General features: G+C 72.4%; 57 protein-coding genes and 2 tRNA genes (1 of these 59 running past the window's edge). 22 read left to right on the forward strand and 37 right to left on the reverse strand.

The annotated features are described in order from the left end of the window. Positions 1–104: 104 nt before the first annotated feature. Together K5S26_RS10605 and K5S26_RS10610 are read right to left on the reverse strand one after the other, a co-directional pair. Positions 105–788 carry a response regulator gene (locus K5S26_RS10605; RefSeq protein ID WP_221857945.1) on the reverse strand — a complete coding sequence of 228 codons (684 nt, stop codon included), beginning with the start codon at positions 786–788 and terminating at the stop codon, positions 105–107. Next, entirely contained in the window at positions 785–1,990 is a 1,206-nt protein-coding gene (locus K5S26_RS10610) for a sensor histidine kinase (protein WP_221857946.1), read from the reverse strand. Before K5S26_RS10610 ends, K5S26_RS10605 begins: the two co-directional genes overlap by 4 nt. Positions 1,991–2,172: 182 nt before the next feature. Between K5S26_RS10610 and phoU the strand changes: the two genes are divergently transcribed. Further along, entirely contained in the window at positions 2,173–2,844 is a 672-nt protein-coding gene (phoU, locus tag K5S26_RS10615; RefSeq protein ID WP_221857947.1) for a phosphate signaling complex protein PhoU, read from the forward strand. Positions 2,845–2,913: 69 nt separating this feature from the next. Here the strand turns inward: phoU and K5S26_RS10620 are convergent, their stop codons facing one another. Then, positions 2,914–3,657 carry a phosphoglyceromutase gene (locus K5S26_RS10620; protein WP_221857948.1) on the reverse strand — a complete coding sequence of 248 codons (744 nt, stop codon included), beginning with the start codon at positions 3,655–3,657 and terminating at the stop codon, positions 2,914–2,916. Between the two features lie 51 nt (positions 3,658–3,708). Here K5S26_RS10620 and K5S26_RS10625 point away from each other — a divergent pair, with 51 nt between their 5' ends. Continuing rightward, on the forward strand, positions 3,709–4,539 hold the full coding sequence (locus tag K5S26_RS10625; protein ID WP_221857949.1) for a class I SAM-dependent methyltransferase: 831 nt from the start codon (positions 3,709–3,711) through the stop codon (positions 4,537–4,539). 84 nt (positions 4,540–4,623) lie between these two features. Here the strand turns inward: K5S26_RS10625 and K5S26_RS10630 are convergent, their stop codons facing one another. From K5S26_RS10630 to K5S26_RS10645, 4 genes are all read right to left on the reverse strand, one after another. Further along, positions 4,624–5,730, reverse strand: a complete 1,107-nt coding sequence (locus tag K5S26_RS10630) for an FUSC family protein (RefSeq protein WP_221857950.1) — start codon at positions 5,728–5,730, stop codon at positions 4,624–4,626. A gap of 14 nt (positions 5,731–5,744) precedes the next feature. Then, the gene (ygfZ, locus tag K5S26_RS10635) at positions 5,745–6,884 is read right to left on the reverse strand and encodes a CAF17-like 4Fe-4S cluster assembly/insertion protein YgfZ (RefSeq protein ID WP_221857951.1); all 1,140 of its coding nucleotides are present in this window, start codon (positions 6,882–6,884) and stop codon (positions 5,745–5,747) included. Next, entirely contained in the window at positions 6,884–7,489 is a 606-nt protein-coding gene (locus tag K5S26_RS10640; RefSeq protein WP_221857952.1) for a nitrobindin family protein, read from the reverse strand. Before K5S26_RS10640 ends, ygfZ begins: the two co-directional genes overlap by 1 nt. A 142-nt stretch (positions 7,490–7,631) precedes the next feature. Beyond that, the gene (locus tag K5S26_RS10645; protein WP_221857953.1) at positions 7,632–7,922 is read right to left on the reverse strand and encodes a hypothetical protein; all 291 of its coding nucleotides are present in this window, start codon (positions 7,920–7,922) and stop codon (positions 7,632–7,634) included. 202 nt (positions 7,923–8,124) lie between these two features. On the opposite strand from K5S26_RS10645, the gene K5S26_RS10650 reads away from it, so the two are divergent. The 7 genes from K5S26_RS10650 (at position 8,125) to pstB (ending at position 16,343) form a co-directional block, all read left to right on the forward strand. Beyond that, positions 8,125–8,814, forward strand: coding sequence for a winged helix-turn-helix transcriptional regulator (locus K5S26_RS10650; RefSeq protein ID WP_221857954.1), 690 nt, complete (start codon positions 8,125–8,127; stop codon positions 8,812–8,814). 76 nt (positions 8,815–8,890) lie between these two features. After that, positions 8,891–11,068: an RNA degradosome polyphosphate kinase gene (locus tag K5S26_RS10655; protein WP_221857955.1), complete on the forward strand. Its 2,178-nt coding sequence runs from the start codon at positions 8,891–8,893 to the stop codon at positions 11,066–11,068. Beyond that, complete coding sequence (locus K5S26_RS10660; protein WP_221857956.1) at positions 11,065–12,006, forward strand: NUDIX hydrolase; 942 nt, start codon at positions 11,065–11,067, stop codon at positions 12,004–12,006. Before K5S26_RS10655 ends, K5S26_RS10660 begins: the two co-directional genes overlap by 4 nt. A 170-nt stretch (positions 12,007–12,176) precedes the next feature. Then, on the forward strand, positions 12,177–13,295 hold the full coding sequence (locus K5S26_RS10665; RefSeq protein WP_221857957.1) for a phosphate ABC transporter substrate-binding protein PstS: 1,119 nt from the start codon (positions 12,177–12,179) through the stop codon (positions 13,293–13,295). A 140-nt stretch (positions 13,296–13,435) separates the two neighbouring features. Continuing rightward, complete coding sequence (gene pstC / locus K5S26_RS10670; RefSeq protein WP_221857958.1) at positions 13,436–14,422, forward strand: phosphate ABC transporter permease subunit PstC; 987 nt, start codon at positions 13,436–13,438, stop codon at positions 14,420–14,422. Continuing rightward, positions 14,422–15,510, forward strand: a complete 1,089-nt coding sequence (pstA, locus tag K5S26_RS10675; RefSeq protein WP_221857959.1) for a phosphate ABC transporter permease PstA — start codon at positions 14,422–14,424, stop codon at positions 15,508–15,510. Before pstC ends, pstA begins: the two co-directional genes overlap by 1 nt. Positions 15,511–15,563: 53 nt before the next feature. Further along, entirely contained in the window at positions 15,564–16,343 is a 780-nt protein-coding gene (gene pstB, locus K5S26_RS10680) for a phosphate ABC transporter ATP-binding protein PstB (protein ID WP_221857960.1), read from the forward strand. Between the two features lie 66 nt (positions 16,344–16,409). Here the strand turns inward: pstB and K5S26_RS10685 are convergent, their stop codons facing one another. The 4 genes from K5S26_RS10685 to K5S26_RS10700 form a co-directional block, all read right to left on the reverse strand. Continuing rightward, a complete protein-coding gene (locus tag K5S26_RS10685) occupies positions 16,410–17,306 on the reverse strand; it encodes an aminodeoxychorismate lyase (protein ID WP_221857961.1) in 897 nt (298 codons plus the stop codon). Positions 17,307–17,574: 268 nt separating this feature from the next. Continuing rightward, on the reverse strand, positions 17,575–18,204 hold the full coding sequence (locus K5S26_RS10690) for a DNA-directed RNA polymerase subunit beta (protein ID WP_221857962.1): 630 nt from the start codon (positions 18,202–18,204) through the stop codon (positions 17,575–17,577). A 63-nt stretch (positions 18,205–18,267) separates the two neighbouring features. Further along, positions 18,268–19,170, reverse strand: a complete 903-nt coding sequence (locus K5S26_RS10695) for an alpha/beta hydrolase fold domain-containing protein (protein ID WP_221857963.1) — start codon at positions 19,168–19,170, stop codon at positions 18,268–18,270. A 7-nt stretch (positions 19,171–19,177) separates the two neighbouring features. Then, complete coding sequence (locus tag K5S26_RS10700; RefSeq protein WP_221857964.1) at positions 19,178–20,194, reverse strand: zinc-dependent alcohol dehydrogenase; 1,017 nt, start codon at positions 20,192–20,194, stop codon at positions 19,178–19,180. A gap of 93 nt (positions 20,195–20,287) precedes the next feature. On the opposite strand from K5S26_RS10700, the gene K5S26_RS10705 reads away from it, so the two are divergent. After that, positions 20,288–21,199 carry a LacI family DNA-binding transcriptional regulator gene (locus K5S26_RS10705; RefSeq protein ID WP_221857965.1) on the forward strand — a complete coding sequence of 304 codons (912 nt, stop codon included), beginning with the start codon at positions 20,288–20,290 and terminating at the stop codon, positions 21,197–21,199. 40 nt (positions 21,200–21,239) lie between these two features. Then, positions 21,240–21,315: transfer RNA gene (locus K5S26_RS10710), tRNA-Lys, on the forward strand. A gap of 10 nt (positions 21,316–21,325) precedes the next feature. Here the strand turns inward: K5S26_RS10710 and K5S26_RS10715 are convergent. Both K5S26_RS10715 and K5S26_RS10720 read right to left on the reverse strand, forming a co-directional pair. Next, a complete protein-coding gene (locus K5S26_RS10715; protein ID WP_221857966.1) occupies positions 21,326–23,068 on the reverse strand; it encodes a siderophore-interacting protein in 1,743 nt (580 codons plus the stop codon). Between the two features lies 1 nt (position 23,069). Then, positions 23,070–24,071, reverse strand: coding sequence for an ABC transporter substrate-binding protein (locus tag K5S26_RS10720; protein WP_221857967.1), 1,002 nt, complete (start codon positions 24,069–24,071; stop codon positions 23,070–23,072). 122 nt (positions 24,072–24,193) lie between these two features. Between K5S26_RS10720 and K5S26_RS10725 the strand changes: the two genes are divergently transcribed. From K5S26_RS10725 to K5S26_RS10740, 4 genes are read left to right on the forward strand one after another with little or no spacing between them, the layout of a single operon-like run. Next, positions 24,194–24,940: a helix-turn-helix domain-containing protein gene (locus K5S26_RS10725; RefSeq protein WP_221857968.1), complete on the forward strand. Its 747-nt coding sequence runs from the start codon at positions 24,194–24,196 to the stop codon at positions 24,938–24,940. A 49-nt stretch (positions 24,941–24,989) separates the two neighbouring features. Continuing rightward, positions 24,990–26,030, forward strand: coding sequence for a FecCD family ABC transporter permease (locus K5S26_RS10730; RefSeq protein WP_221857969.1), 1,041 nt, complete (start codon positions 24,990–24,992; stop codon positions 26,028–26,030). Continuing rightward, on the forward strand, positions 26,027–27,076 hold the full coding sequence (locus tag K5S26_RS10735; protein ID WP_308122904.1) for a FecCD family ABC transporter permease: 1,050 nt from the start codon (positions 26,027–26,029) through the stop codon (positions 27,074–27,076). The genes K5S26_RS10730 and K5S26_RS10735 overlap by 4 nt, the downstream gene beginning before the upstream one ends. Next, positions 27,073–27,846 (forward strand): ABC transporter ATP-binding protein, encoded by a 774-nt coding sequence (locus tag K5S26_RS10740; protein ID WP_221857970.1) that lies wholly within the window; start codon positions 27,073–27,075, stop codon positions 27,844–27,846. Before K5S26_RS10735 ends, K5S26_RS10740 begins: the two co-directional genes overlap by 4 nt. 37 nt (positions 27,847–27,883) lie before the next feature. Here the strand turns inward: K5S26_RS10740 and K5S26_RS10745 are convergent, their stop codons facing one another. The 3 genes from K5S26_RS10745 to K5S26_RS10755 form a co-directional block, all read right to left on the reverse strand. Beyond that, positions 27,884–28,951, reverse strand: a complete 1,068-nt coding sequence (locus K5S26_RS10745; RefSeq protein WP_221857971.1) for a hypothetical protein — start codon at positions 28,949–28,951, stop codon at positions 27,884–27,886. A 119-nt stretch (positions 28,952–29,070) separates the two neighbouring features. After that, entirely contained in the window at positions 29,071–29,880 is an 810-nt protein-coding gene (locus tag K5S26_RS10750) for an alpha/beta fold hydrolase (RefSeq protein ID WP_308122905.1), read from the reverse strand. Beyond that, the gene (locus K5S26_RS10755) at positions 29,877–30,209 is read right to left on the reverse strand and encodes a DUF7882 family protein (RefSeq protein WP_221857972.1); all 333 of its coding nucleotides are present in this window, start codon (positions 30,207–30,209) and stop codon (positions 29,877–29,879) included. Before K5S26_RS10755 ends, K5S26_RS10750 begins: the two co-directional genes overlap by 4 nt. 134 nt (positions 30,210–30,343) lie before the next feature. Between K5S26_RS10755 and K5S26_RS10760 the strand changes: the two genes are divergently transcribed. The 3 genes from K5S26_RS10760 (at position 30,344) to K5S26_RS10770 (ending at position 32,689) form a co-directional block, all read left to right on the forward strand. Then, on the forward strand, positions 30,344–31,234 hold the full coding sequence (locus tag K5S26_RS10760; RefSeq protein WP_246603869.1) for an alpha/beta fold hydrolase: 891 nt from the start codon (positions 30,344–30,346) through the stop codon (positions 31,232–31,234). A 4-nt stretch (positions 31,235–31,238) separates the two neighbouring features. Then, the gene (locus tag K5S26_RS10765; protein ID WP_221857974.1) at positions 31,239–31,847 is read left to right on the forward strand and encodes a TetR/AcrR family transcriptional regulator; all 609 of its coding nucleotides are present in this window, start codon (positions 31,239–31,241) and stop codon (positions 31,845–31,847) included. Between the two features lie 68 nt (positions 31,848–31,915). Next, the gene (locus tag K5S26_RS10770) at positions 31,916–32,689 is read left to right on the forward strand and encodes an isocitrate lyase/PEP mutase family protein (protein WP_221857975.1); all 774 of its coding nucleotides are present in this window, start codon (positions 31,916–31,918) and stop codon (positions 32,687–32,689) included. 33 nt (positions 32,690–32,722) lie between these two features. Here the strand turns inward: K5S26_RS10770 and K5S26_RS10775 are convergent, their stop codons facing one another. Both K5S26_RS10775 and K5S26_RS10780 read right to left on the reverse strand, forming a co-directional pair. Continuing rightward, entirely contained in the window at positions 32,723–33,529 is an 807-nt protein-coding gene (locus K5S26_RS10775; protein WP_308122907.1) for a transglutaminase-like domain-containing protein, read from the reverse strand. After that, positions 33,526–34,101, reverse strand: a complete 576-nt coding sequence (locus K5S26_RS10780; RefSeq protein ID WP_221857976.1) for an isochorismatase family protein — start codon at positions 34,099–34,101, stop codon at positions 33,526–33,528. Before K5S26_RS10780 ends, K5S26_RS10775 begins: the two co-directional genes overlap by 4 nt. Before the next feature lie 93 nt (positions 34,102–34,194). Here K5S26_RS10780 and K5S26_RS10785 point away from each other — a divergent pair, with 93 nt between their 5' ends. Both K5S26_RS10785 and K5S26_RS10790 read left to right on the forward strand, forming a co-directional pair. Then, positions 34,195–34,809, forward strand: a complete 615-nt coding sequence (locus K5S26_RS10785) for a GyrI-like domain-containing protein (protein ID WP_221857977.1) — start codon at positions 34,195–34,197, stop codon at positions 34,807–34,809. Continuing rightward, positions 34,806–35,585 carry a class I SAM-dependent methyltransferase gene (locus K5S26_RS10790; RefSeq protein ID WP_221857978.1) on the forward strand — a complete coding sequence of 260 codons (780 nt, stop codon included), beginning with the start codon at positions 34,806–34,808 and terminating at the stop codon, positions 35,583–35,585. Before K5S26_RS10785 ends, K5S26_RS10790 begins: the two co-directional genes overlap by 4 nt. 63 nt (positions 35,586–35,648) lie before the next feature. Here K5S26_RS10790 and K5S26_RS10795 read toward each other — a convergent pair whose 3' ends face one another. From K5S26_RS10795 to K5S26_RS10875, 17 genes are all read right to left on the reverse strand, one after another. Further along, entirely contained in the window at positions 35,649–36,053 is a 405-nt protein-coding gene (locus K5S26_RS10795; RefSeq protein WP_221857979.1) for a hypothetical protein, read from the reverse strand. 86 nt (positions 36,054–36,139) lie between these two features. Further along, positions 36,140–36,568, reverse strand: coding sequence for a rhodanese-like domain-containing protein (locus K5S26_RS10800; RefSeq protein WP_221857980.1), 429 nt, complete (start codon positions 36,566–36,568; stop codon positions 36,140–36,142). Positions 36,569–36,721: 153 nt separating this feature from the next. After that, positions 36,722–36,793 (reverse strand) — tRNA-Thr (locus K5S26_RS10805). 140 nt (positions 36,794–36,933) lie between these two features. After that, positions 36,934–37,791, reverse strand: a complete 858-nt coding sequence (locus K5S26_RS10810) for a fumarylacetoacetate hydrolase family protein (protein WP_221857981.1) — start codon at positions 37,789–37,791, stop codon at positions 36,934–36,936. Positions 37,792–37,814: 23 nt separating this feature from the next. Next, positions 37,815–38,987, reverse strand: a complete 1,173-nt coding sequence (rhmD, locus tag K5S26_RS10815) for an L-rhamnonate dehydratase (protein WP_221857982.1) — start codon at positions 38,985–38,987, stop codon at positions 37,815–37,817. A 47-nt stretch (positions 38,988–39,034) separates the two neighbouring features. Further along, positions 39,035–40,060 carry a zinc-dependent alcohol dehydrogenase gene (locus K5S26_RS10820; protein ID WP_221857983.1) on the reverse strand — a complete coding sequence of 342 codons (1,026 nt, stop codon included), beginning with the start codon at positions 40,058–40,060 and terminating at the stop codon, positions 39,035–39,037. Positions 40,061–40,103: 43 nt separating this feature from the next. After that, the gene (locus tag K5S26_RS10825; RefSeq protein ID WP_221857984.1) at positions 40,104–41,438 is read right to left on the reverse strand and encodes an MFS transporter; all 1,335 of its coding nucleotides are present in this window, start codon (positions 41,436–41,438) and stop codon (positions 40,104–40,106) included. A 128-nt stretch (positions 41,439–41,566) separates the two neighbouring features. Continuing rightward, on the reverse strand, positions 41,567–42,310 hold the full coding sequence (locus K5S26_RS10830; protein WP_308122908.1) for an IclR family transcriptional regulator: 744 nt from the start codon (positions 42,308–42,310) through the stop codon (positions 41,567–41,569). Positions 42,311–42,351: 41 nt separating this feature from the next. After that, positions 42,352–43,896 carry an alpha/beta hydrolase gene (locus tag K5S26_RS10835; protein ID WP_221857986.1) on the reverse strand — a complete coding sequence of 515 codons (1,545 nt, stop codon included), beginning with the start codon at positions 43,894–43,896 and terminating at the stop codon, positions 42,352–42,354. After that, positions 43,893–45,068: a DNA polymerase III subunit delta' gene (locus tag K5S26_RS10840; protein WP_221857987.1), complete on the reverse strand. Its 1,176-nt coding sequence runs from the start codon at positions 45,066–45,068 to the stop codon at positions 43,893–43,895. Before K5S26_RS10840 ends, K5S26_RS10835 begins: the two co-directional genes overlap by 4 nt. 217 nt (positions 45,069–45,285) lie before the next feature. After that, positions 45,286–45,906, reverse strand: a complete 621-nt coding sequence (gene tmk, locus K5S26_RS10845; RefSeq protein ID WP_221858019.1) for a dTMP kinase — start codon at positions 45,904–45,906, stop codon at positions 45,286–45,288. A gap of 11 nt (positions 45,907–45,917) precedes the next feature. Next, positions 45,918–48,740 carry a type I DNA topoisomerase gene (gene topA, locus K5S26_RS10850; RefSeq protein ID WP_221857988.1) on the reverse strand — a complete coding sequence of 941 codons (2,823 nt, stop codon included), beginning with the start codon at positions 48,738–48,740 and terminating at the stop codon, positions 45,918–45,920. Between the two features lie 81 nt (positions 48,741–48,821). Then, a complete protein-coding gene (locus tag K5S26_RS10855; protein ID WP_221857989.1) occupies positions 48,822–49,139 on the reverse strand; it encodes an Rv3654c family TadE-like protein in 318 nt (105 codons plus the stop codon). Positions 49,140–49,144: 5 nt separating this feature from the next. Continuing rightward, positions 49,145–49,540 (reverse strand): TadE family type IV pilus minor pilin, encoded by a 396-nt coding sequence (locus K5S26_RS10860; RefSeq protein WP_308122909.1) that lies wholly within the window; start codon positions 49,538–49,540, stop codon positions 49,145–49,147. After that, complete coding sequence (locus K5S26_RS10865; RefSeq protein WP_221857990.1) at positions 49,537–49,761, reverse strand: DUF4244 domain-containing protein; 225 nt, start codon at positions 49,759–49,761, stop codon at positions 49,537–49,539. The genes K5S26_RS10860 and K5S26_RS10865 overlap by 4 nt, the downstream gene beginning before the upstream one ends. A gap of 60 nt (positions 49,762–49,821) precedes the next feature. After that, positions 49,822–50,727: a type II secretion system F family protein gene (locus K5S26_RS10870; RefSeq protein ID WP_221857991.1), complete on the reverse strand. Its 906-nt coding sequence runs from the start codon at positions 50,725–50,727 to the stop codon at positions 49,822–49,824. Beyond that, positions 50,724–51,797, reverse strand: a complete 1,074-nt coding sequence (locus K5S26_RS10875) for a TadA family conjugal transfer-associated ATPase (RefSeq protein ID WP_221857992.1) — start codon at positions 51,795–51,797, stop codon at positions 50,724–50,726. Before K5S26_RS10875 ends, K5S26_RS10870 begins: the two co-directional genes overlap by 4 nt. 269 nt (positions 51,798–52,066) lie before the next feature. On the opposite strand from K5S26_RS10875, the gene acs reads away from it, so the two are divergent. Next, a complete protein-coding gene (gene acs / locus K5S26_RS10880; protein ID WP_221857993.1) occupies positions 52,067–54,058 on the forward strand; it encodes an acetate--CoA ligase in 1,992 nt (663 codons plus the stop codon). 113 nt (positions 54,059–54,171) lie between these two features. Here the strand turns inward: acs and K5S26_RS10885 are convergent, their stop codons facing one another. Both K5S26_RS10885 and sp36 read right to left on the reverse strand, forming a co-directional pair. Beyond that, positions 54,172–54,648 carry a RidA family protein gene (locus K5S26_RS10885; RefSeq protein ID WP_221857994.1) on the reverse strand — a complete coding sequence of 159 codons (477 nt, stop codon included), beginning with the start codon at positions 54,646–54,648 and terminating at the stop codon, positions 54,172–54,174. After that, positions 54,645–54,866, reverse strand: coding sequence for a Sp36 family protein (sp36, locus tag K5S26_RS10890; RefSeq protein WP_221857995.1), 222 nt, complete (start codon positions 54,864–54,866; stop codon positions 54,645–54,647). The genes K5S26_RS10885 and sp36 overlap by 4 nt, the downstream gene beginning before the upstream one ends. 129 nt (positions 54,867–54,995) lie before the next feature. Between sp36 and K5S26_RS10895 the strand changes: the two genes are divergently transcribed. Next, positions 54,996–55,022: the 5' end (the start) of a transglycosylase domain-containing protein gene (locus K5S26_RS10895; protein ID WP_221857996.1), read on the forward strand. It continues 2,583 nt past the right edge of the window; only the first 27 of its 2,610 coding nucleotides appear in the window; its start codon is at positions 54,996–54,998; the stop codon falls past the right edge of the window.

Here is a 55,022-nt window from a genome sequence, read left to right on the forward strand (position 1 = left end):
TGCAGGGTTCCCCCCCCCCCCCCCCACCCCCACCCGGGGCTCGCGGGCGCCCCCCCCCCCCCCCCCCGCCCTTCCGCGTTCGTCGGATGCGCGGCGTCGAGGCGTCAGCCCTCGAAGCGGTAGCCCAGCCCCCGCACGGTCACGAGCATGACCGGCTCGCTCGGCACCTGCTCGATCCGCGAGCGGATGCGCTTGATGTGCACGTCGAGCGTCTTGGTGTCGCCGAAGTAGTCGCTCCCCCACACGCGGTCGATCAGCTGACCGCGAGTGAGCACGCGCCCGGCGTTCCGCATCAGGACCTCGAGCAGCTCGAACTCCTTGAGAGGCATGTTGATCTGCTGGCCGTCGACGGCCACCGTGTGACGGTCGACGTCGAGCGTCACACGTCCGCCCTCGAGGACCCGCTCGTCCAGCTCGGCCTCGGCGTCGGCCGTGCGTCGCAGCACGGCGCGTATCCGCGCCAGCAGCTCGCGCGCGGAGTACGGCTTGGTGACGTAGTCGTCGGCGCCGAGCTCGAGCCCCACGACGATGTCGACCTCCGAGTCCTTCGCCGTCAGCATGATGATCGGGACACTCGACGTGGCACGCACCTGTCGGCAGACCTCGGTGCCCGGCATGCCGGGCAGCATCAGGTCGAGCAGGATCAGGTCTGCGCCCTGCTCGCGGTAGGCGGCGAGGGCCGCAGGGCCGTCCTCGGCGATCTCGACCTCGTAGCCCTCACGACGCAACAGGTAGGCGAGGGGCTCGGCGAGGTCGGGCTCGTCCTCGACCAGGAGAACACGCGTCATTGGAGGCCTTTCTTCGCGTCGGCGCCGGCGACGACGGTCGCGGGCCTCCGCTTCTTCTTCTTGACGGGGGTTTCGATCACGGGTGGGTCGCTGAGGGGCAGGCGGACGGTGAACGTCGAGCCGCGGTCGGGCTGCGACCACAGCCGGACCTCGCCGCCGTGTCGTGAGACGGCGTGCTTGACGATCGACAGCCCGAGGCCCGAGCCGCCCGTCCGGCGAGAGCGCGCCTGGTCCGCTCGGTAGAAGCGCTCGAACACGCGCTGCTGGTCCGACTCGGCGATGCCGATTCCCTGGTCCGTCACGGCGAGCTCGACGACGCCCTCGACCGATCGCACGCCCACGCCCACCCGGGATCCGCGAGGCGAGTACGCGATCGCGTTCGCGATGAGGTTGCCGACGGCCTCCTTGAGGATCTGCGTGTCGCCGCGCACGTAGAGGCCGCGGTCTCCCCCGCGCACCAGCTCGACCCCGGCGGAGTCGGCCTGCACCGCGTGCGCCTCGATGGCGGAGGCGACGACCTCGTCGATCGCCACGTCGCCCACCGAGGTCAGCTCGTCGGCCGCCTGCAGCCGCGAGAGGTTCATGATGCGTCCCGTGAGGCGCCCCAGCCTGTCCGCCTCCGCCGACAGCCGGGCGGTGAACGAGCGCACCTGCGCAGCGTCGTCGGCGGCGAGCTCGATCGCCTCGGCGAGCAGGGTGACGGCGCCGACGGGCGTCTTGAGCTCGTGGCTGGTGTTGGCGATGAAGTCGTGGCGCATCTGCTCCAGGCGCTCCTGCTCCGAGAGGTCCCGCACGATGAGCAGCGTGTGCCGCTCGCTGACGCGCGTCGCGCGCGCGGCGACCAGCCGGGAGTCGGCGGACATCCTGCCCCGCACCAGGCGCAGGTTCTCGGTCTCGGTCGTCCCCGCCCGCGCCGCGCGCACCAGGTCGCGCAGGCCGACGTGCTCGAGGTTCGCCCCCGCCTCGATGCCGAGCCACGGCGCGGAGGGGGACGTCGCCAGCACCAGGCCCGAGGCGTCGACCACGGCCGCCGCGTCGTCCATCGCGTCGAGCACCGCCGTCACACCGTCGGGCACCGTGCCGTCCGCCTCGCGCTCGGCGCGCTCCCGAGACCGCAGGGCCGCGAAGACGATGAGGGACGCTCCAGCCCCGATGATCGCCCCCAGCAGCAGGGCGAGCAGCGCGAGCTGCGTCGTGTCCATGACACCAGAGTAAAGTCAAGGAGAACGGAGGGTCGGACCGATCCGCATCCCGAGCGGGACGCGTCGCCGACTGTTCACCGGTGCGGCACCGTTCGTTCACCTGCGCTGACGAGAATCGCGGAGAGCGTGCAGACGGCCTCCGATGTCGCACGCCCCTCCGCGACACAGACGAAAGGTCACCGATGCGCGAAGTCTTCCACCAGTCACTCGAGGATGTGCAGACCCGCCTCGTCGAGATCGCCGAGCTCGTCACGGTCGCCATCGACAAGGCCACCCGGTCGTTCAGCACGAGCGACGTGGCCCTCGCCGAGGAGGTCATCGCCGATGACAAGCTCATCGACGAGCGCGCGGTCGCGCTGGACGAGCTGGCGATCGAGATCCTGGCTATGCAGCAGCCGGTCGCCCGCGACCTGCGCATCGTCGTCACCGCGCTGCGCGTGAGCGCATCGCTCGAGCGGATGGGCGACATGGCCGAGCACATCGCCCAGCTCGCCCGCACCCGCTACCCGGAGCGCGCGATCCCCAAGGGCCTCAAGGGCACGTTCACGAAGATGGGCGAGCTCGACGTGCAGATCGCCCGCACGCTCACCGAGCTGCTGCGCACGCAGGACCTGAAGATCGCCGACCACATCCGCAACAGCGACGACGACGTGGACGAGCTGCACGCCAGCGTGTTCGAGAAGGTGCTCAGCGACAGCTGGCAGGGCGAGGCCGGCGCGACCGTCGACGCGACGCTCGCGAGCCGCTACCACGAGCGCTTCGCCGACCACGCGGTGTCGATCGCCAAGAAGGTCATCTATCTCGGCACGGGCGACTGGGCCGCCGACGACCCGGTGACCGACCTGCCGGTCTGACCGCGTCCCGCGACGCGAGGAGCCCCCGCCCGGAAGATCCGGACGGGGGCTCCTCGCATTCGGCCGGCGTTACTTCTTGCCCTGAGAGGCGACGGCGGCCGCACCGGCCGCGGCGGCCTCCGGGTCGAGGTAGCGGCCCGGTCCGAGCGGCTTGAGGTCGTCGCCCAGCTCATAGACCAGCGGGATGCCGGTCGGGATGTTGAGGGCGGCGATGTCGTCGTCGCTGATGCCGTCGAGGTGCTTGACCAGGCCGCGCAGCGAGTTGCCGTGGGCCGCCACGAGGACGGTCTTGCCGGCCTGCAGGTCGGGGACGATCTCGTCCTCCCAGTAGGGCAGCATGCGGTCGATCACGAGCTTCAGCGACTCGGTACCCGGGACGTCCCCGTCGATGCCCGCGTAGCGCGGGTCGTCGGTCTGCGCGTACTCGTCGGCGGGGTCGATCACGGGCGGCGGCACGTCGAACGACCGACGCCACTCCATGAACTTCTCCTCGCCGAACTCGGCGAGCGTCTGCGCCTTGTCCTTGCCCTGCAGCGCGCCGTAGTGGCGCTCGTTGAGGCGCCACGAGCGCTTGACCGGGATCCACAGGCGGTCTGCGGCGTCGAGCGCGATGTTCGCGGTCTGGATGGCGCGGCTGAGCACCGACGTGTGGAGCACGTCGGGCAGCACGCCCTGCTCCTTCAGCAGCTCTCCGCCGCGCTTCGCCTCGCCGCGGCCGAGCTCGGTGAGCCGGACGTCGACCCATCCCGTGAAGAGGTTGAGCTCGTTCCACTCGCTCTGGCCGTGTCGCAGCAGGATCAGGGTGTGTGCCATGCCGCCAGCCTACCGAGCGGCGGGCCGTCTCGGAGACGCGAGAATGGATGCATGGCGCGCGCTGCACGGGGTCCCGAGGGACGCGCGACCCGCGGGACGACGGGCACGAACCGCCTGAGACGGATCGACCGCTGGATCGCCCACCTCCCCCCGCTGCGGCAGGCGGCCGACCCGCTCGTGGTCGACCTCGGCTACGGCGCGAACGGCGTGACGACGCTCGAGCTGGAGGCGCGGCTGCGGCGCGTGCGCGACGACGTCGAGGTGCTCGGTCTCGAGATCGACGCCGACCGCGTCGCGCGCGCGACCGCTCAGCTGGAGGCCACGAGGCGGGGCGAGACGGCGTTCGCGCCCGATGCCCGCGCGTCGTTCGCGCGCGGCGGGTTCGAGGTGCCGGTCGACGGCGGGCGGCGGCCCGCGGTGATCCGGGCGTTCAACGTGCTGCGCCAGTACGACGAGCAGGACGTCCCGTCGGCGTGGCAGCGGATGACCGGGCGCCTCGCGCCGGGCGGGGTGCTGGTCGAGGGCACGTGCGACGAGATCGGGCGCGTCTGCAGCTGGATCGACGTCTCCGACGCGGGCGACCCGACGCGGCTCACGATCTCGCTGCGGCTGACCGACCTGGAGCGCCCGAGCGTGGTGGCCGAGCGACTGCCGAAGGCGCTCATCCACCGCAACGTGCCGGGCGAGCGCGTGCACGGTCTGCTGAGCGCCCTGGACCGCGAGTGGGACCGGGCCTCGCCGCTGGCGCCGTTCGGCCCGACCCAGCGCTGGATGGCCGCGGTCACCGCCCTGCGCGACCGCGGCGTCCCCGTGATCGGCGGCCGCAGCCGCTGGCGCCTGGGCGAGCTCACCGTCCCCTGGGACGTCGTGCGGCCCGCGTGAGGCAGGAAGCGGTGCGAGAGCGCCCTTCCCACCGCCGATAAGGGCCGTCTCGCACCGGACGGTCGCGCTGCGCGGGCCCGCGGATCAGATGCGCGGGATCGCGCCTCGCGCCTCGGCGGGAGGAACGCCGGACGCGACCAGCAGGTCGACCACGAGCGGGCGCAGCGCCGAGACGAGCGCCTGCTCGCCCAGCGACGCCCCGGGCAGCATCGCGGCGGGGTCGAGCCGTCGCGCGATCGCGAGCAGCGTCTCGCGCGCGACCGGCTCCTGCGAGATGTCGTCGATGGACGCGCCGACCAGGGTCGCCGCGCGCACGATCTCGGCCATCGCGTCGGCGGGCACGTCCCGCGGGCTGCGGTCCTCGCAGACGTACACGATGCGCCGGCCGACCACGCGCAGGTTGCGCATCGCGAGGTCCATGGCCTGCAAGATGCGCGCGTGCCGCTCGAGCTCGGCCCGGCGGCCGCGCAGGAACGGCGAGATGCGCGCGATCGACCGGCCGGAGTCGAGCGACGCGCGCCAGGCCTCGAGCGGCGCCTGCAGTCCGCGCGCCTTCTCGAGGCCGCGCTCCGCCCGCAGCCGGTCGCCGCGCCGCACGGCCACGACGAGCCGCTCGGCGGCGGCGTCGAACTGCGCGAAGAAGGCACGGGCGTCCCGGATCGCGGCGGTGGCGGGGTTGCGAGGCAGCACCGCGGTGACGACCACGGCCAGGACGCCCCCGATCACGCCGTCCAGCAGCCGGGAGAACGGCACCGGCGCGAGGGGCAGGATCATCGCGATCGCCGCCTGGATCGCCGCGGCGATCGCGAACTGCGGCGAGGGCGACAGGAAGCGGGCCAGCAGCATCGTCACGGCGAGAGCCACCGCGAGCTGCCACCACCCGCTGCCCAGGGCGAAGCGCAACGCCTCCGAGACGAGGATGCCCGTGAGCATCCCGACCACCGTCTCCGCCACGCGGCCGGGCCGCGCGTCGCGCGCCAGCCCCAGGCTCGAGATCGCCACGGTCGCGGCGATCATCGGCGTCTCGTGGCCGAGCAGGTGCCGGCCGATCAGGTATCCGCACGTCGCGGCGATGACGATCTGCGCGACGGCGATCCACGACTCCCGCAGGCGGGTGAGACCGGGTCGCGGCGAGAAGCGCGTGCGCCAGGTGACCGGAACGGCCTCCGTCATCGGCTGCGAGTCGGACATCCCCCGCCCGCCCGTCACCGCGCGGGCGGCTCGGCGAGGGGGCGTCGCGACAGGCGGGTGAGGCGGGGCACCTCGGCGGTCGCCCCCGCGTCCGCCGGCACGATGACCTCCTGCGCCGCCGCGATCCGCGTGCCGTCGACCTCGATCTCGAGCGCCGCGTCTCCCGGCACCCTCCGCGCGAGCACCGCCAGGGCGATCGGGCCGAGCTCGTGGTGCAGGGCGCTGCTGCTGATGCGGCCGACCTCCGCGCTCGCGTCGTCGGCGCCGCTCATCCGCACGGCAGAGCCCGGCTCCGGAAGCACGCTGTCGCTGCCGTCGAGGTGCAGCATCGCGAGCCGACGCGGCGGATGACCCAGGTTGTGCACCTTGGCGACGGTCTCCTGGCCGCGGTAGCAGCCCTTGTTCAGATGCACGGCCGTGCGCAGCCAGTCGTACTCGTGCGGGATGGCCCGCTCGTCGACCTCACGGCTCCACCGCGGCCGCCAGGCGGCGATCCGCAGCGCCTCCGCGGCCAGCAGCCCCGCGGGCTCCACGTCGTCGAGCCCACCGAGCGCTGCCCGCTCGACGACAGCCTCGGCCCACGCGTAGTCGGCGCCCGGGTGGTCGGGGGCGGCGGAGTACTGCCAGCCGCCCGCGGTCACCTGCCGCCAGGGGTCGATCCAGACGAGCGGGACGCCGTTCGGGCCGGCGACGGCGGCGATCACGCGCTCCTGCGCCTCGGCGCCCTGGAAGAACGCCAGCACCGCGAGGTCGTCGCGCACGGCGACCTCGACGCGCGAGCGGAACCGCATCATCGTCAGCCACTTCGCGAGGCCCGCCGCGTCTCCGGCGTCGACAAGCAGCCAGGTGGACGCCCCGTCGTCGACCACCCCGGCCGCGTGCTCGACGCGGCCCTGCGGATCGAGCACCAGCAGCTCGGTGCTCTCGCCTGCGGCGAGCGTCGACACGGCCTGGGACGTGATCGAGTCGAGCCACGTCAGCCGGTCGGGGCCCGCGACCTCGATCACCGCGCGGTCGTCGCGCGGGACGACAGCGCCTCCGACGGCGAGGCGCCGCTGCTCGCGCACCGGGTCGCCGAAATGCAGGACGCCCTCGTCGCCCAGGACGGCGCCCGCGCGGTCGGCGAACAGAGGGCTGACGTCACCGGCGGCCATCAGGCCACCTTCGCCAGCCGCGCCGAGGCGTGAGAGCCGAGCTCGCTCCCCAGCGCCGCGATGTCCCACGCCCACAGCAGGTGGCCGTCGACGAGGCCGTAGATACGGGTCGCGGCCGCGTAATGGCGCGCGCTGGCGGTGCGGACGACCGCATCGGTCGCGAGGTCGATGCGGGGGCCCTTCACCTGGCCGAGGTAGAGCTCGCTCACGCCGTCGGAGTGGACGAGCGAGACCTCGAGGTCGAAGCCGTCGTCGGCGTTGCGCAGCAGCTCGACGTCGTCGGCGGTCCGCGGCGCGGGCGAGCCGAGCGCGGGCAGCAGCCCCGGTCCCGGCTCCGCGTCCGTCGCCGGGCGGGCCAGCCGCCAGAAGCCGGTCTCGGAGTTCAGCGGCCGAGCGGTCTCGCCGTCCGCGGCGGCCAGCTGAGCCGACGCGGAGTAGTTGAGGAACGGCCCGCCGTCATGGCTGAAGCTCACGCGGTGCGAGAACTCGCCCTCGTAGTGGACGTCGCCCACGCGATAGTCGATCACGCCGGTCCCCTCCCACACGCCGATGAGCCACGAGAGGGGCACCAGATCGGCGGGGAGGTCGGTGGGCAGCTCGATCATGCTGCCCTCCCTCAGCGCTGGCCGCGGAACAGGTTCCAGACGACCGCGCCGGAGACGAAGGCGATCGCCAGGCTGGCGAGGCCCAGCAGCCCGACGAAGAAGAGTTCGAGCGCGACGAGATCCATGAGCCCAGTCTATCCCGTCAGACCACGGTGATGGCGGCGAGCGCCAACGCGAAGGAGACGGCGCCGAGGATGCCGAGCGCGCCGACGGCCGCGACGCCGACACGGAACACGAATCCGCGGGCCCGCCCGTCCACGAGCTGCGCCACGAACGCGAACACGACGCACGCGCCGCCGGCGACGCCCAGCCACCCGAAACGGGCCGCGAAGGGGACGAAGACGCCGATGGCGATCGCCGCGGCGAGCCCGAACGCCCAGGTCGCGGCGACGCCGCCGTATCGGCGCCGGGGGGCGAGCTCGGGGATCGTCACGTGTCCATTGTCGGCGACTCCCCGCCGATCTGTCGAACGCCGCGTCGGCACGGCACGTCCCCGCTACGCCGCGCGACGCGACGGCGTGCGCGACCGCGCGCCGAGAGGACGGTCCGGCAGACCTTATGATGGGTGCCACGATGCGCGTCCCCACCGCATCGACCCAGGGCGCGGCCACCCCTCCGCCCCGAAAGGACGTCGCTTGGCCCAGCTTCTCGTATTGAGCTCCGCCCCTGGCGGAGGGCCCGTCCTGCCCGCCCTCGAGCTGCTGAGCCACCGGGTGCGGCAGATCCCCGCGGAGCCGGCGCAGCTCGTCAACGCCCCGAGCGCCGAGGTGATCTTCGTCGACGCGCGCATCGACCTGGTCGGCGCCAAGTCGCTCTGCAAGATCCTCAACACCACGGGCCTGGACGCGCCGCTGATCCTCGTCGTGACGGAGGGCGGCCTGACCGCCGTGTCGACCGACTGGGGCGTCGACGACGTGATCCTGGTCACCGCGGGCCCCGCCGAGGTGGACGCCCGCGTGCGCCTCGCGATCGGGCGTCAGACCAGCGAGCAGGTGTCGACGCGGATCCAGACCTCCGGCATCACGATCGACGAGTCGTCCTACTCCGCGAAGGTGCACGGCAAGCCGCTCGACCTCACGTACAAGGAGTTCCAGCTGCTGCACTTCTTCGCGACGCATCCGTCGCGGGTGTTCACGCGCGAGCAGCTGCTCAGCGAGGTGTGGGGCTACGACTACTTCGGCGGCACCCGCACGGTCGACGTCCATGTGCGGCGACTGCGCGCCAAGCTCGGCGACCTGGAGCAGCTGATCGGCACGGTGCGCAACGTGGGCTACCGGTTCAACGTCTACGAGGACGACCAGCTCCCCACGACCTCGGGGTCCTGAACCGCCCGGAGACGGTCGACGGCCGGCGATGACGGCTGTTCACGCGCACGTCACGTGCCGGTGGCAGGATGGGCCCATGATCGACTCCGCCATCGTGGACACCGGCATCGGGGACGCAGAGGACGACGACTTCGACGCCGCCGTCGAGGCGCCCGACGCCCAGCTGCCGGAGAACCGCTACCTCGACCGCGAGCTCAGCTGGCTGTCGTTCAACCAGCGGGTGCTCGAGCTCGCCGAGGACCCGGCCGTCCCCGCTCTCGAGCGGGCGAACTTCCTCGCGATCTTCGCCAGCAACCTCGACGAGTTCTTCATGGTGCGCGTGGCGGGCCTCAAGCGCCGCATCGTCACGGGCCTGGCGGTGCCGACGAACGTGGGACGCCCGCCGGCCGAGGTGCTCGCCGGCATCTCGGAGGAGGCGCACGCGCTGCAGCTGCGGCACGCCACCGCGTGGGACGAGCACGTGCGCCCCGCGCTGTCCGAGGCGGGCATCGAGGTCGTCGGGTGGCCGGCCCTCGACGACGACGAGCGCCGGGCGATGTACGACTACTTCCAGGCGAAGGTCTTCCCGGTGCTGATGCCCCTGGCCGTCGACCCGGCGCACCCGTTCCCCTACATCTCGGGCCTGTCGCTCAACCTCGCCATCCGCATCCGCAACGCGCGCACCGGCCGACAGGAGTTCGCGCGGCTCAAGGTGCCGCCCATGCTGCCCCGCTTCGTCGAGGTGGCGGGCTCCACGGGCGAAAGCGTGCGTTACCTGCCGCTCGAGGAGCTCATCGCCGAGCACCTCGACGACCTCTTCCCCGGCATGGAGGTGCTCGACCACCACGCGTTCCGCCTGACGCGGAACGAGGACGTGGTGATCGAGGAGGACGAGTCGGAGAACCTGATCCAGGCGCTCGAGGCCGAGCTGCTGCGGCGCCGCTTCGGGCCGCCGATCCGGCTCGAGATCACGGACGACATGGACGACGTCACGCTCGACCTGCTGATCAAGGAGCTCGACATCACCGAGCAGGAGGTCTACCGCCTGCCCGGCCCGCTCGACCTGCGGGCGCTGTTCGGCCTCGCCCGCATCGACCGCCCCGAGCTGCACTACGCCCCGCACGTGCCCACCACGGCGCTGGCTTTCCAGTCGGCCGAGCAGTCGAGCACGGCGCGCGCCGACCTGTTCGCCGCGATCCGCAAGGGCGACGTGCTCGTGCACCACCCCTACGAGTCGTTCGCGACCAGCGTGCAGGCCTTCCTCGAGCAGGCGGCGAAGGACCCCCATGTGCTCGCGATCAAGCAGACGCTGTACCGCACGTCGGGCGACAGCCCGATCGTGCAGGCCCTGATCGACGCGGCCGAGGCCGGCAAGCAGGTGCTCGCGCTGGTCGAGGTGAAGGCCCGGTTCGACGAGGCCAACAACATCGTGTGGGCGCGCAAGCTCGAGAAGGCCGGAGTGCACGTGGTGTACGGCCTCGTGGGCCTCAAGACGCACTGCAAGCTGGCGCTGGTGATCCGCGAGGAGAAGGGCGAGCTGCGCCACTACAGCCACGTCGGCACCGGCAACTACAACCCCAAGACGAGCCGCCTGTACGAGGACTTCGGGCTGTTCACGACCGATCCGCAGGTCGGCCGCGACCTGACGAGGCTGTTCAACGAGCTCAGCGGCTACGCGATCGAGAAGAAGTTCAAGCGGCTGCTCGTCGCCCCGCTGCACCTGCGCAAGGGCCTCGTCCGGCTGATCGACCGCGAGCGCCGCCACGCCCTCGACGGGAAGCCCGCGAGCGTGCGCATCAAGGTCAACTCGATGGTCGACGAGCAGATCATCGACGCCCTCTACCGCGCGAGCATCGCGGGCGTGAAGGTGGACGTGTGGGTGCGCGGCATCTGCTCGCTGCGCACCGACCTGCCGGGGGTGAGCGACAACATCACCGTGCGGTCGATCCTGGGCCGCTACCTCGAGCACTCGCGCATCTTCGCGTTCGAGAACGACGGCGACCCCGAGGTGTACATCGGCAGCGCCGACATGATGCACCGCAACCTCGACCGCCGTGTCGAGGCGCTGGTGCGCGTCGTGGCCCCCAAGCACGTCCGCGAGCTGCTGACGCTGTTCGACGTCGCGATGGACGCGGGGACGAGCTCGTGGCACCTCGGCGAGAACGGCACATGGACGCGGCACAGCGTCGACGAGGACGGCAAGCCGCTCACCGACCTGCAGGACCGCCGGATGAGCGCGGTGCGCCGCCGCCGTCAGGCGCGCGTCAGCCGATGACGGCGAAGGTCGCCGTCTATGCCGCGGGAGGGGTCGTCTGGCGCGTCGTCGACGGCAAGCTGCGGGTGCTGCTCGTCCACCGGACCAAGTACCGCGACCTGACCCTGCCGAAGGGCAAGGTCGATCCCGGCGAGATGCTCGCCGAGACGGCGGTGCGCGAGATCTTCGAGGAGACCGGCATCCGGACGGCGCTGGGCGCGCCCCTCGGCGTCTCGCACTACAGTCTGCCGAGCGGCCGGCAGAAGATCGTGCACTACTGGGCGGCGGAGGCCACCGAGGCGGCGATCCGAGAGAGCGCGTTCGTGCCAGGCCCCGAGATCGCCGCGATCGAGTGGGTGAGCCTCAAGAAGGCGCACGCGCGGCTCAGCTACCCGGTCGACGTGGAGATCCTCGAGCACTTCGAGAGGCTCGTCGACGACGGCGTGCTGCACACCTTCCCGGTGATCGCGCTGCGCCATGGCAAGGCCGTCGCGCGCGACGAGTGGAGCGGCCCCGACGCCGCGCGCCCGCTCCAGCCGCGGGGCAAGGAGCAGGCGAAGGCGATCGTCGGCGCGCTGCGCGCGTTCGGCGTCCGGCGCATCGTCTCGAGCACCGCCGTGCGCTGCGTCAAGACGGTGGCGCCGCTGTCGAAGGCCCTCGGCCGCCGCATCGACGAGACCGACCTGATCAGCCAAGACGCGTGGGAGGACGGCGCCGCCGACGTGCGGGACGTCGTCGGCCGGCGCGTGCGCGCCGGCAAGCCGGCGGTGCTGTGCAGCCACGGTCCCGTGCTGCCCGACATCCTCTCCGAGCTCGCCCTCGCGACCGGGACCCTGCGCGGCTCGTATCTGTCCGACGCCGCGGCGCTGGAGACGGGCGCGTTCAGCGTCGCCCACCTGTCGGCGACCAATCCCGGATCCGGGATCGTCGCGATCGAGACCCACGCACCCAAGGTGTGAGCCCGCTGTGCGACGCCTGCGCGTTCCCAGCGCTCAGGCGGATCGATGCACGCAGTTCACCTGCTGTTCACCGGCGCACCGCAGTCTCGTCACTGCCCTCTCCTACGGTCACGATGTGCCCTGCGACCCGGCGGGGACGTCCCTGAATCCCTGATCGAAACGGATACACAGTGAAGATCGCTCGTTTCACCCGCATCGCCGCACTCGGTGCCGTCGCCGCCTTCGCCCTCGCCGGTTGCGCGGCCAACGAGGCTCCGGCCGGCAACGGCGACAGCAGCGCGCCCGCCGACGGCGGCTCGTCGCTCAGCGGCACCATCAGCGCCACGGGCGCGTCCTCGCAGGGCAGCGCGCAGGAGGCCTGGGTCGCCGCGTTCCAGACCGCCAACGGCGACGTGACCGTCAACTACAACCCGACCGGCTCGGGCGTGGGCCGCGAGAACTTCATCTCGGGCGCCGCCAACTCGAACTTCATCGGCTCGGACCGCGCGTTCAACGACGAGGAGATCGCCGCCGGCGGCTTCGGCGCCTGCGTCACCGACGACATCGTCGAGGTGCCCGCCTACATCTCGCCCGTCGCCATCGCGTTCAACCTCGACGGCGTCGACACGCTGAACCTGGACGCCGCGACGATCGCCGGCATCTTCTCCGGTGAGATCGACAACTGGAACGACGACGCCATCGCCTCCCAGAACGAGGGCGTGGAGCTGCCCGACCAGGCCATCACCCCCGTCTTCCGTTCCGACCCCTCGGGCACGCAGGAGACCTTCACCTCGTACCTCGAGGCGACCGCGCCCGACGTGTGGACGGACGAGGCCTCGGACGAGTGGCCGCTGGACATCGGCGAGGGCGCCCAGGGCACCTCGGGCGTGAAGCAGGCCATCTCGGCCGGCGCCGGCTACATCGGCTTCCTCGACGCGTCGCAGGCCGACGGCCTGGGCCAGACCGCCGTGAAGGTCGGCGACGAGTACGTGCCGTACTCGGCCGACGCCGCCGCCGCGCTCGTCGAGGCCTCGCCGCTCGTCGAGGGCCGCTCGGACCACGACCTCGCCTTCGAGGTCGACGCGGCCGCCGCGCCCGACGGCTCGTACCCGATCGCCCTGGTCAGCTACCTGATCGCCTGCACCGAGTACGAGGACCCGGAGGTCGCCACCCTCGTCAAGGAGTACATCGGCTTCGTGACCTCGACCGAGGGCCAGGAGATCGCCGCCGAGGCCGCGGGCAGCGCCCCGCTCTCGTCGGGCCTGCAGGAGCAGATCTCGACCGCCCTCGAGGCGATCCAGGTCGGCTGATCCCCTCCGGATCGACCATCTCCGAGCGATAGCGACGGTGCCCTCGCGCTGACCCCCTGTGGGATCCTGAGCGCGAGGGCACCGGCGCGTCGCCGACAAGACGCACAGAGCACGACCCAGCATCCGAGGAGCGGGAGCGCATGACCACGACCACGACGGAGCCCGGCACCCCCGCCGGCGCGCCCGCGGGCACACCGGAGCCGCCGCGAAGGGCCGTGCAGCGGCCCGGCGATCGCATCTTCTCAGGCACCGCGCTCGGCGCGGGCACCACCATCCTGATCACCCTCGCCGCCGTCGCCGTGTTCCTGGTCGTGCAGTCGCTGCCCGCGTTCAGCGGCGACACCTCGGACAACCACATCCTGCGCGGCGAGTCGTTCCTGAGCTACGTGTGGCCCTTCGTCTTCGGCACCATCTGGGCCGCGGCGATCGCCCTCGTCGTGGCCACGCCGATCGCGATCGGCATCGCGCTGTTCATCTCGCACTACGCGCCGCGCCGCCTCGCCGCGGTGCTCGGCTACGTGATCGACCTGCTCGCCGCGGTGCCGTCGGTCGTCTTCGGCCTCTGGGGCGGTCTCACGTTCGCGCCGATGCTCGTGCCGTTCTACACCTGGCTGAACACCTACCTCGGCTGGATCCCGCTGTTCAGCGGCCAGCCGTCCGGCACCGGCAAGACCATCCTGACCGCCTCGCTCGTGCTCGCCGTGATGATCCTGCCGATCATGACCGCCATCTGCCGCGAGGTCTTCCTGCAGACCCCGAAGCTGCACGAGGAGGCCGCGCTGGCGCTCGGCGCCACGCGCTGGGAGATGATCAAGATGGCGGTGCTGCCGTTCGCCCGCAGCGGCATGGTGTCGGCGGCGATGCTCGCGCTCGGCCGCGCGCTCGGCGAGACGATGGCCGTGACCATGGTGCTCTCGCCGCTCGGCCTCGTCACCTTCGAGCTGCTCACCTCCACGAACCCGACGACCATCCCCGCCAACATCGCGCTGCGGTTCCCCGAGGCGCATGACACCGGCATCAGCACGCTGATCGCCACCGGCCTGATCCTGTTCATCGTGACCTTCGCGGTCAACGCCGTGGCGCGCTGGATCGTCTCGCGCCGCGCCGAGTTCTCGGGAGCGAACTGATGTCCGCCGCCACCGCCGTCGCCTCCCCGCAGAAGGTGTCGCTGACCACCGGGCGCCTGCCCCGGTGGGCCCCCTGGGCGCTGCTCGGCTTCGCCCTGTTCGTCACGTTCGTGCTGTTCGCGTTCCTCAACATGGGCGGCGACGTCGCCGACTTCAACATCGTCGGCGCCCTGTTCACGGGGATGCTGCTCTACATGGTCGTCATCACGGTCGTCTCGAGCATCGCCGAGAGCCGACGCCACGCGGTCGACCGCCTCATGACGGCCCTCGTCTCCACGGCGTTCGTGATCGCGCTGCTGCCGCTCGTCTCGGTGCTGTTCACCGTCGTCGTCGCGGGCCTGCAGCGCTTCGACCCGACCTTCTTCAGCTGGACGATGCGCAACGTCGTCGGCGAGGGCGGCGGCGCCGTCCACGCCATCTGGGGCACCGTGCTGATCACGCTCGGCGCCACGGTGATCGCGGTGCCGATCGGCCTGATGACGTCGATCTACCTCGTCGAGTACGGGCGCGGACGCATCGCGCGCGCCATCACGTTCCTCGTGGACGTGATGACCGGCATCCCGTCGATCGTCGCCGGTCTGTTCATCTACGCGGTGTTCTCGCTGGTCGTCGGCCCCGGCGTCTCGCTCGGCATCATGGGCTCGCTCGCGCTGGCGGTGCTGATGATCCCGGTCGTCGTGCGCGGCAGCGAGGAGATGCTGCGCATCGTGCCGAACGAGCTGCGCGAGGCCTCCTTCGCCCTCGGCGTGCCGAAGTGGCTGACGATCGTGAAGGTCGTGCTGCCCACATCGATCGCGGGCATCATGACCAGCGTCATGCTGGCGATCTCCCGCGTCATCGGCGAGACCGCTCCCCTGCTGCTCACCGCGGGCTTCACGCAGAGCCTCAACACCAACCTGTTCGACGGCCCGATGATGACGCTGCCGGTGTTCGCGTACAACTCGTACATGAACCAGGGCACGACGCCGGACGCGTCCGTCGCCCGGGCATGGGCGGCCGCGCTGACCCTGATCCTGATCGTCATGGTGCTCAACCTGCTCGCGCGGCTGATCGCCAAGGTCTTCGCGCCGAAGATGACCGGGCGCTGAGCCCTCGACCCGAACGAACTCTCAGAGACTTCTCCACCCAGAAAGGGACCCAGGTGTCCAAGAGCATCGAAGTCAACGACCTCAACGTGTACTACGGCGACTTCCTCGCCGTCGAGGGCGTCTCCATCGACATCCAGCCGCGCACGGTGACCGCGTTCATCGGGCCGTCGGGCTGCGGCAAGTCGACGTTCCTGCGCACGCTGAACCGGATGCACGAGGTCATCCCGGGCGCCTACGTGCAGGGCGAGGTGCTGCTCGACGGGCAGAACCTGTACGGCTCGGGCGTCGACCCGGTGCTCGTGCGCCGCCAGGTGGGCATGGTGTTCCAGCGCCCGAACCCCTTCCCGACCATGTCGATCCGCGAGAACGTGCTGGCCGGCGTCACGCTCAACAACAAGCGCATCTCGAAGGGCGACGCCGACGACCTCGTCGAGAAGTCGCTGCGCGGCGCGAACCTCTGGAACGAGGTCAAGGACCGCCTGGACCGCCCCGGCTCGGGGCTGTCGGGCGGCCAGCAGCAGCGCCTGTGCATCGCCCGCACCATCGCGGTGTCGCCGCAGGTGATCCTGATGGACGAGCCCTGCTCGGCCCTGGACCCGATCTCGACGTTCGCGATCGAGGAGCTCATCTCGGAGCTGAAGAACGACTACACGGTGGTGATCGTGACGCACAACATGCAGCAGGCGTCGCGCGTGAGCGACAAGACCGCGTTCTTCAACATCGCGGGCACCGGCAAGCCGGGCAAGCTGATCGAGTACGACACCACGTCGACGATCTTCACGACGCCCTCGGTGCAGGCCACCGAGGACTACGTCTCGGGCCGCTTCGGCTGATCCGCCGCCCGCACGCGAGACGGCCCCTCCTTCGGGAGGGGCCGTCTCGCGTCGTGTCGGGAGCGCTCAGTCGCGCGGGCTCAGCAGGTAGGCGTTCATCGCCGCGGTGAGCTCGGCGTCGACGGGCAGGTCCGCTCCGTCGAGGTGCGTGACCGGGGCGGCCAGGCGCACGCTCGAGACCAGCCACATCGCATCGGCGTCGGCGAGGGCGGCAGCCGGGAGGTGCTCGTAGCCCGTCGAGTGGCCGTTGTCCTCGAGCCAGTCGAAGACGCTCAGCTGCGTGGTGCCGTGCAGGATGCCGCCGGTGGGCTCGGGCGTCACGAAGGTGTCCCCGCGGCGGACGATCACGGACGCCGTGGGCGCCTCCAGCACGTAGCCGTCGGTGGTGAGGAAGATCGCGTCGTCCGCGCCGCGGCGGCGCGCCTCGCGCAGCGCCGCCATGTTGACGGCGTAGGAGAGGGTCTTCGCCCCCAGCAGCAGCCACGGTGCGCGGGACGCCGCCCCGCTGTCCAGGCCGCGGTCGAGCGTGACGGCCCTCACACCGGTCGTCCTCGCGCCGCTCATGTCGGCCACCGGTGACGCGGTCGCCCAGGCGGTCGGGCCCTCCAGCCCGGTGGCCGCGCGCTCGACGCCGCGGCTCAGGATCAGCTTGATCGCGCTCTCCCCCGCCGGGCACTCGGCCGCGGCGCGGTCGACCGCCGCGTGCCACTGCGCGGCGTTCGGCGCCGGCAGATCGCACAGGCTCGCCGAGTGCGCCAGGCGCGCGATGTGGGCCTCCACCTCCTGCGGATGCCCGTCGACGACGCCGATGGTCTCGAAGATGCCGTCGCCGCGCTGCGTGCTCAGCTCGCCCACGCTCAGCGCGGGGGCGTCGGGATCGATGACCGAGAGGGTGTCGGCGAAGTCGGATCGGGGGTCGTCGGCCGCGACAGGGGCGACGATCAGGGCGAAGCGCCAGCTCATGGCACGAGCCTATGCCCGGGAATGCCCGGCGGCCCGCCGCCGTTACACTGGATCAGCCGGGCCGCAGCAAACCCCGGGCTCCAATATTCGCCGCTCCGAGCGGCCTCGCGCCGAGAGGCGTTTCTGCGGTCCGGCTTTCTTCTTGCCCGCCGGATGGCGCCCTGTGCCTGGCCGCCGGCCGGCATCACCCGCGGAGATCTGCTCGGACGCGGAGGAACGGGCGAGGATCGCCCCGCGGACACGCGGATCTCCGCCCTTCGCGCAGGCGTCAGGTCAGGCTGTCGCGCCGCCACAGCTTGGCCGCCGCCGCGAGCTCGACGGCGAACGACGACAGCCGCAGCGCCCGGGTCGTGAGCTCGGTCGCCCGGCCGGGCTCGGTCGGCTCGTAGTCGTCGGCGAGATGGGTCGCGCCGGACGCCTGCACCCGGCAGAAGGCCGCCGCGCGGTCGAGCGCGACCGCGAAGTCGCCCTGGAACGCACCGCGCAGGATCGTGTCGATCAGCGTGACGAGCTCTCCCGGTCCGGCGGGCACGGGCGCCCCCGCGACGACGTCGTCGGACGAGCGCAGCTCGACCCGTCCGCGATCGTACAGCAGGGCCGCCGTCGCGGCGTCCTCGTGGATCGACAGCTGCACGAGGTACAGGCGCCACAGCGCACCCGGCAGGGTCTTGGCCGGCGACCGCGACCACAGCTCGGCGATGTCGTCGATGCCGTGGCGGGCGGTGAAGGTGACCAGGCGCTCCACGGCACCCGCGTCCGGCTCCTCCCGCACGCGCGACAGCAGGGCGGCCGCCGTCGAGTGCGCGGCGCGAGACACCTCGGCGGGATCCTGCGCCGGGAACAGCCTGTCGAAGGTCTCCGACGGCCGGCGCACGGGCTTGTGGAAGTCGTCGGTCATCGGAACAGGCTAACGTCGCGCGCCGACGTCCTGTTCCGTCGGGGCCGGCCTCGGGCAGGGCGGTCAGGCGACGGCGCGCCGGACGTGCGCCGCGATGCGCCGGTAGGCCCCCTCCACCACGTCGCGCTGCGCGCCCATGATGTTGTACCCGTGGTCGACGCCCGGCAGCGCGATGTGCTCGACGAGCAGCCCCTCGGCGTCCAGGGCCTCCGCGTAGCGCACGTCCTCGTCGCGCAGCCGGTCGTTCGCGCAGCTGACCACGACCGCGGGCGCCTGCCCCGTGAGCGCGCCGGGGCCGAGGTTCCCCTGCCAGGCGGGCGAGGCGCGGGGATCCCGTTTCGACGCGTCCGCGGGCACGTAGACGGTGTCGGCGACCTGGGTCATCGGCACCGAGATGATGCTGCGTCCTGCCGCCTTCTTCTGCGCGCCCGGGGTGACGAGGTCGAGGGGCGGGTACTGCAGCACCTGGAGGCGTATCGTCGGTGCGCCCGCATCCCGCGCCTGCCGCGCGACCGCCGCGGCGATCGCGCCGCCCGCGCTCTGGCCGCCGACGACGAGACGCGTCCCGTCCCACTCGCGGTCCGCGCCGGCGGCCCAGACCACGGCGTCGTATCCTTGCTCGACGGGGACCGGGAACGGATGGCGCGGCGCCACGTCGTAGTCGACGTTGACGACCGCCACCCCGCACTCGTGCGCGAGGTACCGGCACAGCGGGTCGTCCTGCTCCGGGTGACGCATGATGAACGCGCCACCGTGGAAGTTCACGTAGACGGGCGCCCCGGCGAGGCCGCCCGGCGGTGCGTAGACGGTCGCGCGCACGTCGCCGTGCCTGGTCGGCACCACCGCGTCCGCTGTGAGGACGGGCAGCTGCGCGAAGGCGATCTCGGGCGCGATCCGAGGGCCGGGGCCGCGTCCGAGCAGTCCGGCGATCGCTCCGGCGAGCCACGGTGTGGTCAGGATGGGCATGGCGACCTCACCCGAACGTCACGACGACCTTGTCGGCCGCCCCCGGCGTCTTCGCCAGCTCGAGCGCCTCGAGCGCGCGATCGAACGGCAGGACGTCGCTGACGATCACGGCGTACTTCTCCCAGTTCTCGACGATGTCGTCGGTGACCTCGAAGATCTCGGTCGGGTATCCCATCGACCACACCAGGTTGAGCTCGGTGGTGAGGATGTCGCCGAAGTCGAGCTCGACGGGCTTCTTGTGCACCGCGACGACGCCGAGCGTGGCCCCGTGCTTCGCCATCGACGCGACCGTCGCCGGGACGGACGGCGCGCCGGCGGCGTCGAGGTAGACGTCCGTGGCCGGCCGCACCCCGCGCACCCAGGCGGTCGCGCCGTCGCCGTGCAGCTCGACGAGGCGCGCGGCGACGTCCTCCTCCGACGAGTCGATCACCGCGTCGGCGCCGACCTGCAGCGCCTTCTCGAGGCGCGACGGCACGATGTCCACGACGACGATATGCGCGGCGCCCTTGCGCCGGTACCCGAGCACGGCGCCGAGGCCGATCGGGCCGGCGCCGAACACGACGACCTTGTCGCCCGGCTTCGGCGCGGTGCGGTTCACGGCGTGCAGCGCGACGGCCATGGGCTCGTTGAGGGCGGCGACGTGCCACGGGATGTGCGACGGGATCACCTTGAGCTGGCGGCCCGGCGCGTAGTCCTTCACGAGCACGAGCTCGGACAGGGCGCCTTGCGCGCCGCCCGACCCGAGGAGGCCGTCGGAGAAGGCCATCGTGTCGATCACGACGTGGTCGCCCACCGCGAGGCCCATCACCTCCGAGCCGACCTCGACGACCTCGGCGGCCGGCTCGTGCCCGAGCGGGGTGGCGCCCTGCCGCGGCGGGATCCCACCCATCTGCGTGTAGAGGGCGTCGGACCCGCAGATGCCGCACGCGCGCGGCCTCAGCAGCACGTCGCGGGGGCCTGGCTCGGGGACGTCGACGTCGACCCAGCCGTTGACGCCGGGGGCGGTGACCTGCACGGACTTCATGCTCTTCTCCTCGTGTGGCGCGCGGACGCCGGTGTCGCGCGGTGGGTGACAAGCTAGGCACTAAATCGAGTTAGCACCAGCGACGGGAGCGGCATGGCGGACCGCGTGACCATGAAGGACGTGGCGCGGGCGGCGGGGGTCTCGCCGGCGACCGTCAGCTTCGTGCTCAACCGCACGGCCGGGCAGACGATCTCGCCTCGCACCAGCGAGCGCGTCCGCGACGCCGCGCACCGGCTCGGCTACACGCCGCACCGCATCGCCCGCGCGCTGCGGGAGGGCAGCTCGCGCACGGTCGTGCTGACGACCGGTCCGCTGCCGGGCGGGCACAGTCTGGAGAGCTTCATCGCGGGGCTCGACGACGAGCTGCGCTCGCTCGGGTACGCCCTCCTCGTCGTGCGCGGCGAGCAGGCGGCAGACCTCGTGGAGGCGGTCTCGCCGCGGGCGGTCATCGACCTCGCCTCGGCCTACGAGCAGCGCGGCGCGCCCTGGGAGGGCGGCTGGGCGTCGGGCCTGGCGTCGCACGGCGAGGCGCAGCTGCGCCACCTCGTGGGGCGCGGTCACCGGCACATCGCCTTCGCCATGCCCTCCCAGGTCCTGCCGACGCTCACCGGCGTGCGGTTCGCGCTCGCGAGACAGGCGGCGGGGAGGCTCGCCCTGCCGCCTGTGCGACCCCTCGCCCTGGGGGAGGACCGCCACGCGTCCGCGGCCTCCGTCCGCGAGCTGCGCGCGACGCATCCCGACGTGACCGCCATCGCCGCCTTCGACGACGACACCGCGCTGCTGGTGCTCGCCGGGATGGCCGACACGGGCCTCGCCGCGCCCGACGATCTCGCGGTGATCGGCTTCGACGACAGCCGGCACGCGGCCCTGTGGCGCCCCGCCCTCACCACCGTCCGCATCGACGCGGCCTCCTACGGGCGGCGCGCGGCGCGGCGGGCGCTCGGGCTTCCGGGCGACGACCCCCAGCCCCGGGCGTCGGTCGTCGTCGAACGGGAGACGACCTGAGCGAACCGGCACCCCGTCCCGGGCCACGTAAAGTGGTGGCGGGCCTATAGCTCAGTTGGCAGAGCATCGGACTTTTAATCCGCGGGTCGAGGGTTCGAGCCCCTCTGGGCCCACCAGTGCTCGACGTCAGCGACGTTCGAGCAGCAGCGCCTCGACTCCCCAGCCGAGCTCGATCGAGCGCGACGACCGCCATCCCGCAGTCTCCGCGATGCGGGCGAGGGACTCCGCCCCTCGGTAGGGCGATCCCGTGCGGGCGAGGTGCGCGGCGTGGGCCTCGCCCGCACCGCCGCCGAGCGTGTCGGGACGGGTCGACTCGATGAGGATCGCGCGCGGCGCGTATCGTGCGGCCTCGCTCAGGATGTGTGCCGACTCCGTGCCGGTGCGGTGGTCGAGCGCGAAGGAGAGGATCGCGACGTCCGACTCGCGCGGCATCCAGGCGATGCTCCCGGGCCCTTCGACCGCGCCGTGCAGCACGTCGCGCAGCGCGCCCCGGTCGAGGACCGACAGGGCGATGTCGGAGCGGCCCGCGTCCTCGAGCGCGTGCACGATCGCCGCGCTTCCCGGCCCGATCAGCAGCGCGCTCGACAGATCGGCCAGCTCGGGGATCAGGCCGTCCGACAGGTATGCCAGGCGCCCGCCGTGCTCGACGAGCTCCCTCGCGATCTCGACCTCGGTCTCGGCGGCCTCGGCGACCGTCTGCCCGGTGTGGCGCCGCCAGGCGGGCACTCCCTCGTGGAGAGCGGATGCGAGCTGCACGAGCGAGAGCGCGAGGTCGGCCTCGAAGCCCGTGAACTCCTCGCGCTCGTGATCGTCGAGGAGCCCCTCTCCCACGGGACCGAGCGCGAGGAAGCCGTCGGCGTCGACGACGACCCCGTGCTCGGCGAGCACCGGGAGCAGTCCGGCAAGCGTCGGGGCGGGGATGCCCATCCGCGCGGCGAGCACATCGCCCGGAGCCGGTCCGTCCGCGAGCGCGTCGACGAGGCCGAGCTGCACGGCCGCGCGGGTGACGAGCCACGGCACGGGACTCGCGATCTCGGGCGCAGCGGCGACCGGCTCGCCCGCGCCGTCGGCCTCGGCGGGCGCAGCGTGCCAGTAGCCGGTGATGTTGAGGCGGTCCTTGGGCAGGCCCGCCTCCCGCTGCAGGTAGCGGCGCACGGGCAGCAGCGCGCGGCTCTCGGCGGCCGCCCACGCATACCCGGCGCCGTCGGGGATCCGCACAGCGCGCACGGCCGCCTCGAGCGGCCCGGGGTCGCCGGCGGACGCGACGTGCCAGGAGACCGTGTCGCCGTCGCGCAGCGCGAGGCTCTGGCGTGCGGAGTCGTCCTCGACGAGCAGGACGATGTGCGCGGGCGCATCGAGCGGCCGCTCGTCGAGGAAGCGGCCGACCGCGGGCAGCCCTGTCTCGTCGGCGACGAGGAGGATCCACTCCACGTCCTGCGGAAACCGGAGCGACGACTTCGGGCCGACGAAGGCGAGCTCGTCGCCGACACGCGCCCGGTCGGCCCAGCGCGCGGCCGGCCCGTCTCCGTGGCGCACGAAGTCGAGGTCGATCTCTCCGTGCTCGAGGTCCACGCGGCGCGGGGTGTAGTCGCGGGTCACGCGCGTCTCGGAGGGCGTCCACTCGATGCCGTGCTCGAGCTGCGCCGGCAGCGCCGAGTCGATGTCGGCGCCGGGGGCGAGGATGAGCTTGATGTGATCGTCGAACCCCGGCGACGTGAAGGCGGGCTGCGGGTGTCCGTCGACGACGGCCTCCGCGAGGCCGGGGCCGCCGACGACGACGCGCCGCATGCGAGGGGTGACCTCCTCGATGCGGCGCACCGTCACGCGTCGGACGACGAGCGGATGCGTCGTGAACGCGCGATGAGCCATGTCAGCCGAACATCTCCTCGATGAGGTCGAGCGTGGCCATCGTCTTGTCGAAGTCGGCTCGGGCGACCCAGTGCGGCAGGTCGAAGGCGGTGTCGTCCTGGAACGCGGGGAGCGAGGCGAAGACGGCGTTCTCGGACGCTGCAGCGACGTCGACGGGCGCGCCGTTGAAGCCGGTGATGAAGAGCGTCGGCTGCGTGAGCACCTGGCCGGCCTGCTCGGTCGAGAGCTCGAACATGTCGCCGCCGGGAGTGTAAGGATCGTAGTTCTCGTCCGTCAGCTCCGGGTCGGTCTCGATCCCCACGTCCGCGAACACGCCGGTGAGCGCCTCGTCGGCGTAGTAGACGTAGGGGACCTGCTCGGCGGTGAACGCGACGAACGCGGAGGGCGCCTCGGGCGGCTCGATCGCGGCGGCGACCTCCTCGGCGCGCGCCTCGTACGCCGCCACGGCGTCGTCGTAGGCGTCCGGCTGCTCGAAGACGTCGGACGCGAGGAACTCGAACTGCTCCTGCCACGTCGAGTAGCCGCCGCTCACCAGAACCGTCGGAGCGAGGTCGCTGAGGTCGTCGTAGACCTCGGCGGCCTGGAACAGGGGGAAGCCCCAGCCGCCGCCGATGATCAGGTCGGGTTCGAGCGCGAGGATATCCTCCATGTCGAAGCCGTCGACGCTCCACGACAGGAACTCGGTGCCGGCGGCCTCGGCCTCGTCGGCCCAGAACTCGGAGAACTCCCCCTGCCCGTCCGCATCCTCGGGGATCGTCGCCGTGACCGGCACGTCGAGGTCGTAGAGGTAGCCGGCGAGCGCGTAGTTGAGCACGACGATCGTCTGGGGGTCCTCGGGGATGTCGACGTCGCCGTAGTCGGTCGTGACCGTGTGCGCGGAGACGCTCGCGCCGGTCGCCGCCTCGGTCTCCTCCGGGGCGGCTTCGTCGGACGAGCAGGAGGCGAGCGCCAGGACCGCCACGAGGGGCAGCACGGCGACGGCGCGCGTGAGAGTACGGGACATAGGGGTACCTCGGTCGGATCTGAGGGCAGGTGGGTAAGGTGAGCCTATGCTGGGCAATTCCTCGTGGCGTGACGGATGCGACATCGTCGGTGACGGTCCCGACATGTCTGCGGGGAGGTGACGTGGCGCTGAGAGCACTGGGCGACGTCGTCGCGGAGAACTCCATCCGGTTCCTCGGGCATCAGACGCACACGCACGACGTCCCGCACCTCGTCTACGTCGTCGCGGGCTCCGCGACGCTCGAGGCCGACGGCGAGAGGTTCACCCTGGCACGGCATGAGGCCGTCTGGATGCAGGCGTCCGTCCCGCACTCATGTCAGATCCACGACGGCGGGATGGTGCTCGGCCCGTTCCTCGACGACCACGCGTCGCCCGGGGCACGCGTGCACGCCCTCGGCGTGGTCCCCGCGCTCGTCGAGCTGATGACGACCGCTCTCGTGGCATCCCCCGCGACGAACGAGCAGATCGAGCCTTTTCGCGAGGCGATCAGCGATCTTCTCCGCGCGATCGGGCGCCCGCGGTTCCCCGTGCGTCTCCCCCGGCACCCGGCGGCGGTCAGGCTGGCGCGCGAGGCCGTGCGATCGACGGCACCGCTCGAGACGCTCGCCGAGCGCCATCACATGAGCGCCCGCCAGGTGCAGCGGATCTTCCTCTCGGAGGTCGGCCTGCCGTTCTCGAAGTGGCGCACGCGCGCCCGTCTCAACGGCGCCGTCGCCCATCTCGTCGGAGGAGGCGACGTGCACGCGGCGGCGCGCCTCTCCGGGTTCGCGACGCGCGCGGGGCTGCTCCGTGCGTTGAGTCGCGAGACCGGGGTCCCGCTCGACCGGATCGCGCAGGATCCACGCACCGCGCTCGCTCCCGCGGCGTGACCGGGGGGCCGTGGGGCCTGTTAGCGTTTCGGCGTCCCCGGAGGTTCCCATGTCGCCCGATCGCAGTCCCGGCGGGGCGCCCGCTCTCGGATCCCGTCGGCCGCTGCGCACGATCGGCCTGGCGATCGCGGCGTGCCTCCTGGTCGTCCTGCTCGGCCTGAGCCTGGTCGTCGGCTCCGCGCCGATCCCGCTCGCCGAGGTGATCGCGGCCCTGACCGAGCACGACGGCTCCCCCACGCACATCACGATCACCGAGGCGCGGATCCCCCGCACGCTGCTGGGGCTCGCCGTGGGCGTCGCGCTCGGCGTCTCGGGCGCGCTCATGCAGGCGCTCACGCGCAACCCCCTCGCGGACCCCGGCATCCTCGGCGTGAACGCCGGGGCCGGATTCGCGGTCACGCTGGGGGTGGCGCTGTCCGGCGTCACGCGCATCGACCAGTACTTGCCGCTCGCGCTCGTGGGCGCCGTCGTCGCGACGATCGCGGTGTTCGCGATGGCGGGCGGATCCCGCGGCACGGCGTCGCCCGTGCGTCTCACCCTGGTCGGCGTCGCTCTCGCCGCCGTGCTCATGGGCGTGTCCCAGACGCTCGCGCTCATCGACCCCGACACCTTCGACCGGATGCGCTTCTGGGGAGCGGGGACCATCGCGGATCGACCTCCCGGCACGCTCGAGGCGATCGCGCTGCCGATCCTCGCGGGGCTGGCGATCGCGGCGCTGTGCGCGCGCCCGCTCGACGCGATCGCCCTGGGCGACGACGCGGCGCGCGCTCTGGGGCTGCGTCTCGGCCTCGTCCGGTCCGGCGTCCTGGTCTCGGTGACGCTGCTGGCGGGAGCGGCGACGGCCGCCGCCGGTCCCCTCGTCTTCGTCGGGCTGGTCGTGCCGCACATCGTGCGGGGGATCACGGGGCCTAGATGGACGTGGATCGTGGCGTACTCCGCCCTCCTCTCGCCGGCGCTCCTCGTCGGGGCCGACGTGCTCGGCCGCGTGGTCGTCCTGCCGGCCGAGCTGCAGGTAGGGATCGTGATGCCGCTCGTCGGCGCCCCCGTTCTCGTGGCGCTCGTGCGCGGACGCCGTGCGAGGAACCTGTGAGCCGCCCGCTCGTCGTCCGCGCGGGCGGATTCAGCGTGCGCACGACCGCGCGGATGCTCGTCGTGTGCGCGATCCTCGCCGTCTGCTGCGTCGGGCTCGCCGCATGGGCGATCACGCTGGGATCCTTCGACGTCACGATCGGCGACGTCCTCGCCGTCGCCGCCGGCACCGCCGAGGGGCCGGTCACGAAGGTCGTCTCCGAGTGGCGCGCGCCGCGCGTGCTCGGTGCCCTCCTGTTCGGCGCCGCGCTGGGCGTCGCCGGCGGCGTCTTCCAGGCCATCACGCGCAATCCTCTCGGCAGCCCCGACGTCATCGGGTTCACGACCGGCTCGTACACCGGCGTCGTCGCCGTCTTGACGCTCGGCATGACGGGCTACGCCGAGCGTGCCGGAGGCGCGCTGGTCGGGGGCATCCTCGCGGCCGTCGTCATCTCGGCGTTGTCGTACCGGGGCGGGCTGCAGGGCCTTCGGCTCGTCATCGTGGGCATCGCGGTCGGCGCCTTCCTCGGAGCCCTCAACACGTGGTTCACGGTGAAGGCCGACATCGATCTCGCCATGCGCGCCGCCGTGTGGGGTGCGGGGACGCTGAGCCTCGTCGACGCGACCGCGCTGGGCGCGGCGGCCATCGCGCTGGCAGGCGTCGCCGTCTTCCTGCCTGCGGCGCAGCGGAGGCTCCGACGCCTCGAGCTCGGCGACGATACGGCCGCGATGCTCGGCATCCCCGTCGAGAGGACGAAGGTCATGCTGATCGCACTCGCGGTCGCCGCGATCGCCGCGGTCACCGCTGCCGCCGGACCGATCGCGTTCGTCGCGCTCGCGGCACCGCAGATCGGACGCAGGCTCACGGGCCACGGCGCGTCGACCGATCTCATGGGGTCCGCGTTGGTCGGCGCCCTCCTGCTGCTCCTGTCCGACATCGCCGCCCAGCACGCGATCCCCGGGACCGCGCTCCCGACCGGCGCCGTGACCGTGTGCGTCGGCGGCCTCTATCTGCTGATCCTGTTGGTGCGGGAGTCGCGACGTTTCGCGAGAGGAGAAGGACGATGAGGGGTCTGCGCGCCGAGAATCTCGTCGCCGGTTACGCCGGACGGGGCGTCCTGCACGATCTGTCCGTCGAGATCCCGGAGGGGGAGCTCACGGTGATCGTCGGCCCCAACGCGTGCGGCAAGTCCACTCTGCTGCGGCTGCTCGCGCGATTGCTCACGCCGACGGCGGGGGCCGTTCTGCTCGATGGCGAGGATCTGCGGGGCATCCCGACGAAACAGGTCGCCCGGCGCGTCGGGCTGCTCCCCCAGAGCCCCATCGCGCCCGAGGGGATCACGGTGTCGGACCTCGTGGGTCGAGGCCGCTTCCCGCATCAGAGCATGCTGTCGAGCTGGTCGCATGACGACGAGCGAGCGGTCTCCGCGGCCATGGCGGCGACCGACGTCGCGTCCCTCGCGGATCGCCACGTGGACGAGCTCTCGGGCGGTCAGCGCCAGCGCGTGTGGATCGCGATGGCGCTCGCACAGGAGACCCCGATCCTCCTGCTCGACGAGCCGACGACGTTCCTCGACATCGGGCACCAGCACGAGGTGCTCGAGCTCGTCTCGCGGCTGCGCGACGAGGGGCGCACGATCGTCGCCGTGCTGCACGACATCAACCAGGCGGCGCGCTACGCCTCGCACATCGTGGCGATGAAGGACGGGAGGATCGTCACCCGAGGCGCACCGCGGGACGTCGTCGACGCGGGCCTCGTCAAGGAGCTCTTCGGCCTCGAGGCACGGGTGATCCCCGACCCGTCGACGGGCGCCCCGGTCGTGCTGCCGGGCCGATGAGTCGGCAGGGCGCCGCGCACGAAGGGCCCGTTCGTCGCTAGCGACCGTCGACGACCGACATGAAGCCTGCGAAGGCGAACAGGCCCGGCACGACGTACAGGAAGACGAGCGCGAGGAACCAGCCGACCGCGCCGATCGCCGAGAGCACGGCGTTGCGGCGGCGGACGTGGAGGCGACGGCCGTGGGGGTCGATCCTGGGCTCGAGCCGCACCGGGGAGATCCCCTTCGCCATCGCCGCCGTCATCGCGGCGACGCGCGCCTCGGGGGTCTGCGACGCCACCCGCTCGTCGAGGTACCGCGCGGAGCGCTCGGCGATCAGCGGGACGACGCGCGCGAAGAGCGCCTCGATGGCGCGCCAGACGTCCTCGTCGGAGAAGTCGGCGTCGCCCGGTGCGAAGAACACCACCCGGTCGTCCACGAGCTCGACGTTCCAGCTGCGCGCGTCGTCGATGAGGGCGGCCATGAGGTCGGGGGTGAACACGAACAGCGCGTCGGTCTGGTACTCGCTCGGCACGTGCAGGCGGAACCAGCGGTCGAAGTCGCCCTCGAGCGACAGGCGCTGTCCGCGCTCCACGCCGCGGGGCACGTCGCCGCCGCGCGCCTCCGAGGAGTCCAGGACGAAGTGCGGGAGCGGGGCGGGGAGCGCGACCGCCGCGTAGCGCCAGGTGCGCACCGGGCGCCCGTCTCGCCGCAGGTTGCCGAACTCGACGCCCGGCGCGACGAAGCGCGGGTACACCGCGGCCCGCGCGCCGCGCGCCGTCATCAGCGAACCGAACGGGGCCGAGCTCGTCGGCTCCGGCTCGAAGCCGTTGGCGAGCGCCGTGAGGGTCTGCCTCGCCTGTCGCACGAGCGACCGGCGGGAAGGCGGCCGCGCGGCCCAGCGATACAGCCAGAGGGTGAGCCCCACCCACGCGAGGAACACCGCGCTGGTCACGACGATGTCGCGGACGTCGACGGCGTCGATCCGGTTGTCCTGGAGCGTGTCGATGCGTACGCCCAGCACCATCCAGACGATGCAGACGTACCACAGCAGCAGGCAGTGGTTGACGTGCACCAGCACCTGCCGCGCCGTCGGCACCCAGGACGGCCGGGAGCCGCGACGCATCGCCGCGGCAGCCGCGGCGACCTCGCGCTCGGGCGCGCTCAGCCAATACAGGTCCAGACGTTCCTCCCCCGGTCACGCTATCAATCGCGGGCGCCGCCCCGTGCGACCGGCCGGCCGACTCAGCGCGCCGTGTCGAGCCACCCCTCAAGCCGGCGGGCGAGCCATCCGGGGCGCTGCAGCGGGATGCCGTGCCCGCAGCCCGGAACGATCTCGAGCTCTCTGCCGTCGAGCTCTCTGCCGTCGAGCTCGCTGCCGTCGAGTTCGACGTGCAGCAGCCGCGCCGAGCGGATCATGACCGCGCGCTCACGCTCGCCGGCCAGGATCAGCGCCGGGCCGCTGAACGCCCGCCACCCAGACGGCACCGTGAAGCGGATGTTGTCGCCCACCGCGGAGACGAGCGTCCGCCGGGAGATGCGTGCGGACGCGCGGAGGTAGTCATCGAGCAGCTCGTCGGGAACGAACAGCTGCCTCGCCTGCAGCCGCGCGAACCATCGCTTCCTGGCGAGCGGCGCCGCCGCGGCCAGCAGCGCCGACGTCGCTCCCGCCCCTCTGGTCGGGATCGCCTGTGCGCTGATGACGGCCGCCCGCTCGACGAGGTCCGGCCGGCTCGCGGCGAGCGCCACGGTGAGCTGCGCGCCGAGCGAGAACCCGACCACCGCGACGGGCCCGGCGGCCTTGCGCTCCACGATCGCGGCGAGCGCGGCCGCCGTGCGCTCGTGCGAGACGTAGGGCAGCCCGGCGCTCCGGTCGTGCCCGGGCAGATCCGGCACGATCAGCCGGAGGCCCGGATCGAGATGCCGCCGCAGAGGCTCCCACATCCATCCGCCGACGCCGCCGCCGTGCAGGAGCAGCAGCGTTCGGCCGCCGGGAGCGCCGAACCTGCCGACATGGATGCCCGGGGCATGCGGGACCGGTGCTGCTCCGCTCACGCCCTGGCCGGCGTCGTCAGCTCGCCTCCCCCGACCTCCTCCGGGCTGAGATGGATGCCGCCCAGCTCGTTCGCCGACTGCGCCAGGGCCGAGAGCCATGCCTGGTTCAGCTCGGGCGCCTCCGTCTCGTCGAAGATGAAGCGCAGCGGGATCGACTGGTTGACCCAGATGGTGCTGCGCCCCGCATCCGGCGCATCCCCGTGACGCCACGAGACCGAGAAGCTCTCTCCCCGGCGCAGCTTCGACAGGATGACGACCTTGAGGTGGGACAGCGTGCGGTCGTCGATCGTGATGGGCGGCTCGACGCTGTCGTAGATGAGTGTTCCCATGTCGCGACCGTACGCGTTCGCCCCGCCCGAGAAGAAGAGGGCGCGTCACACTTTCGCCGCACGGGGTTCCGCTGCTCCTGGCGGGCGACTAACGTTGTGACCAGAAAGCTGAACTCGGTCATAACGGAGGCGTGATGCCGACACGACGGATCGACGTCGACCTCGGATGGGGCACGATCTCCGCGCTCGAATGGCCCGCGCCCGAGCGCGCGGACGCGGCCCGCACCGTCCTCCTGCTGCACGGCGGCGGCGCTGACAGCGCCTGGCTCTCCTGGGGCGACCTCGGCGAGCGGCTGTCCGCCGCGGGTCACCGGGTGATCGCGCCCGACCATCCCGGGTTCGGGCACAGCGCGACCGCGCCGTGGCCCGCCACGCAGGAGCGGCTCGTGGCCTACGTCGGCGACCTCGTCGATGCCCTCGCGCTCGACCGGTACGCCGTCGGCGGGCTGTCGCTGGGCGGCGCGCTGACCCTCGGGCATGTGCTGGACCGTCCCGCCCGGGCAGCCGGGGCGATGCTGGTCGGCACCTACGGGATCATGCCGCGGCTGGGCGCGGGGCTCGCGGCGCCCGCGGTGCAGCTGGCGAGCTGGGCGATGGTGCGCAGCGGACTGATGACCCCGCTGATGCGGGCCTATGCCACCTCGGCAGCGCGCATGGAGCGCGGCATGTCGGCGCTCGTGCGCGACCCGGCACGGCGGACCCCCGACCTGATCGACGCCGTGCTCGAGGCCACTCGCCGCGAGGGCGCGCTCGAGACCTTCGCGCAGTGGCAGCGCTCCGAGGTCGGCTGGCGGCGGCTGCGCACCGACTACACGCCACGGCTGTCCGAGCTGCGAACGCCGGTGCTGATGGTCCACGGCGAGCGCGACGACGGCGTGCCGCTCCCCGTCGCCCGGGCGGCCGCCGGCCTCCTGCCCCGGGCGGAGCTCGTCGTCGCCCCCGGCGCCGGGCACTGGGTGCAGCGCGACGCTCCCGATCTCTCCGCCCGCTCGATGATCGCGTTCCTCGATCGCCTGGAGTGGTGACCGCATGCCCCGTCCGCTGATCCCCGAACGCCGCACGCGCATCCTCGACGCCGCAGAGGAGCTCGTGCTCGAGCACGGCTTCGACGCCATGAGCGTGCAGCAGATCGCCGAGCGGGCGGGCATCGCCAAGGGGGCGGTGTACCGCGAGTTCGCGAGCAAGGCACAGATCCTCGACGAGCTGCTCACGCGCGCGATGGAGCGGATGTCCGCCCGCAGCCGGCGGCTGCTGCACGGCGAGGAGCACCCGGCGCTGAGTCACGCGTACCGGGTGGCCGCACGTGTGCTGCTCGACGACCGGTTGATGACGGCGGCGTTCACGGACGATCGGGGCGTGCTGGGCTCGTACCTCGACACGGTCGTCGACGACCGTTATCGCGTGCGCCATCGCGCCGTGGCGTCCTGGATCTCGGCGCTCGCCGACACCGGAGCGTTCCGGCGAGAGGTGGACGTCGAGGCGCTCGCACTGGTTCTCTCCAGCACCACGCTGGGCATGCTGCAGGCAGCGGAACGACTGGGGCCGGTGCCGCCCGCCCGGCTGAGGGCGGCGATCGAGACGATGGGCGAGCTCGTCGCCTCGCTCGAGACGGGCGAGGGCCGATCCGCCCCCGCCTGACGAGCGCGCATCGCGACCTTTCCCGTCACACGGCCCCACGCCGGGCGTGCCGGGCGTAGCGTCGAGGCATGAGCAGCACCGCGGACAAGGCACTCACCCTCAAGTCGCTCCACGAGGCCCCGGAGATCCTCCGGGTCGTCAACGTGTGGGACGCGATCAGCGCGAAGGTCGTGAGCGATCTGCCCGAGACGCGGGCGATCGCGACGGCCGGTCACTCCATCGCCGCCAGCCACGGCTTCGGCGACGGCGAGGTCCCGCGCGACATCGCCCTCGCCGCGATCGCGGAGGTCGTGCAGGCGACCGACCTGCCGGTGACCGCCGACCTCGACGCGGGCTTCGGCGACCCGGGAGACACGGTGCGGCGGGCGATCGGCGTCGGCGTGGTGGGCGCGAACGTGGAGGACCGTCTGGTGCCGCTCGGCGAGGCCGTCGCGAACGTCGAGGCGATCGTCAAGGCGGCCGAGGCGGAGGGGGTCGCCTTCCAGCTGAACGCCCGCACCGACGCGTTCGTGCTGGGCGGCGACCGCCCGGTCGACGACATCGTCGAGGATGCGATCGCGCGCGGACGCGCCTTCCTCGAGGCCGGCGCCTCGCTTGTGTTCGTGCCGGGGCCCCTCGACCGCGATCTCACCGCACGGCTCGTCGACGGCATCGGGCAGCGCCGGGTCAGCGTGATCGGGCTTCCCGGGGCCCTGACCGCGGCCGAGTACGAGTCGCTCGGCGTCGCGCGCATCTCCTACGGTCCGCTCACGCAGCGCGTCGCGCTGCGGGCGCTGCGCGACCTGGCGGCCGACCTGTACGGCGACGGGGTCATCCCGAAGGACACCCCCGAGCTGAACTGACGTCGCGTCGGCGCGCGGCGCGCGCGACGCCGGTCAGGACAGCCGCACCCGCTGCGTGCCGTCGTCGCTCGGCAGATCGCCGCGGACCGTCGCGACCACCGTCGCGGAGTTGAGCACGATCGACCCGCCGTGGCTGTCGAGGAACGCCGTGTCGGCGGCGTCTCGACCGGTGGCGATGCGCACCAGGGCCTGGCGCGGCGCGAGGTGAGTCGCATCGACCACCACCCACTCGTCGTCGACGGCGGCCTCGACCACGGCATGGAAGTCCATCGGGCTGAGCCCCGGTGCGTACACCGCCGCGAGGCGGGCCGGGATGCCCAGTGCACGCAGCATGGCGATCGTGAGGTGCGCGTAGTCGCGGCACACCCCGGCGCCTTCGAGCAACGTGTCGATCGCGCTGTCGCTGGCGTCGCTGATGCCCGACACATACCGCAGGCGCGACGAGACGAACGCGACCACGTCGTCGACCAACGCGCCCGCTGTCTTGCCCTGGTCGAACTGGGCCCCCGCGAGAGCGAAGAAGCGGTCTGACTCGGCGTAGCGGCTGGGACGCCGGTAGAGCGAGCGGTCGTGAGCGCTGACGGGCCGCGGCACGCCGACGCCCTCGACCGTTGCGCGGTAGGAGATCTCGAGGCGGCCGGGCGCCACCCGCACCCGGTGGATACGCGCTCCGAGCCCGTCCACGAGCTCCTCGGCCGCGACACGCTCGCCGTCCAGCGTCACCTCGAGCGACTCGCCGACGCCGACCCCGTCGCCGCGTGCCGCCGCGATCTGCATCTCGATCTCGGTGCTCGCCTGCACCTCGACGTCGAGGACGACGCCGACGTCGCGCGCGCTCACGCAGGCCCCACCAGCTCGGCGCCTGCGTGCGCCAGCTCGGCCAGCGCGGCCTCGCTCGGCTCGGCCGCGACGCCCGCGACCAGCCCGGTGAGCACCCGGACGCGCTGCCCGTGCGCGATCGCGTCGAGCGCCGACGCGCGCACGCAGTGGTCCGTCGCGATGCCCACGACGTCGACGGACACGATGCCGAGCGATGTCAGCACCGCCGCGACCGTCGAGCCATCGTCGGTCACTCCCTCGAACATCGAGTACGCGGGTCGGCCCTGGCCCTTCCTGACGTGGTGGGTGACGGCAGAGGTGTCGAGCCCGGGGTCGTACTCGGCCCCCGGTGTGCCCGCGACGCAGTGCGGCGGCCAGGAGTCGACGAAGTCGGGCTCCCCGGCGAAGTGGCCGCCGTTGTCGCCCTCGGCGTCGTGCCAGTCGCGCGAGGCCACGATCGCGTCGTAGTCGCCGGCGTGCTCCGCGAGGAAGCGGGTGATGCCCGCCGCGACCGCGTCGCCGCCGGTGACGCCGAGCGCGCCGCCCTCGGTGAAGTCGTTCTGCACGTCGACGATCAGAAGCGCCCTGGTCATGCCACCGAGGGTACGCTCCGGACGCCCTCCGGTCACGGCGCGGCCCACGGCCGCGGTCGCGGATGCGCGGCGCCCGGGCCAGGATGGTGGCACATGCCCGACAAGACCGATCTGAAGAAGACGCTCGACGCCTACCGCGCCCGGCGGGACGAGATCCGCGTTCTCGACGTCCCCGCGCAGCGATACCTGATGCTCGACGGCCACGGCGATCCGAACACCTCCCCCGCGTTCTCCGAGGCGATCCGGTCGCTGTATCCCGTCGCCTACCGCCTCAAGTTCGCCAGCCGTCGCGACCTCGGCCGCGACTACGTCGTGCCGCCGCTCGAGGGTCTGTGGTCCGCCGACGACATGGCGTCGTTCACCACGGCCCGCGACAAGTCGCGCTGGAGCTGGACCCTGATGATCCTGATCCCCGAGTGGATCGACTCCGCCGCGGTCGACGCGGCGATCGCCGGGGCGGCGGACACGGGGCCGCGTGCCGCCGAGGTGCGCGGGGAGCGGCTGGACGAGGGGCGCTGCGCGCAGACGCTGCACGTGGGCTCGTTCGACGACGAGGGGCCCGTGCTCGCCCGGATGCACGACGAGGTCATCCCCGCCCACGGCATGCGGATGACCGGCCGGCATCATGAGGTCTACCTCAGCGACTTCCGGCGCGTCCCGCCGGAGCGACGGCGCACGATCCTCCGCCAGCCCGTGACGCCGGCATGACGCGGTCGGACGACGACGCCGAGCTGCGGCACCTCGAGCGCGCCTTCGCCGCGGCCGTCGGCGCGCGACCCGGGGAGCGCGTGCTGGATGTCGGCTGCGGCGACGGCGGACCGACGCGGATGGCTGCGCGGGCGGTGCGCGGCGGCCGCGCACTCGGGGTCGACATCTCGTCCGAGCGGATCACCGCGGCACGGCGCAAGGCGTGGGTCGAGGGCCCGGGCAACGCCTCCTTCGAGGTCGCGGACGCGCAGACGCACGCGTTCGACGAGGCCGGCTTCGACGTGGTGATGAGCAGGTTCGGCACGATGTTCTTCGCCGAGCCCCATGCGGCGTTCGCGAACCTCGCACGGGCGACGGCGGCCGGCGGGCGCCTGGTGATGAGCGTGTGGCGCGACGCCGACCGCAACGCGTGGGCCCGACCGCTGCTGTCCCGGATCCTCGACGCCCCCGCCCCCGCCGACCGCAGCGGGCCGTTCTCGCTCGCGGATCCCGATGCGACCCGCGCCCTGCTCGAGCGCGCGGGCTGGACGCGGGTGGCCTTCGAGGAGGTCCGCTGGCCGCTCTGGTACGGACCGGACGTCGACACGGCGCTGACGACGCTGACGCGGCTGGACGATCCGCGCGAGGCGCTCTCGCGGTTCGACGGCGATGACCGGCGGCGGGCCGAGCGCCGGCTGCGCGACGAGCTCGCCGCGCACCTCACGGCCGACGGCGTGCTGTTCGACGCTCGGGCCTGGATCGTGACGGCACGGCGTCGGCCTCGAGAGGCGGCCTGACCCCTGCACCCCGCACTCGATGTGCCGCAGCGCGACGAGGCGGCACCGCCGGACCGCCGCGACTCAACCGGCGAGCATGAGCCCGACGATCTGCACCACCAGCGAGAGCAGGCCGACCCCGGCGCACGCGAGGGCGACGCCGCCGAGCAGCCGGGGCCACGGCGAACGCGCCTCGAGGCGCACGCGGCTGCGCGAGCCCACGCGGTGGTGCAGCGGCACCTCGTCGCGTTCGGCGGCCTCCTCGAACTCCGCCGTCAGCGGCGCCTCGTGCACGCCGTCGTCGCCGAACCACCGCACGACGCGGGGCTGAGCGGGGTCCGACCCGATGATCACCGCCCGCACCGGCTGCCAGGTGCCGTCGGCGAGCCGGATGATCAGGGCGAGGCCTCCGAACAGGGCCCCCGCGCCAAGGCCCGCCCAGGTGAGGATCTCGGTGATCGCGGCGAGCGCCGCCTCGCCGCCGCTCATGCGACGGAGACGGAGGCAGGGGCGACGGTCACCCGATCAGTCTCGCAGGTGCGGGCGCCCGCCGAGCGGCGCGCCGGCCGAGGTCCTCAGGCGAGCGGCGCCGTGAGCGGATCGACCGGCCGCCGGGTGCGCCCGTCCGCCGTCTGCACGGCCAGCCCCTCCCGGGCCCAGTACTCGAACCCGCCGATCATCTCCCGGACGGGCAGGCCGGCGCGGCTGAGCGCGAGCGCCGCGCGGGTGGCCCCGTTGCACGCCGGCCCCCAGCAGTACACGACGAGGTTCGGCAGACCCGCGAGCTCGCCGTGGCGCTGAGCGATCTCGGCCGAGGGGAGGTGGATGGCGCCCGGCACGTGCCCCTGGTCGAACGACGCCCGGCTGCGCACGTCCACCACCGTGGTCGGCTCGCCCGCGGCACGCGCGGCCGCCACGTCCGACGGGTCGGTCTCGTGGCTCAGCTTTCGGGCGAACCAGGCCACGGCATCGGAGGTGTCGGGGGCAAGGACGTTCTCGGTCATGCCTCCATCCCGCCACAGCGACGAGAGAAATCCACGCCGTCGGAGGGATTCGGCGGGATTCCTCCGATTCCCTGCCGATCCCCTTCGCCGGGGTCGCTCCGGGCCTCGCCGAGGGCGAAGAAAAAGGCCCCGGAGTGGAGTCCGGGGCCTTCGAGCCACCTGTCAGATTTGAACTGACGACCTGCTCATTACGAGTGAGCTGCTCTACCCCTGAGCTAAGGTGGCGTTCCCGCGCCGCTCACGCGGCACGATGAACCATCATACCCGATGGCCGGGCGTGGTCCGAACCGCGGCGGCCTCCGAAGAGGCCATCGCGGCTCGCGACGGGTCGGGTCCCTCCGCCCCCTCGACGAAGGGCCTCGACGTCAGTGCGGAGCGGGGACGAGACGCTGACGCTGCTCGTCGAGCCCGTCGATCCCGATATCCATCACGTCGCCCGCGCGCAGATACGGGAAGCGGCCCGACAGCGCGACCCCCTGCGGCGTGCCGGTGTTGACGAGGTCGCCGGGCTCGAGCACGAGGTACTGCGACAGGTGCCGCACGATCTCCGCCACCGAGAACACCATGTCGGCGGTGTTCGAGTCCTGCCGGGGCTCGCCGTTGACCCGCGACCAGAGCCGCAGCCGCTGCGGGTCCCCGACCTCGTCGGCCGTCACGAGCGTCGGGCCGAGGGGGTTGAACGTCTCCGCGTTCTTGCCCTTCGACCACTGTCCGCCGCTGTGCTCGATCTGCCATTCGCGCTCGGACACGTCGTTGCTGACCACGTAGCCCGCCACCGCGGCGAGCGCCTCCTCGGGCGTGGACAGGTAGCGCGCACGCGTGCCGATCACGACACCGAGCTCGACCTCCCAGTCCACGCGCTCCGCGCCGGGCGGGATCCTCACGTCGTCGAACGGCCCGACGACCGTGTTCGGGTGCTTGAAGAACAGGATCGGCACCGCCGGCGGCGTGTCCCCCGACTCGGCGGCGTGGGCGGCGTAGTTCTGCCCGATGCAGAGCACCGCCTGCGGGCGCGCGATCGGCGCCCCGACCCGCAGCTCCGCCGCACCGTCCAGCACGGGCAGCGCGCCCTCGGACAGCGCTCGCGCCACCCGTCCGGGGCCGCCGTCCGACAGGAACGCCCCGTCGATGTCGGTCGTGACGCCGCGCAGGTCGTAGTACGCGCCGTCGTGGACGAGCACGGGGATCTCGGCGCCGGCGGCGCCCCTTCTCTGGAATCGCATGTCTCTCCTCGCGGGGTGGCGTGTCAGTGGTCGAACGGGCGCACGCGCTCGACCTCGGGGTTCAGCTCGACGCCGAACCCGGGCGTCTCGGGAACGCGCAGACGCCCGTTCACGGGGACGGGCTCGTTCAGCAGCAGCGGCGAGAACATCGGCACGACCTCCTCGGCGGTCTCGTGCATCATCAGGAACTCGGCGAACGGGCTGTTCGTGCGCGTCACCACGAAGTGGTACGAGTACACCGACGAGCCGTGCGGCACGACCATCGTCCCGTGCGCGTCGGCGAGTGCCGAGATCTTCAGGAGCTCGGTGATCCCGCCGCACCAGCCGACGTCGGGCTGGATGATGTCGACGCCCGTCTCGAGCAGCTGGCGGAAGCCCCACCGGGTGGCCTCGTGCTCGCCCGTGGTCATCAGCACTCCGGCGGGAAGCTGCCGCTTCAGCTGCGCGTAGCCCCAGTAGTCGTCGGGGATGAGCGCCTCCTCGATCCACTTCAGGCCGTGCTCGGCCGCCCGATGGGCCAGACGCGTGGCGTACTCGACGTCGAGCGACATCCAGCAGTCGTACATCAGCCAGAAGTCGTCGCCGACCTGCTCGCGCATGTCCGCGAGCAGGGCGATGTTGGCGTTCAGTCCCTCCTCGCCCTCCGCGGGGCCATGGTGCAACGGCAGCTTGCCACCGATGAACCCCAGCTTCTGTGCGATGTCGGGGCGCGCGCCCGTCGCATAGAACTGCAGCTCGTCGCGCACCGGTCCGCCCAGGAGCGCGTAGACGGGCTCCTCGCGCAGGCGTCCGAGCAGGTCGTACAGCGCGAGGTCCACGCCGCTGATCGTGTTGAGCACGACGCCGCGGCGGCCGTAGTAGAGGGTCGAGCGGTACATCTGATCCCAGATCCGCTCGATGTCGGTGACCGGGCGTCCCTCGAGGAAGCGCGCCAGGTGCTTCTCGACGATCCACGCGCCGATCTCGCCGGCGGTCGTCACCGCGAAGCCGACGGTGCCGTCGCTCGCCTCGATCTCGATCACCAGCGTGCCGAGCACGTTGATCCCGAAGCTCTGCCGCGACTGCCGGTACTCGGGGTAGACCGACATCGGGGTGGCGATGTGGTCATCGATCCAGTGGTAGCCGGACTGGTCGTGGTAGTCGGCGCCCTTGCCGCGCACGGTGTAGGCCCTGACCTGTCGGATGGTGTGCTGCATGTCTGTCTGCCTTCTGTGGTCGGGATGCGGTGGAGCCGGCGGGGGCGTCAGGCGTCCAGCCGCACGATGATCTTGCCCGCGACGGCGCCGCCCCGCGCGAGCCTCTCGAACGCGTCGGGCGCGTCGGCGAGCGGGACCTGCTCGGTGATGAGCGCGTCCACGGAGTCGCCCGCCCGGGCGATCCACTCGGCCGCGTCGCGGAAGTCGGCCGCGCTGTAGGTGAAGCTGCCGACGACGGTGCGCTCCTCCGTGCTGACGAGGAACGCGTCGAGCACGAGGCGCGGTGCGCCCATGCCCACGAGGCACACCGTGCCGCCGATCGCCGTGGCACGCAGCGCGGCCGCGATCGTGGGCTCGATGCCGACCGCGTCGATGGCCACGTCGAACTGCCCCCCGGCGAGCCGCTGAGCCTCTTCGACCGCGCCGGCGGCGGACGCGTCGACGGTGTCGGCGCCGAGGCGGGCGACGAGCTCGCGCCGGGCCCGGTCGACCTCGCTCACGACGATCGCGCCCGCGCCCGCCATGCGCAGCGCGAGCACGGCCGACTGGCCGATCGGGCCGCCGCCGACGACGAGCACACGATGCCCGCGCTGCACCCCGGCGCGGCGGACGGCGTGAACCGCCACCGCGAGGGGCTCGATGAGCGCGCCGCGCTCGATCGGCAGGTCACGCGAGAGCGGCACGACGTTGCGGGCCGGCACGACCACGAGCTCGGCGAACGACGACACCCACGACGGATCGACGCCGACGACGCGCTTGCGCGGGCTCATCTGCTCGCGCCCGGCGAACTCCGTCACGTCGTCGTCGGGCACGACCACGGGGTTGAACGTCACCGGGTCCCCCACCGCGACCTCGGCGACACCGGCACCGACGGCGGAGACGACGCCCGAGCTCTCATGCCCCATCACCTGACCGGGGTGACGGCGGCCGTTCTCCCCGGTGTAACCGTGGACGTCGGACCCGCAGATCCCGGTCGCGGCGATCCGGATCTGGACCTCGCCGGGCCCCGGCTCGGTGGCGGTGAGCTCGGCGACCTCGAGGTGGCCGATCCGGTCGAGAACGAGTGCGCGCATGCGCGACTCTCCTTTCTGTGGCGTGGGTCTGAAGGACGCCGGGTCAGGCGGCGTCGGTGCGCTCGGCGATCGCGGCGGCGCCGCGGGCGACGCGCTTGACCAGCAGGATCAGGACCGCCCCGGCCAGCGCGATGCCGCCGAGCACGATCATCCCGGCGCCGGACCCGACACCCTCGTCGACGGCGTTCTTCAGCACCGGCGCCACGAAGCCGCCGAGGCTGCCGAGGGAGTTGATCAGGGCGATGCCGGACGCGGCCGCCGCACCGGTGAGGAACGACGTCGGCAGCGTCCAGAAGATCGGCTGCACCGAGATGAAGCCGGCGGCCCCGATCGACAGCCCGACGAGCGCGAGCACGGGGCTGTCGAACAGCACCGAGGCGCCCATGCCGATGCCCGCGGCCGCCAGAGCGGCAGTCGCGATCTCCCGGCGACGTCCGGTGCGGTCAGCGAGGCGCGTCAGCAAGAACGTCGCCACCAGTGCAGCGACCCACGGGATCGCCGTGATGAGGCCGACGCCGAGGCCGACGTCCTCTCCGACCAGCGCGCTCACCTGGGTCGGCAGGTAGAAGCTCACGCCGTAGACGCTCATCTGGATCGTGAAGTACGCAAGCCCGAAGAACAGCACGACGGGGTTGGCGAGCGCTCGCAGCGCACCCCGCGGCGAGTGGTCCGCCTTGTCCCGATCCTCGTCCTCGAGCGCCGCCAGCAGCGTCTGCCGCTCGGTCTCGGAGAGCCACTTCGCGTCGGCCGGGCCGTTGTCGAGGAAGGCGATGACGACGAAGCCCACGAGCACGGTGAGCACGCCCGTGACGAGGAACATCAGCTGCCAGCCGTGCAGCCCGCCGAGCCCGTCGAGGTCGAGCAGGATGCCCGACAGCGGGCCGCCGAAGATGAAGGCGAGGGGCGCGCCGAAGTAGAAGTAGCCGTTCACGCGCGCCCGATGCTGCACGGGGATCCAGTAGGTCAGATAGAGGATCACGCCCGGGAAGAAGCCGGCCTCGGTGATGCCCAGCAGCACGCGCAGGAGGTAGAAGACGGCCTCGTTGGTGGCGAACATCATCAGCGCCGACACGATGCCCCAGCTGATCATGATCCGGGCGAGCCAGATCTTCGCTCCCACGCGACGCATGATGAGGTTGCTGGGGACCTCGAAGACGGCGTACCCGAGGAAGAAGATGCCGGCACCGAGCGCGTAGGCGGCGTCGGAGATGCCGGTGTCGGCCTGGAAGGCCGCCTTCGCGAAGCCGAGGTTCGAGCGGTCGAGGAACGCGAGCACGTACATCAGCAGCAGCACCGGCAGCAGCCGGCCGGTGACGCGGCGGACGATCCGAGCGAGCGTCGGAGCCTGCAGGGCTGGGGCGGCGGACGGCTGTGTCATGACGATCTCCATTGATGGTCGCAAAAGTTCACAAGTGTGAACCTAGGTTCATATGGCTGAAGTCGGAGCAGTATGGCATGCCCGCGGGCGACCGTCAAACGACCGCCCCGGCGACCGTCTCGGCGGGGCTAGAGCCCCATCGCGGCGCGGATCTCCTCGGCCGCATGTGCCAACGGCGCGTACAGCGAACGCGGCCAGCCGTCGGGGGTTCGCTGCGTAGGCAGCGTGACGCTGAGAGCCGCAGCGATGCCCGTCTCCCCCTCCGCCGTCAGCGGCACGGCGACGCAGCGGCACCCCTCGACGAACTCCTCGTCGTCGACCGCGTACCCCACGTCGGCGGTGCGCGTCACGATCCGCATCAGCTCGTCCGGATCGGTGACGGTCCGCGCGGTGAGCCGCGGCAGCACCACCGCCGACAGGCGCCGCCGAGCCTCACCCGGGTCCAGGGTGCTGAGCAGCGCCTTCCCGATGCCCGTGGCGTGCGCGTGCAGCCGCATGCCCACCGTCGACGCCATGCGCATGGGGTTCGGCGACAGGCTGATGGCGATGTAGACGTTCTCCACGCCGTCCAGGCGGGCCAGCTGGACCGTCTCCCCCGTGCTGCGCGCGAGCGCGTCCATGATGGGCTTCGCCGTCTCCGCGAGCCCGCGGTGACCGTCGTACCTCTGCCCGAGCTGCCACACCTTGAGCCCCAGGGTGAAGCGCCGCGTCTCGGACTCCTGCACCAGCCAGCCCTCGCCCTCGAGCGTGCGCAGCAGGCCGTGCGCGCTCGACTTCGGCAGGCCGAGCCTCGCGACGATGTCGTTGAAGCTCAGCGCACCGGCCTCGGCGACGCATTCGACGATCTCGAGCGCGCGGGCGGCGGACTTCACCGACTGCGGCTCGGCACCGCCGCCCCCGTCGCCCGAGGCTGTCACTGGCAGGTCAGCCCGTCCTGCGGCACGGTGCCATCGAGGAAGAACGTGTCGACGGCGTCGTCGATGCAGGAGCTGGCGCCGTTGTAGGCGGTGTGCCCCTCGCCCTCGTACGTCATCAGCACGCCGCTGGAGAGCTGCTCCGCCAGCGAGACCGCCCACTCGTACGGCGTCGCCGGGTCACCCGTCGTGCCGATCACGACGATCGGCGCCGCGCCCTCCGCCGCGATCGGCTCGCGCACGCCGGTCGGCTCGTACGGCCAGACCTCGCACACGCCGGGGCCGTCCCAGTACGGCGCGATCGTCGGCGCCTCCTGCTGCACCAGCTCGTCGGACGCGTCGATCTGCTCCTGCGTCTCGTCCGCCGGGTAGTCCATGCAGTTGTACGCCTGGAACGCCTCGGTCGAGTTGTCCTGGTACTGCCCGTCCTGCCGACCGTTGTAGAAGTCGGCGAGCAGGAACGCCGTGGCGGAGTCGCCCTGCAGCGCCTCGGTGAGCGCGGCCGTCAGGTACGGCCAGTTCTCCTCGGCGTACAGCGCCGCGATGATGGCCGTCATCAGGCTGTCGGCGCCCAGGCTGCGTCCGTCCGGGGAGGACAGCGGCGAGCGGTCGACCGACGCCAGCAGCGCGGAGAGATCGCCCATCGCCTGGTCCACCGAGCCGTCGAACGGGCATCCGTCGGTCTCGAGGCACGACTCCATGTAGGTGCGCAGCGCCTGTTCGAAGCCGACCGCCTGGGTCGTGCCGACGTCGGTCCCCGACACCGACGGGTCGATCGCGCCGTCGAGCACGAGACGGCCGACGCGCTCCGGGAACAGCTTCGCGTAGGTCGCGCCGAGGAAGGTGCCGTACGAGTAGCCGAGATAGGTCAGCTTCTCGTCGCCCAGCACGCCGCGCAGCAGGTCCATGTCACGGGCCGACTGGTCCGTGGTGATGAACTCGAGGATGCCGGCGCTGTTCGCCTCGCACGCGTCCGCGAACTCCGTGTTGCGCGCGGTCAGCTCATCCTCCCACTCGGGGGTGCCGCGCTCGTGCTCGGGGATCACGTAGAGGTAGTCGTCCATCTGGGCCGCGTCGAGGCACGACACCGCGGTCGACCGGCCCACGCCACGGGGGTCGAAGCCGACGATGTCGTAGCGCTCCTGCAGCGCCTCGCTGACGGCGAAGTCGACCGACTGCGCGACGAAGTCGTAGCCGCTGCCTCCCGGCCCGCCGGGGTTCAGCAGCAGCGAGCCGAGCGGGTCGCCCTCCGTGGCCCGCTGCCGCACGACGGCGAGCTCGATCTCGCCGGCGTCCGGCTCGGCCCAGTCGAGCGGAGCGACGATGGTCGTGCAGTCGAACGACGCGCCGCATTCCGACCATTCCACGTCCTGGTCGTAGAAGACCCGGAGCTCGGCGGCGATCGCAGGATCGGGGGTGCGGGATGCGTCCGGCCGCTGCGGCGACCCCTCGGGGATCTGCGCGTAGAGGCAGCCGGACAGCGCCAGGGCGCCGACGACGAGGACGGCGACGGCGCTGCCGAGCCGGCGGATGGTACGGGTCACGCCTTCTTCTCTCTGCCGGGGGCTCTTCCGCTCACGACGGTCACGAGCAGCGATTCGAGCGCGAGCGTGGGCTGCACGTTCTGCTCGAGCGCCTCGCGCGTCTCGGCGATGTGATCGAGCACGAGCAGCGTGCGATCTGCCGACCAGCGTGCCGCGAGCTCGTGGAGGTCCTCGAGCAGCTCGATGTTGATGATGTCCGTCTCGCGCCGGAACTGCAGCATGACGAGGTCCCGGAACAGCGACTGGAGGTCGGTGAGCACGCGGTCCAGGCCGTCGCGGAGGCTGCGCGTCGCACGGCGCTTCTGATCGTCCTCGAGCGCGCTCAGCTGGCTGCGCACCGCGGGCGGGATGCGGGCCCCGTCGGCGATGCCGACCGTGCGCAGCAGGGACGAGCGCTCGGCCTCGTCACGCTCGGCGGTGAGCGCCTTGGCGTCGTCGGTGGCGGCCTGCACGATCTGCCCGGCGACCTCGACGACGTCGCCGATGCCGCGGACGCGCAGCACTCCTCGCAGCGTCTCGTCGCGACGCGTGCGCGACGCCTCGTCGGTGGCGAGGCGCTGCGCCATGCCGATGTGCCGCTGGGCGTGCCGTGCCGACTGCTCGGCGACGTCCGGCTCGGCGCCGGTGCGCGCCGTGATGAGGCGCGCCACCTCGTCGACGCCGGGCTCGCGCAGCCGCAGCACGCGCACGCGGGAGCGGATCGTGGGCAGCAGATCGGCGTCGCTCGGGGCGCACAGGATCCAGACCGTGCGCTCAGGCGGCTCCTCGAGCGCCTTCAGGAGCACGTTCGCGGTGCGCTCGGGCATCCGGTCGGCGTCCTCCATCACCATCACGCGGTGTCGGCCCGCGGACGGGGCGAGGTAGGACCGCGCGGCCATCTTGCGCGCGTCCTCGATCCGGATGATGCTTCCCTCGGTGCGCAGCAGCGTGAGGTCGGAGTGCGTGCGCGCGAGCACCTGGCGCATGGTGTGCTCATCGCCCGGGTCGTTCGCGATGAGCGCCGCGGCGAACGCCAGCGCCAGCGGTGCCCGCCCGGATCCGGGCGGGCCCGTGATGAGGTAGCCGTGCGCGAGCGCCGCCGGATCGGCGGCCGCAGCGCTCAGGGCCTCGACCGCCGCGTCCTGGCCCCACACCTCGCCCCACGGCAGGGAGGGGGCGGCCACGGAGGTCATGCGCTCCAGCCTAGCCGCGGGGTGAGACAGTTCGCCGAGGTCGGCTGGGGCGAACGCCGGCGCCGACGCGTCACGGCGACGGGGCGCGGCATCGATCGCCTGCACGACGCGGGAACGGGTGCGACCGGGGAAGCGGATGACGGTGGGCCCTCGTGGTTCCGCCGCACGGGTCCTGCGTTGTGCGCCGCGGGCAGGGCTTGGTCCCTCGTCGCGACCGTCAGAGCAGCGGCTGGAGGCGGCGGCGGATGTCTGCCGCCAGCTCGTCGATCGGCCGGGTCGCGTCGAGCACGAGGAAGCGGCCGGGCTCGGCGGCGGCGAGAGCGAGGAACGCCTCGCGGACGCGTGCATGGAAGTCCGCCTTCTCGGATTCGAGACGGTCGAACGGCTTGTCGTCGGCGTCGAGCCGGGCGCGAGCCGCGCCGGGATCGAGGTCGAGCAGCACCGTGACGTCGGGCAGGGCTCCCCCCGTGGCCCAGAGCGACAGGTCGCGCACCTCGCCCGCGTCGAGCACACGGCCGGCCCCCTGATAGGCGACCGACGAGTCGAGGTAACGGTCCTGGATCACGACCTCGCCACGATCGAGCGCCGGGCGCACCAGCGTCTCGACGTGATGGGCTCGGTCGGCCGCGTACAGCAGCGCCTCCGCGCGGGGCGCGATGTCACCGCGGTGGTGCAGGACGATGTCCCGGACGAGCACGCCGACCTCGGTGCCGCCCGGCTCGCGGGTGCGGACGACCGTCCGCCCGGTGCCCTCGATCCATTCCTGCAGCAGGGCCGCCTGCGTCGTCTTGCCCGAGCCGTCGCCGCCTTCGAACGTCACCCACAGACCGGCCGCCACGGCGGATCCGGTCACTGCTCTCCCGCCGCCTTCGCGGCCTTGTTCGCGGCGCGCGTCGCGGCGGCCTTCTTGGCGGCCTCCGAACGCGAGGACGAGGTGGCCTTCGTCGCGGGCGTCTTCTTCGCGGGCGTCTTCTTCGCCGCGGGCTTCTTGGCCGCCGCGCCGCCTCGACCGCGCTTCGGGGCCGGCCCCTTGGCGCGCTTCTCGGCGAGCATCTCGACCGCCCGCTCGAACGTGATCTCGTCGGGCGTGGTGCCGCGCGGGATCGTGACGTTGGTGTCGCCGTCCGTCACATACGGGCCGAAGCGGCCGTCGCGGACGCGGATCGGCTTGCCGCTGACGGGATCGGCCTCGAACTCCTTCAGCGCGCTGGAGGCGCGACGGGCGCCGTACTTCGGCTGCGCGTACAGCGCGAGCGCCTGCTCGAGCGTGACGTCGAAGATCTGGCTCTCGCTCTCAAGCGATCGCGAGTCGGCGCCCTTCTTGAGGTACGGGCCGAAGCGGCCGTTCTGCGCGGTGATCGGCTCGCCGGACTCGGGGTCGGCGCCGACCGTACGGGGCAGCGAGAGGAGCTGCAGCGCCGTGTCGAGGTCGACGGTCTCGGGCGACATCGACTTGAACAGCGACGCGGTGCGGGGCTTGGGCGCCGCGGCCTTCTTCGTCGTGCGCTTCTTCGGCGTCTCCTCGACCACCTCGCCGGTCGCCGTGTCGGCGGCGTCGGCGTCCACGGCGTCCTGCTCCTGCACGTACGGCCCGAAGCGCCCGTCCTTGACGACCACCAGCTTGCCGTTCTCGGGGTTCTCGCCCAGCACCCGGTCGCCGGCGACCGGAGCGTCGATGAGCTCCTGCACCTTCTCGGCGGTCAGCTCGTCGGGGGCGAGGTCCTCGGGCACGTTCACGATGCGCGACTTCGCCTCCGGATCCGCCGCGTCGGCCACGTCGATGTAGGGGCCGTACTTGCCGAAGCGCAGCGTGGCGGTGTCGGTGAGCGGAGTCGCGTTGAGCGCGCGCGCATCGATCTCGCCGAGGTTGTCGACGATGCCGCGGAGGCCCGGGTGCTCCCCCGAGCCGAAGTAGAACGCCCGCAGCCACTCGACACGCTTCTGCTCGCCGCGCGCGATCGCGTCGAGCTCGTCCTCCAGCTCGGCGGTGAAGTCGTAGTCGACCAGCTCGGCGAAGTGCTGCTCGAGCAGCCGCACCACGCTGAACGCCAGCCACGACGGCACGAGCGCCTGTCCGCGCTTGGTCGCGTAACCGCGGTCGAGGACGACGCCGATGATGCTCGCGAAGGTCGAGGGCCGTCCGATGCCCTTCTCCTCGAGCGCCTTGACGAGGCTCGCCTCGGTGTAGCGCGGCGGCGGCGTGGTCGAGTGGCCCTTGGCCGTCGCCTCGGACAGAGCGACGCGGTCGCCCTCGGCGACCTGCGGCAGCGACTGGTTCTCGGCCTCGTCGGCGTCGCGGCGGCGCTCGTCGCGCCCCTCCTCGTAGGCCTCGAGGAAGCCCTTGAACGTGTAGACCGTGCCGGACGCCGTGAACTCCGCCGTCTTGCCGTCCACCTCGGCGGCGAGCGTGACCGTGGTCGTCTCGAACTCCGCGTCCGACATCTGGCTGGCGACGGTGCGCTTCCAGATCAGCTCGTACATGCGCTGCTCGTCCCGACCGAGGTCGCCGGCCACCTGCTTCGGGGTGCGGAACTGCTCGCCCGACGGGCGGATCGCCTCGTGCGCCTCCTGCGCGTTCTTGCTCTTCGAGGCGTACACGCGCGGCTTGAGCGGCACCGACCGCTCGCCGTACAGGCTCACCGCCTGCTCACGAGCCGCCTTGACGGCCTGCGCGCTCAGGTTGGTCGAGTCGGTGCGCATGTAGGTGATGTATCCGCGCTCGTACAGGCTCTGCGCGACCGACATCGCGTTCTTCGCCGACAGGCCGAGCTTGCGGCCGGCCTCCTGCTGCAGCGTCGAGGTCGTGAACGGCGCGTAGGGGCGGCGCTTGCCCGGCTTCGCCTCGACCTTCGTGACCTCTCCCCCACCGGCGGCGTCGATCGCGGCGGCGAGGTCGCTCGCGGCCTTCTCGTCGAGCACGACGACGGCGCGCTTGAGCTGGCCGCGGTCGTCGAAGTCGCGGCCCACGGCGAGCGAGGCGCCGTCCAGGCGCACGAGACGGACGGAGAAGCCCTCCGCGTCACGCGCGGCGGTGGCCTGGATGCCCCAGTAGTCGGCCGACACGAACGCAATGCGCTCGCGCTCCCGGTCGACGATCAGGCGGGTCGCCGCCGACTGCACGCGCCCGGCGCTGAGCGCCTGGCCACCGGCTCCCGAACCGACCTTGCGCCACAGCACCGGAGAGACGTCCCAGCCGTACAGGCGGTCGAGGATGCGTCGCGTCTCCTGCGCGTCGACGAGCGCGAGGTCGAGGTCGCGCGTGCGCTCGACGGCGGCACGGATCGCGTCCTTCGTGATCTCGTGGAACACCATGCGCTTGACGGGCACCTTGGGCTTGAGCGTCTCGAGCAGGTGCCACGCGATGGCCTCGCCCTCGCGGTCCTCATCAGTGGCGAGCAGCACCTCGGAGGCGTTCTTCAGCGCTCGCTTCAGCTCGGAGACCGTCTTGGTCTTCCGATCGCTGACGACGTAATAGGGGTCGAAGCCGTTGTCGATGTCGATGGAGTACTTGCCGTACGCGGCGCGGTCCTTCTCGGGGATGTCGCGCTTGTCGGCGAGGTCACGGATGTGACCCACCGAGCTCAGCACCTCGTACTCGTCGCCGAGGTAGCCCTGGATCGACCTCATCTTCGTCGGAGACTCGACGATGACGAGCTTCTTGCCTGATGACAACGGGTGTCCTTTCTTCGATCCACACAATACATACCGCGGACTGTGCGTCGGCTCGCGGGCTCGCCCGTCCCGACGGGACCCTCAGGGAGGAGGTCCGGCGCGGGCCGTGGCGCGCACGGGCAAGCCGACGAAGGTCGACGCGACGCTCACCGTCGCGATCAGGCCGTCGAGCGAGCATCCGGCGAGCGTCGCGCGCTGCGCGGCGGCGACCTCGCTCGCACGAGCGCACGGGTCGCCCGCGATGGCGCCGCTGACGGTGTCCGCCGCGGCGAGCGCGGCGGCGTCGGCGACACCGGCGACGCGCTGGCTCTCGACCGCGGCGGCGCCGGATGCGGCGAGGCCGAGCACCAGCACCGCGGCCACGGAGCCGATGCCGGCGGCGAGGGCTGACCCGGCCATCGCCGTTACAGCCCGCCGCCGAGGGCGCAGCTGGTCGCGCGGATCGGCACGGGGATGCCCGCCACGCGTGGCTCGGCCGTCGCGGTGACGCAGACGAGGTCGCCCCTCCAGGACGTCGCGGAGGCGGCACCGCCGACCGCCTGCGCGACCACCTCCGCGGCCCGCCCCTCGGGCTCGCCGCGCGCCACGATCCGCGCGGCGTCGGCCGCGACGTCCTGCAACCGCACCTGGGTCGCGGCCGCCAGCAGCCCACCGATGCCGAGGACGATGACGACCGCGACGGCCGGCAACGCGACCGCGAGCTCCGCCGCCACCGAGCCGCCCTCGTCCGCGAGGACGGGCGAGCGGCTGCGGCGGACGGCGGAGGGCGCGTCGCGGGCTCGTGCCGCGCGTCGGCTCACGAGACCGTGAGCGCGCGGCGCACCAGATCGGTGAGGATCTCGCGCACCTCGCCCGAGCGCATGATCACGACCAGGACGCCGGCGAACGCCACGGCGGCCATCGTCACGATGGCGTATTCCGCCGTCGAGGCGCCGGTGTCGTCCGCGACGAGATCGGCGAGCCCGTGCCGGGTGCGGGGCTCCGCGAAGCCGTTGCGCTGTTCGTCGTTTCGAGGGTTCATGACTCCTTCTTTCTTTTGGGCCTTCGTCGGGACGTGTCGGCCCCGTCCTGGGGCGGTGACTCACCCGGGCATTCCCGGGAGAGGGGTGGCGGCGAGCACGCCGAGCAGCATGGGCGCGACGCCGAGGCAGAGGAACGCCGGCAGGGTGCAGGCGCCGAGCGGGAGCAGCAGGCGCGATCCGAGCTTCGCGGCCCTCAACCTGCCTTCGGTGCGCGAGGCGTGGCGCTCGTGCGCGGCGGCGGCGCGCAGCAGCTCGACACCGGGGACGCCCGCCTCGCGCGACAGCGCCAGCACCGACGCGGTCTCGCCGCCGCCTGCCCTCGGCCCGCCGGGCGCCTGCGCGACGAGATGCTCCGCACGCTCGATCGAGGCGCCGCCGCTCAGGGCGATCGCGGTCAGCTCGGCGTGCATCCCCGGCATCCCCGGCAGCGGCTGCGCCGCCCTCACGAGGCGCCGCGTCCACCCGCGGGCGACCAGCAAAAGGGCCGCACCGGCGACGAGACACGCGATGCCGACGGGCTGTGCGAACAGGACGCCGAGCACGTCGAAGCCCAGGGCGCCTCCGAGCAGCAGCCCGGCGAGCGGCAGCCAGGTCATGAGGCGGGCTGTCCCGGCGGGCTCGGCCAACGCGATGCGAACGTCGTCGCGTGCCTCCTGCGCGTCGCGGAGCGCGGCGGCGACCGACCGCAGGCAGTCGGCGAGAGGGGCGCCGACCGTGGCCGCGACCTCCCAGGCCGCGGCGATGTCGAGCCAGGCGTCGTCTGCGTCGCCCTCCGCTTCGATGGCCTCCGGCAGCGGCACGCCCGCGGCCGCGCGGTCGGCGATCCGCCCGGCGACCGCGTCCCCGGCGCTCGCGAGGTGCCGCCAGGCGGCGTGCGGGGTCGCGCCCGCCTGCAGCAGCACGGCGAGACGGAGCACCGTCGCCTCCACGGCCCCCGCCGGCCGGGACGTCCTCGCCTTCTTCATGAGCCGTCCCCGCCCGACAGGATGCGAGGGCTCTCCCACGGCCTGACCTCCTCGATCGCCAGCCGACCCGCGTCCTCGGTGAACCGCCCCACGCGCGCGAGCCCGCGCTCGCCGTCCGGACGCCGCTCGAGATGCAGCACGAAGCCGATCGCGCTGCAGACCTGGCGGGCGACGGCGTGGTCGTCCATGCCGGCCAGCGCCCCGAGCGCCTCGAGACGGGCGGGCACCTCGGCCAGGCCGCTCGCGTGCAACGTGCCGGCCCCGCCGTCGTGGCCGGTGTTCAACGCGGTGAGCAGCTCCCGCACCTCTTCGCCGCGGCACTCCCCCACGACGATCCGGTCGGGGCGCATCCGCAGCGATTCCCGCACGAGGCGCGCCAGGTCGACGCCGCCGGCGCCCTCGAGGTTGGGCTGGCGTGCCTCGAGCGACACGTGGTGCGGATGGGCGATGCGCAGCTCGGCCACGTCCTCGATCGTGACGATGCGCTCGTGCGCCGGTGCGTGCGCGAGGAGAGCCCCGAGCAGCGTGGTCTTGCCCGTGCCCGCCGCTCCCGTCACGAGCACGTTCTGCCTCTCGCGCACGATCCGCACGAGCCACCGCCGCGCCTCCTCGCCGAACGCGCCGCCACGGCACAGCGCGTCGAGGTCGGCGCCGCGCATCCGCGGGATGCGGATCGACAGGGCCGTGCCGGTCGTCGCGATCGGCGGCAGCACGGCGTGCACCCGCACGCCGTCCTGCAGGCGCACGTCGACACACGGCGCCGCGTCGTCGATGTGGCGCCCGCCGCGCGCGATCAGAGCGGTGGCGAGCTCGCGCACCTCGCGCTCCGAGGCGCGCCAGGAGGGATCGGCACGAGGGCCGTCGCCGCGATCGGCGAACAGCCCGTCCGCTCCGTTGACGAACACGTCGGTGACCTGAGGGTCGTCGATGTACGGGGCCAGCGCGTGCCAGGCCGATGCCGACGCAGAGGCGGGCGTCGCGGCTCCGGTCGCGTCCTCGTCCCTGCCGGGCTCCGTACGCCCGGAAGAGACGCGGGATGCGCGGGGCTGCACGACGAACGGCTCTGGCATGCTCCGACGCTAGGAAGCGCACGCACCGCCGGAGGCGGCGCGGCGGTACCGGCGGCACAACCAGCTCCTGCCGCCCGGCTGTGGACGAGCGTCACCGACTTTCGGCGGTATTGCCTGTCGGACGGCGGGCGTACATTCGCGATGCGGGCGGTCATCGTCCGCACGGGCGCAGACGCCCGGTCGCCGCGGAGCCGCGGCACGTCGAACCGAACGCGGTCCTGGTCGCATGACCGGGCCCGCAGGCCAAGTCGCAAAGGAGCGCGAGCCACATGAGCGCTGAGAACACCAGCATCGATCATCTCCTCGACGAGACCCGCCGTTTCCCGCCGACGGCCGACTTCGCCGCCGCCGCCGTGGCCGGGCCCGACCTGTACGAGCGGGCCGACGCCGACCGCGAGGGATTCTGGGCGGAGCAGTCCCGCGAGCTGCTGCACTGGCACACCCCCTTCACGCAGGTGCTCGACTGGGCGAACCCGCCGTTCGCGAAGTGGTTCGCCGACGGCGAGCTGAACGTCGCGTACAACTGCCTCGACCACCATGTGGAGGCGGGGAACGGCGACCGCGTCGCGCTCCTGTGGGAGGGCGAGCCGGGAGACGAGAGGCGCATCACCTACGCCGAGCTGACCGACGAGGTCCGGCGCCTGGCCAACGTGCTCGCCGACCTCGGCATCGGCCAGGGCGACCGCGTCGCGATCTACCTGCCGATGATCCCCGAGGCCGTCGCCTCGATGCTGGCCGTGGCCCGCGTGGGCGCGATCCACTCGGTCATCTTCGGCGGCTTCAGCGCCGACAGCCTGCGCTCGCGCATCGACGACGCCGGCGCCAAGCTCGTGATCACCGCCGACGGAGGCTGGCGCAAGGGCAAGGTCTCGCCCCTCAAGCCCGCGGTCGACCAGGCCCTCGCCGACCGCAACGGTCTCGGCGAGCAGGAGACGGTCGAGCACGTGCTGGTCGTCCGCCGCGGCGAGAACGAGATCGACTGGGTGGCGGATCGCGACGTCTGGTACCACGAGGTCGTGCCGCAGGCGTCGGCCGAGCACGAGGCGCAGCCGTTCGAGGCCGAGAACCCCCTGTTCATCCTCTACACCTCGGGCACCACCGGGAAGCCCAAGGGCATCCTGCACACCTCGGGCGGGTACCTCACCCAGGCGGCGTTCACGCATCGCAACGTGTTCGACCTGCATCCCGAGAGCGACGTCTACTGGTGCACCGCCGACATCGGCTGGATCACCGGGCACACGTATGTCGTGTACGGCCCGCTCGCGAACGGCGCCACCCAGGTGCTGTACGAGGGCACCCCGGAGCACCCGGAGCCGGGCCGCTGGTGGGACGTGATCGAGAAGTTCGGCGTGACGATCTTCTACACCGCGCCCACCGCGATCCGCGGCTTCATGAAGCAGGGACGACAGATCCCCCAGGCACGCGACCTGTCTTCGCTGCGGGTGCTGGGCTCGGTGGGCGAGCCGATCAACCCCGAGGCGTGGATCTGGTACCGCGAGATCATCGGCGCCGGCAAGACGCCGATCGTCGACACGTGGTGGCAGACCGAGACCGGCGCGATCATGGTGTCCGCCCTGCCCGGCGTGACCGAGACGAAGCCGGGGTCGGCGCAGGTGCCGGTGCCCGGCATCTCCCTCGACGTCGTCGGCGAGGACGGGCGGCACGTCGGCAACGGCAACGGGGGGCTGCTCGTGGTCACCGAGCCGTGGCCGAGCATGCTGCGCGGCATCTGGGGCGATCCCGAGCGCTTCAAGGAGACGTACTGGGACAAGTTCTCGGAGCAGGGCTACTACTTCGCGGGCGACGGCGCACGTCTCGACGAGGACGGCGACATCTGGCTGCTCGGCCGCGTGGACGACGTCATGAACGTCTCGGGTCACCGGCTGTCGACCGCCGAGATCGAGTCGTCGCTCGTGGCCCATGAGGCCACGGCGGAGGCGGCGGTCGTCGGGGCGGCCGACGAGACGACCGGCCAGGCGGTGGTCGCCTACTGCGTGCTGAAGGAGTCCTACCTCAAGTCGCACGAGGACATCGAGAACCTGGCGCAGGACCTCCGCGGCTGGGTCGCGGACCAGATCGGCGCGATCGCCCGCCCCCGAGAGATCTACATCGTCACCGAGCTGCCGAAGACGCGCTCCGGCAAGATCATGCGCCGCCTGCTGCGGGACGTCGCCGAGGGCAGGGAGGTCGGCGACACCACGACCCTGGCGGACACGATGGTCATGTCCACGATCCAGTCCAAGGTCACCGGCCGCAGGTAGGCCCGCCGGTCAGTCCGCGAGAATCCGTTCCCGCGCCGACAATGCGTGCAACACCCGCATTCTCGGCGCGGAGACGGATTCTCGCGGTTCGGGCAGCGAAAGCCGCCGCGGGGTCACGCGAGGGTGAACGCCACCTCGACCTCGACGGGGGCGTCGAGCGGCAGCACCGCGACGCCGACGGCCGAGCGGGAGTGACGACCGGCCTCGCCGAAGATCTCGCCGAGCACCTCGCTGGCGCCGTTGATGACGGCGGGCTGGCCGGTGAACTCCGGCGCGGAGGCGACGAAGCCCGTGACCTTCAGCACGCCGGTGAGCCGGTCGACCCCGCCGGCGGCAGCCGCCGCGGCGGCGAGCGCGTTCAGGGCGCAGGTCCGTGCGTACGCCGCGGCGTCCTCAGCCGAGACCTCGGCGCCCACCTTGCCGGTCGCGGGGAGCGCACCGGCCGACATCGGCAGCTGGCCGGAGGTCTGCACGACGTCGCCGTGCACCTTGGCGGGGATGTACGCCGCGACCGGGGGCACGACCGACGGCAGCTCGATGCCGAGTTCGCGCAGTCGGTCGGAGACGGCGGTCGCCTGCGGCGCGCTCACTGGCCCTCTCCCTCGAACTGGCGTGCGGCCTGCGCCGCGGCGCCCAGCCCGGCGTTCTCGACGCCGCCGCCGACGGGTCGCTTCAGGTAGGCGACGAGGCCGCCCTCGGCGTTGGGGACGATCTGCACGAGCTCCCAGCCCTGCTTGCCCCAGTTGTTCAGGATCGCCGCGGTGTTGTGGATCAGCAGCGGCGTGGTCAGGTACTCCCACGTGGTCATGGAGCGGTCCTTCCGGGTGTGGCCGGCGGGTCACGATCCGGCGCCGGACCGCCGGGTCGACGGGGGGTGGGCCGTAGCGACGCGCCCGGGATCCGGAAATCGCTCAGACTGACGGCTTACGATCACCCTATGCCTCATGCGAAAAGGACGGCCAGC

It is taken from the genome of Microbacterium marinilacus (genome assembly GCF_019753765.1).
Lineage (GTDB): Bacteria > Actinomycetota > Actinomycetes > Actinomycetales > Microbacteriaceae > Microbacterium > Microbacterium marinilacus.

Coding starts and splice junctions, on each gene's coding strand:
- K5S26_RS10605 (WP_221857945.1), bottom strand. CDS start 788: ATGACGCGTGTTCTCCTGGTCGAGGACGAGCCCGACCTCGCCGAGCCC.
- K5S26_RS10610 (WP_221857946.1), bottom strand. CDS start 1,990: ATGGACACGACGCAGCTCGCGCTGCTCGCCCTGCTGCTGGGGGCGATC.
- phoU (WP_221857947.1), top strand. CDS start 2,173: ATGCGCGAAGTCTTCCACCAGTCACTCGAGGATGTGCAGACCCGCCTC.
- K5S26_RS10620 (WP_221857948.1), bottom strand. CDS start 3,657: ATGGCACACACCCTGATCCTGCTGCGACACGGCCAGAGCGAGTGGAAC.
- K5S26_RS10625 (WP_221857949.1), top strand. CDS start 3,709: ATGGCGCGCGCTGCACGGGGTCCCGAGGGACGCGCGACCCGCGGGACG.
- K5S26_RS10630 (WP_221857950.1), bottom strand. CDS start 5,730: ATGTCCGACTCGCAGCCGATGACGGAGGCCGTTCCGGTCACCTGGCGC.
- ygfZ (WP_221857951.1), bottom strand. CDS start 6,884: ATGGCCGCCGGTGACGTCAGCCCTCTGTTCGCCGACCGCGCGGGCGCC.
- K5S26_RS10640 (WP_221857952.1), bottom strand. CDS start 7,489: ATGATCGAGCTGCCCACCGACCTCCCCGCCGATCTGGTGCCCCTCTCG.
- K5S26_RS10655 (WP_221857955.1), top strand. CDS start 8,891: ATGATCGACTCCGCCATCGTGGACACCGGCATCGGGGACGCAGAGGAC.
- K5S26_RS10660 (WP_221857956.1), top strand. CDS start 11,065: ATGACGGCGAAGGTCGCCGTCTATGCCGCGGGAGGGGTCGTCTGGCGC.
- pstC (WP_221857958.1), top strand. CDS start 13,436: ATGACCACGACCACGACGGAGCCCGGCACCCCCGCCGGCGCGCCCGCG.
- pstA (WP_221857959.1), top strand. CDS start 14,422: ATGTCCGCCGCCACCGCCGTCGCCTCCCCGCAGAAGGTGTCGCTGACC.
- K5S26_RS10685 (WP_221857961.1), bottom strand. CDS start 17,306: ATGAGCTGGCGCTTCGCCCTGATCGTCGCCCCTGTCGCGGCCGACGAC.
- K5S26_RS10690 (WP_221857962.1), bottom strand. CDS start 18,204: ATGACCGACGACTTCCACAAGCCCGTGCGCCGGCCGTCGGAGACCTTC.
- K5S26_RS10695 (WP_221857963.1), bottom strand. CDS start 19,170: ATGCCCATCCTGACCACACCGTGGCTCGCCGGAGCGATCGCCGGACTG.
- K5S26_RS10700 (WP_221857964.1), bottom strand. CDS start 20,194: ATGAAGTCCGTGCAGGTCACCGCCCCCGGCGTCAACGGCTGGGTCGAC.
- K5S26_RS10705 (WP_221857965.1), top strand. CDS start 20,288: ATGGCGGACCGCGTGACCATGAAGGACGTGGCGCGGGCGGCGGGGGTC.
- K5S26_RS10715 (WP_221857966.1), bottom strand. CDS start 23,068: ATGGCTCATCGCGCGTTCACGACGCATCCGCTCGTCGTCCGACGCGTG.
- K5S26_RS10720 (WP_221857967.1), bottom strand. CDS start 24,071: ATGTCCCGTACTCTCACGCGCGCCGTCGCCGTGCTGCCCCTCGTGGCG.
- K5S26_RS10730 (WP_221857969.1), top strand. CDS start 24,990: ATGTCGCCCGATCGCAGTCCCGGCGGGGCGCCCGCTCTCGGATCCCGT.
- K5S26_RS10740 (WP_221857970.1), top strand. CDS start 27,073: ATGAGGGGTCTGCGCGCCGAGAATCTCGTCGCCGGTTACGCCGGACGG.
- K5S26_RS10745 (WP_221857971.1), bottom strand. CDS start 28,951: ATGCGTCGCGGCTCCCGGCCGTCCTGGGTGCCGACGGCGCGGCAGGTG.
- K5S26_RS10755 (WP_221857972.1), bottom strand. CDS start 30,209: ATGGGAACACTCATCTACGACAGCGTCGAGCCGCCCATCACGATCGAC.
- K5S26_RS10760 (WP_246603869.1), top strand. CDS start 30,344: ATGCCGACACGACGGATCGACGTCGACCTCGGATGGGGCACGATCTCC.
- K5S26_RS10765 (WP_221857974.1), top strand. CDS start 31,239: ATGCCCCGTCCGCTGATCCCCGAACGCCGCACGCGCATCCTCGACGCC.
- K5S26_RS10770 (WP_221857975.1), top strand. CDS start 31,916: ATGAGCAGCACCGCGGACAAGGCACTCACCCTCAAGTCGCTCCACGAG.
- K5S26_RS10780 (WP_221857976.1), bottom strand. CDS start 34,101: ATGACCAGGGCGCTTCTGATCGTCGACGTGCAGAACGACTTCACCGAG.
- K5S26_RS10785 (WP_221857977.1), top strand. CDS start 34,195: ATGCCCGACAAGACCGATCTGAAGAAGACGCTCGACGCCTACCGCGCC.
- K5S26_RS10790 (WP_221857978.1), top strand. CDS start 34,806: ATGACGCGGTCGGACGACGACGCCGAGCTGCGGCACCTCGAGCGCGCC.
- K5S26_RS10795 (WP_221857979.1), bottom strand. CDS start 36,053: ATGAGCGGCGGCGAGGCGGCGCTCGCCGCGATCACCGAGATCCTCACC.
- K5S26_RS10800 (WP_221857980.1), bottom strand. CDS start 36,568: ATGACCGAGAACGTCCTTGCCCCCGACACCTCCGATGCCGTGGCCTGG.
- K5S26_RS10810 (WP_221857981.1), bottom strand. CDS start 37,791: ATGCGATTCCAGAGAAGGGGCGCCGCCGGCGCCGAGATCCCCGTGCTC.
- rhmD (WP_221857982.1), bottom strand. CDS start 38,987: ATGCAGCACACCATCCGACAGGTCAGGGCCTACACCGTGCGCGGCAAG.
- K5S26_RS10820 (WP_221857983.1), bottom strand. CDS start 40,060: ATGCGCGCACTCGTTCTCGACCGGATCGGCCACCTCGAGGTCGCCGAG.
- K5S26_RS10825 (WP_221857984.1), bottom strand. CDS start 41,438: ATGACACAGCCGTCCGCCGCCCCAGCCCTGCAGGCTCCGACGCTCGCT.
- K5S26_RS10840 (WP_221857987.1), bottom strand. CDS start 45,068: ATGACCTCCGTGGCCGCCCCCTCCCTGCCGTGGGGCGAGGTGTGGGGC.
- K5S26_RS10855 (WP_221857989.1), bottom strand. CDS start 49,139: ATGGCCGGGTCAGCCCTCGCCGCCGGCATCGGCTCCGTGGCCGCGGTG.
- K5S26_RS10865 (WP_221857990.1), bottom strand. CDS start 49,761: ATGAACCCTCGAAACGACGAACAGCGCAACGGCTTCGCGGAGCCCCGC.
- K5S26_RS10870 (WP_221857991.1), bottom strand. CDS start 50,727: ATGAAGAAGGCGAGGACGTCCCGGCCGGCGGGGGCCGTGGAGGCGACG.
- K5S26_RS10875 (WP_221857992.1), bottom strand. CDS start 51,797: ATGCCAGAGCCGTTCGTCGTGCAGCCCCGCGCATCCCGCGTCTCTTCC.
- acs (WP_221857993.1), top strand. CDS start 52,067: ATGAGCGCTGAGAACACCAGCATCGATCATCTCCTCGACGAGACCCGC.
- sp36 (WP_221857995.1), bottom strand. CDS start 54,866: ATGACCACGTGGGAGTACCTGACCACGCCGCTGCTGATCCACAACACC.